Origin of the sequence: Spirillospora sp. NPDC127506 (assembly GCF_040302145.1) — a bacterium.
GTDB lineage: Bacteria > Actinomycetota > Actinomycetes > Streptosporangiales > Streptosporangiaceae > Spirillospora.
This window is the reverse complement of the sequence record NZ_JBEORG010000018.1, coordinates 57672-110509: the sequence shown is the minus strand read 5'-3', so window position 1 is coordinate 110509 and position 52838 is coordinate 57672. Positions and strand designations below refer to the sequence as shown.

The window sequence follows — 52838 nt, the reverse complement described above, 5'->3', positions numbered from 1 at the left end:
CGGGCGCGGCGCCGCCGCGACACCGAGCACCGTCTCGCCCACGACGTCGACGTCTGGGTGGCCAGCGCGTCGCCGGACGGCGCGCCGTACCTGGTGCCGCTGTCCTTCGACTGGGACGGCGAGGCCCTCCTCGCCGCCACCCCGGCGGACAGCCCGACCGGCCGGAACCTGGCCGCCACCCGGACCGCCCGGCTCGCGCTCGGCGGCACCCGCGACGTGTGCATGATCGACGGCGACGTCGAGGTCGTCGAGCCGGCCGCGCTGCCGCGGGAACGGGCCGACCTGTTCGCCGAGCGCACCGGCTTCGACCCCCGCACGCTCGACGCGCCGTACCGCTGGTTCCGCATCACTCCGCGCCGGATCCAGGCATGGCGCGAGGTGAACGAGATCCCCGGCCGGGACCTGATGCGCGACGGCCGGTGGCTCGTCTGACGCCCCCGGATCACCACAAAATGTGATTCACTCCTCACCATCCCGAACACTTGAGCCGAAACGCTCGTCCTAATGCTTCGACAGCGTTGAGATTCGCACCCCCGAAGAGGAGCACCATGGCCGATTCCGTCAAGCTGCAGGTGACCGGTACCCCCGATCAGGTCCGCCCGTTCCTGGAGCAGGTGCTCCAGGCCGAGGGGTTCCGCTTCACCTGGGAGAACCCCGGCGACTGCATCATCGAGAAGGGCAGCCGCACCAAGGCGCTCCTCCTCGGGGCGTTCGCCACGCACTACAAGTACCGCATCCTGCTGCACCCGCAGCAGGACGGCACCCTCATCGTCGACGCCGGCCTGGCCACCACCGGCCTGTCCGGCGGCGCCATCGGCGTCGCCAAGGTCCGCAAGAAGCTGGACGAGGTCGGCCGCGTCCTGAGCGACGCCTTCCAGAACGCCGGCACCCTGCTGAGCCGCGTGGCCTGACCTGCCCCGCGGCCCGACGAACCGGACGGGGCCGCCGCTCGCCGAACCTCCGCGGCGCGGCGCGCGCGGCCTCTTCCGGACGGCTCGCCCGGCACACGGATCATCTCGGCGGACCACCTGAAAGCGGGGCAAAGCGTCTACGTATCGGCAGGGGTCGGCGGGGTGCCGCGGTTCGTCTCGTCCACCGGTGATCCGTTGCGTCCGCGACCCCGCCATGGCGCGGTGCGCCGCGGGGCCGGAGCTGATGGGAGAGCTGATGGGCGCGTTCGACGAGCTGCCGAGGGTCCGCCGGGGGCCGCTGCATTCGCTGTACGCGGCGCTGCGGCGCCGGGCCCCGCAGGTGTCCGCGGCGCGTCCGGAGGACGACGTGCTGCACGTCGCGTACCGGGGGCGGACGGCCCAGGTCGTCTGGGACGACGACCTCGGCGTGTTCGCGTGGGCCTCCGCGGACGGCGGGCGGATCGGCCCGGACGTCGACAAGGCCACCGAGGCGGTCGCCTCGGCGCTGGAGGCGCCGGTCAGCCCCGCCACATGCGGTTAGACCGTCGCGCGTGCGGCTAGGCCGTCGCGGGTCCGGTCAGGCCGTGGCGACTTCCGCGGCCGCCTCCGTGGCGGCTTCGGGGGCGACGTCCAGGCGGGCGTTCGCGACGAAGGCGTGCAGGGCGCGCAGCGCGGCGCCGGCGTGGTTGCCCCAGTGGTTGAAGTAGGAGTACTGCCACCACCAGAGGGCCTCCAGGGGGCGGCCCTGGTTGTAGTGGCGGAGCCCGTGCACGAGGTCGCTGGCGACGTCGACGAGGTCGTCCGACAGGCGGTACGCCGTGGGCTCGGTGTCCTTGTACGGGTCGAAGACCTCGACGTACTCGTCCAGGGCGACGAGCCGCTCGGACAGGCCCTGCCGCACGGAGTCGAGGTCGGGGTCGTCGCCGACCTCCGGCTCCCAGTTGTCCGGGAGGATGACGTCGGCGCTGGCGCCGAGCTGCGCGCCGGCCAGGATGACCTGCGACACTTCGAGGAGGAGCAGCGGGATCGTGTGCGTCCCGCCGTCGCCGCGGGCGACCGCCTCCAGTCCGTCCAGGTAGTTGTCGACGTGGCACGCCACGCGCTCGGCGAGGGCGTTCCAGTCCTGCGGGCTGTTGGTGTCAGACATCGAGCAGCCTCCGTCCTTCGAATGCGCGGCCCAGCGTCACCTCGTCTGCGTACTCGAGGTCGCCACCCACCGGCAGGCCGCTGGCCAGACGGGTGACGGTGATGCCCATGGGCTTGACGAGCCGGGCGAGGTACGTCGCGGTCGCCTCGCCCTCCAGGTTGGGGTCGGTGGCGAGGATCAGCTCGGTGACCGTCCCGTCCGCGAGCCGCCGCATCAGCTCGCGGATGCGCAGGTCGTCCGGGCCGACGCCCTCGATCGGGCTGATCGCGCCGCCGAGGACGTGGTAGGTGCCGCGGAACTCGCGGGTCTTCTCGATCGCGACGACGTCCTTGGACTCCTCCACGACGCAGATGACGTGGGGGTCGCGGCGGGCGTCCCGGCAGATCCGGCACTCCTCTTCCTCGGCGACGTTCCCGCACGTCTTGCAGAAGCGGACCTTGTCCTTGACCTCCTTGAGCGCCTTGGCGAGCCGTTCGACGTCGGCCGGGTCGGCGGCGAGCAGGTGGAAGGCGATCCGCTGCGCGCTCTTGGGGCCGACGCCGGGCAGCCTGCCCAGCTCGTCGATGAGGTTCTGGACCACCCCTTCGTACAACGGACCCCTCCTTTCCCAGATCGTCCGCGCTCAGGCGCCCTGGCCGCCGCCGAGGCCGGGGAAGCCGCCGGGCAGGTCGCCGCCGCCCGGCAGCCCGCCGAGGCCCTGGGCGAGCGGCCCCATCTTCTCCTGCTGCAGTTCCTGCGCCTCGCGGGCGGCGTCCCGGATCGCGGCGAGGACGAGGTCGGCGATGGTCTCCGCCGTGTCGGCCGGATCGCCGGGGTCGATCGCCTCCGGGTCGATCGACAGGCCGACCACCTCGCCCTGCCCGTTGACCGTCGCGGTGACGAGCCCGCCGCCGGCGGTGCCCTTCACCTCGGCCTCCGCGAGCTCGCGCTGCGCGTTGAAGAGCTGCTCCTGCATGGCCTGCGCCTGCTGCAGCAGCTCCTGCATGTTGAGCTGACCACCGGGTTCCACGGTGCACTCCCTCTTCCGGCCCCCGAGGGCCTGCTCTCTGGCGCTCCGCCAGCCGCCGGACGTCGTCCCCCGAGACTACGGGTTCGCGCCATGATGCGGTAAGTACGCCGGTCATGATCTTGGCGGGCGCGGCGCCGCGCGCGGCCCGGGTCGAACAGCGGGGTCCGCACCCGTTTCCTGGGTAGATCGTGATCGATGAGTGATTTCTTCGCCGGGGATCCCCGCGGCAACCGCGAGCGGATGCTCGCCGGTGACCTGTACATCGCCGACGACCCGGAGCTGGAGGCGGCGTCCAAGCGCGCCATCGCCCTGGCCCATCGATACGGGGAGGTCTACGTCACCGACCAGGACGCCGCCCGCGCCGTCCTGGAGGAGCTGCTCGGGTCGATCGCTCCGGACGCCCATATCCGTCCGCCGCTGTACGTCGACTACGGCACCCACATCACCGTCGGGCCGGGCACGTTCGCCAACTACGGGCTCACCGCCCTGGACGCGGCGCCCATCACGATCGGCGCCGACGTGCAGATCGGCCCTCATGTGCAGCTGCTCACGCCGACGCACCCACTCGACCCCGGGCAGCGCCGCGCGAAGCTGGAGGCCGCCGAACCGATCGTGATCGGCGACAACGTCTGGCTGGGCGGCGGCGCCATCGTGCTCCCCGGCGTGACAATCGGCGCCAACAGCGTCATCGGCGCCGGCTCGGTCGTGACGAAGGACGTCCCGCCGGACGTGGTCGCCGTGGGCAACCCGGCCAAGGTGATCCGCTCCCTGTGAACGGCCGCGGCCGGGGCTACTGCGGGTTCGAGTTGTCGATCTCGCGGATGATCTGGCCGCCGAGTTCGCGCTGGATGAGGGCCATGCCGCTCATCTCGGCCTCGGTGCCGTCGGCGTCCGCGTCGCCTTCGGGGTCGACCTCGTCGCTTTCGTCCACCGGCGCGGGTTCGGGGGGCGGCGGAGGCTCGTCCGGCGGCGGAGCCATCGGACCCGGGTCCGCCTGGCGCGCCGGGCCCCCGCCGCTCGCGGGACGCGGGACGGGGTTCGCGGGCCGGGACTGCTGGGAGACGGGCCGCTGCGCCTGCGCCTCCGGCGCGCCACCGAAGCCGCCCGGCGCGGCGCCGCCCGACCCGAAGCCGGACGACTGCGCGGAGCCGAAGCCGCCGCCGTTCCCGCCGGCCGCTCGCCCGCCGCCTCCGGAGCCCTGACCCGGGGGACGTCCGCCCATGGCGCCGCCTCCGCCGCCGACGACGGTCTCGATGCGCCAGTCGACCCCCATGCGCTCTTTGAAGACCTCGCGGAGGACGGCGTCACGTCCGCCGTTGACGAAGCCGAGGCGACGCCCCTCCGCGTCGAAGCCCAGCGTCAGGACCTTGCCGTCCAGCGACACCGGCTGCACCCCGGACATGATGGTCATCCAGGTGGCGCGGCTCTTCTGCTTGACCGCCTCGACGACGTCCGGCCACAGCCGCTGGACGGCCCCGAAATCCACACCCCCGCCGGCACCCTGCTGCCCGGCGGCCTCAGCCGGACCCGCGGCGGGCGCCAGCTGCGCGGCACGTCCCGACGAACTGGCGCGGGGTGTGCTGCGGGTGTTATCCGCAGGACGCTCCTTTGGCGGCGCTGCTGGAGGGCGGGGGTTGTCGCTGGTAGCGGCGTCGCCCTCCGGGGAGGGCGGGGAGTGATCTTCATGCGGCTGAACGGCGCTGCTGACGGCTTGGGTCATGCCCGGGCCGGGCTGGGCGCCCGCGAGGCCGCCCTCGGCCGCTCGGCGCTCCAGGCGGTCCAGGCGGGCGAACATCGACGCCTCGTCCTCGTAGGCCGCGGGCAGCAGGATGCGGGCGCAGATCAGTTCCAGCAGCAGCCGCGGGGACGTGGCGCCGCGCATCTCGGTGAGGCCGGTGTGCAGCAGGTCGGCGGCGCGCGTCAGCTCGCCCGGCCCCATCGAGGACGCCTGGCGCCGCATCGCGTCCAGCTCGTCCGGCGGAACGTTCAGCAGCCCCGTCCCGCCCGCCTCGGGGACGTTCGACAGGATCACCAGGTCCCGGACGCGCTCCAGCAGGTCGGCGGTGAACCGGCGCGGGTCCTGGCCGCTCTCGATCACCCGGTCGACGGCGGCGAAGACGGCGGCGCCGTCGCGGGCGGCGAACGCGGTGATGATCTCGTCCAGCAGCGCGGAGTCGGTGTAGCCGAGCAGCGACACGGCCCGCGCGTACGTGATGCCCTTCTCGTCGGACCCGGCGAGCAGCTGGTCGAGGATCGAGAGCGTGTCGCGGGCGGAGCCGGCGCCGGCGCGCACCGCCAGCGGCAGCGCGGACGCCTCGTAGGGGACGTTCTCGGCCCGCAGGATCTCCTCGACGAGCTCCTGCAGCACGCCGGGCGGGATCAGCCGGAACGGGTAGTGGTGGGTCCGGGACCGGATCGTCCCGATGACCTTGTCCGGCTCGGTGGTCGCGAACACGAACTTCAGGTGCGGCGGCGGCTCCTCGACGAGCTTCAGCAGCGCGTTGAAGCCCTCGCGGGTGACCATGTGCGCCTCGTCGATGATGTACACCTTGAAGCGCGCGGAGACCGGGGCGAAGAAGGCGCGTTCCCGCAGGTCGCGGGCGTCGTCGACCCCGCCGTGGGACGCGGCGTCTATCTCGATCACGTCGATGTGGCCCGTCCCGGCCGGCCCGAGCGCGACGCACGAGTCGCATTCGCCGCAGGGGTCGGGGGTCGGCCCCCGCTCGCAGTTCAGCGACCGGGCGAGGATCCGGGCGCTGGACGTCTTGCCGCAGCCGCGGGGGCCGCTGAACAGGTACGCGTGGTTGATCCGGCCGTTGCGCAGCGCCTGCTGCAGCGGCTCGGCGACGTGCTCCTGTCCTTTCAGCTCTGCGAACGTCGCTGGCCGGTACTTGCGGTACAGCGCCAGACTCATGGGGGTCCGCCCTCCTGGAGAAGCAGAGCGTCACAAGCGAAAAGGACCCCCCGCACACCCGCCAGAGCCTGCTTATCCTTGCTGCCTTCCGGCCCTGGGGAGGTTCACAGGATGACGCCATGCGAGGGGTCTGCCCAGAGTCTATGTCATCCCCGGCCCTGGATTGCCACGCTTCCCGCGTAGTCTCCGCCTCATGCCCGCCTCGACCCGCGACACGCTCCTGCACATCGCCGAACGAACCCACTGGGAATCCGCCCGCGCGTCCGGTGCGCCGTACACCATGTCCACGCTGGGCCGGACGCTGGACGACGAGGGCTTCATCCACTGCTCGTCCGACATGGCCCAGGTCGCCGGCGTCCTCGCCCGCTTCTACACGGGCGTCCCGCGCGAAGACCTGGTGCTGCTGACCGTCGACGTGACCCGGCTGGACGCCCCGGTCCGGTACGAACCCGCCGGTGACGACGTCTTCCCGCACGTCTACGGGCCGATCCCGGTCTCCGCCGTAATTGATGTCAGATCACTGCCCGGAACCCGGTAGGCTTCCCCGTGGAGGATTCGCCTAGTGGCCTAGGGCGCACGCTTGGAAAGCGTGTTGCGTGCAAGCGCTCGCGAGTTCGAATCTCGCATCCTCCGCCACATCGAGGCCGGTGCCCGCGTCGGGCACCGGCCTTTCCATGTCGCGGGCTAGGCGGGCCGGGTCACTGCTCGGCGGTGACGGGGTCGATGACGGCCCCGACCTGGCGGACGTGGTCGCAGGGGAAGCCGCCCCGCGCCGCGTGCTCGCGGATCAGGTCCTCGCTCTCGGCGTTGTACACGCAGAAGAACCGGTCCCCCGCCACGTAGGTCTGGACCCACTGGATGTCGCCGTCCATGCCCTCCCGGACGGCGTTGGAGCGCCGTGTAGTAGAGGGCGGCGCGGTCGGCTTCGTCCAGCCCCATGCGGGACCCCAGGCGGCAGGCCAGCAGGCAGGAGCGCGCCACGTGCTCCATGGGCTGCCCCAGGCCCAGGTCGACGGCCAGGGAGAGCGCGCCCACCAGCTCGGCGAGCCGTACACCGGAAGGACGCGCACCCGTCATGGGCCAACGGTACGCCGCAACTTTGTGACGAACGGCCTGAACTGGGAGGTAACTGGTTTACCGTATGGGACAACTTGAGTGACACATGTTGTTGCGTTGCCTTCTCCGGCCGGAGGACGACGCCGTAGACTCGAAGGGTGATCTTCAAGGCGGTGGGTGACGGAAGGCCCTATCCGGACCACGGGCTCTCGTCCCGTGACTGGGCCAAGATCCCGCCTCGCCAGGTACGCCTCGACCAGCTCGTCAGCACCAAGCGCGAGATGGACCTGCAGTCCCTCCTCTCGAAGGACTCCACGTTCTACGGCGACCTGTTCCCGCACGTCGTCCAGTGGCAGGGCGAGCTCTACCTGGAGGACGGCCTGCACCGCGCGCTCCGGGCGGCGCTGCACCAGCGGCTCGTCCTGCACGCCCGCGTCCTCGACCTGGACGCCGTCGACATGGGCTGACCGGCGTCAGCGCGTGCGGGCCGCCGGCTCCAGCGCGGCGGGAGCCTTCTCCGGACGCGGCCGCGGCGCGGCCGGGCGCACGTATCCGGGACGCGCCGCCAGCAGCCCGAAGGCGATCTCGGGCACGAGCAGCACGAGCAGGAGCACGATCGGGACGTGCCAGCCGCCCGTGGCGTCGTGCAGCACCCCGACCGCGAGCGGGCCGGCGCCGGCGAGGAGGTAGCCGCCCGTCTGCGCCATCCCGGACAGCCCCGCCGCCGCGGACGGGCTCGGCGACCGCAGGCTGAGCAGCGTGTACGCCAGCGGGAACGCGCTGCCGGTGCCGATCCCGAGGACCACGGCCCACGCCCAGCCGGCGGACGGGGCGAGCAGTAGCCCGGCGAGGCCCGCCGCCATCGTGACGGCGACACCGGCGATCACCGGACGCTGGTCGCGCAGCCGCGCGGCGAACACCGGGACCGCGAACCCCAGCGGAATCCCGACGATCATCATGACGGAGACCATCATCCCGGCGGCCGCGGGCGCGAATCCCGCGTCCCGCATGATCTCCGGCAGCCACGACATCAGGACGTAGAACATCAGCGACGTCAGCCCCATGAACGCGGCGACGTACCAGGCGATCGGGGACCGCAGCAGCGTGCCCTCCCCGCGCGGAGCCGGCGCGGGGGCGGCCGGCGCGCGGCGGCCGCGGAGCGCGAGCGGCCCCCACACCAGCACGGCGGCCAGCGACGGGACGGCCCAGACCGCGAGGGCGAGCCGCCACCCGCCCGCCTCGTCCAGCGGCACCGCGAGCCCCGCCGCGACGGCGCCGCTCGCCGCCATGAGCATCATGGCGAGGCCGGTGAGCGACCCCACGCGGGACGGGAACGCGCGCTTGATCACGGCCGGCATGAGGACGTTGCCCATCGCGATCCCGGCACCCGCCAGGACCGTTCCAACGAACAGCGACACCGGCGACTCCACCACGCGCAGCACGATTCCCGCGGTGATCATGACGAGGGACGCGGCGATGGCGGTCTCGGTGCCGAGCCGCCGCGCCACGGCCGGCGCGACGCCGGCGAAGCCACCCAGGCACAGCACCGGCAGCGTGGTGAGGACGCCGACCTCGGCGCCCGACAGCCCGAAGACGTCCCGCAGCTCGCCGAGCACGGGGGTGATCCCGGTGATCGCCGCCCGCAGGTTGACGGTCAGCAGCACCAGCCCGGCCAGCGACCAGACGGCCGTGACGCGGGAAACCGGAGTCGTCGCAGAACTGTTCATCTCACCTTGCTCGTCGTCGCGTCTTCCCGGCGTCGACCGCCGGGCACGTTCCTCTGCACACCGCACGCGTGCGGCGTCATGCGTTTCCACCGGCCGCGGTCTTCGACCGGTCCGCATCAGCCCGTGAAGCCGAGGCGGGCGGCCGGTGTCACGGCCCGCGCAAGCTCGCCGGCGCGGGTGCTTCCATGTGGTCGCAGCGGGGTTCGGGATGGTCAGGGCATACAGCGCGCGTCAGGCTTGCCGCTGCGGGGCTTTGCATCCGCAGCGGCCGTGGCGGTCAGGGCACATGACGCGGGTCGGGTTCGCCGGTTCGGGGGTTGCGGCCGAAGTGACCGCGGTGGTCAGGGCTCATGGCGCCCCTCATGGCCCGGCGGTGCGGTGGAGGCCAGGATCTGGTCGAGGCACGCGTGGGTGGCCCTGGTCGCGGCTTCGGCGTCGCCCGCCTCGACGGCCGCGGCGATGGGGCCGTGGGGGACGTCGGCGTGCTTGAGCAGGACGCCGGCGGCCCCGATGCTGGCCCGGAGCGCGGCGCTGAAGTCGCGGTACAGGTCGGTCAGGACGCGGTTGTGCGTGGCTTCGACGACGGCGGTGTGGAAGACGAGGTCCGCCTCGACGAACGCGGAGTGCTCTCCGGCCGCCCAGGCGGCGTCACGGCGGGCGAGAGCGACCGCGATGGCGGCGACGTCGGCGTCGGTGCGCCGGGTGGCCGCGAGCCTGGCGGCCTCCACCTCCAGCCCGCGCCGCACCTCCAGGATCTCGACGAGCTCCGCCGTCTCCAGGCGCCGCCGGACCGCCCCGGACAGCTCGCTCGTCGCGCGGACGTACGTCCCGTCGCCCTGCCGGCTCTCCAGCAGGCCCGCGTGGGTCAGCGCGCGGACGGCCTCGCGGACGGTGTTGCGCCCGACCCCCAGCGTCTCCGACAGCACCGGCTCCGGCGGGATCTTGGCGCCCACCGCCCAGGCACCGCCGACGATCTCGTCCCTGAGCTGGCCGATCACCTGGTCGACCAGCGACGACCGGCGAGCCGTTCGCAGAGCCATTCGCAACCTCCGGTCAACCAATCATCCTATGTTTAATCGTAAGGCGTGATCGGGTCGGCTTTCTTCCCGCTCCGGGGCGAGATCGGTCACACGTCCCGCTCGGCCGGGCCGTCCACGGCGGGCTCGCGCTGCCCGCCATCCGGCTGCGCGAGTCCGACCTCGGCCTGCTCGCGGCCGAGTGCCGTGCGAGGCACGGCGGCCGGGCTCACAGGCCCGGGTCGTCGTGGGGGCCGTGGAGGGACGGCGTCCTGGTGCCGGAGGGCGCAGACGTGATCTGGGACGCGGACAGGCCCGCCGCCTGGAGGGCCTGGCGGTACGCGGCGGCGGCGCTCTCGGTGTCCTGGACGAGTTCGTACAGTTCGCCCAGCTCCCTGTACAGGTGCGCCGCCGGACGTCCCGGAGACAGCGCGGCAAGCTGCTCCGACGCGGCGCGCAGCACGACCTGCGCGGCCGTCAGGTCCCCCTGCGCCACGCGTGCGCGCGCGAGGACGAGCCGCGCCAGGATGGTCTTCTGCGTGCGCACCGCGAGGTCGCTGCCGGGCTGCGGGGTGACCGTCACGCTCTGGGCGCCCGTCGGAGGGGCCAGCGCCATCCCGGTGTCGAGGAAGCGTTCCAGCGTGGCGATCGCGTCGTCCAGCTCGCCGAGGAGGACGAGCGCGCGCGCCTTGGCGATGGTGCTCTCGGTGGACTCTTCGCCTTCGAGATCCGCCGTGCCCTGGAGAAGCTCCAGGGCCTCCTGCGCGGCCTCACGCGAGCCCTCCGGCCGCGGGCGCCCGATCCCTAGCTCGCTGGAGGCCGGCACAACGGGCGGGGCCGCGGCCGAGAACGGAAGGACGCCCCTGAGCAGCGCCTTGGCCCCGGCCAGGGCGAGACGAGCGCGGCTCTGCACGGGAGTGGAGTCGCTGCGCGCCGCCAGCGCCTGGTCGGCGAAGTACAGGGAGTCGCCGATGGTCCCCTCTTCCAGCGCCCGCACGCTCGCCCGCTGGTAGTGGACGCTCACCGGCTCGTCCTGCGCGGACTGCTCCGGGCGGAGCAGGCGCCGCCCGAGATCGTGCGCGCGCACGGGATCGGAGCGATCCACGTAGGCGAGGAGCAGGATCCGCCCGGCCTCGGTGTACTCGTGGCCCACGCCGAGCCCCAGCTGCTCCAGCCGCGCGACGGCGCGCTCGCCGAGCGCGATCGCCTGCCCCAGGTCGCCGACGGTGTGGTAGCACCGGGCCAGCGCGATCACGGGCGGCAGCCAGCTGGCCCGGCCCGGGTCGCGTTCGGCCTGTTCGCGCAGCTCCTCGAACAGCGCGATGGCGGCGTCCGTCCGGCCCAGCTCCTCCAGGGCGCGGGCACGGCCCCAGCGGGCGCGGGACGTCAGGTCGGGGTCGTCGCTGCGGGCGATCACCTCGTCGAAGCCGGCCTCGGCGGTCGCGGCGTCACCGCGCAGCAGCGCCAGGTGGGCGTGCCGCTCCCGCACCTCCAGGTGGGCGCGCTGCTCCGGCTCGACGCCCTCGGCGAGGTACTCCGGGGTGCAGCCGAGGCGCTCGGCCAGCATCCGCAGGACGGTCGGCGTCGGCGTGCGCTTGCCCGACTCGATCAAAGAGATGTAGCTGTCGGAGAGGTCGTGACCGGCGAGCTGCGCCTGCGACAAGCGTCTTGTCAGCCGCAGGTTGCGGACGCGTTCTCCGACGTTGCCTGGACCCGGCATGTGGACTCACTTAGCGGAAGTAAACAGGCGGCTGGGGTGCCGACATGATTGCACATTGTGGGTTGTCGCACATCGAGAGCAACGAAGCGGGATCGACGACGCCGCACGGCCGGGCCTGTCCCGCTCCGGCGCGCACCCCGCGGGGGCGCTCCGGCGCGCCGGTTCGCGGCGGCGGCACGTCCGGCGGTCGCGGCGTCTGTCACCCGCCGACGCTATCCGACCCCGGCCGACAAGATCTCGAACACCGCCGATTTCCTCCGGCCCGCCGCGCCTCCCGGCCGGATCTCCCCTGGTCGGCACCCTGGCGGTCAGGATTTGGGATCGGGAGTCGTCGGGACGTCCTCCGCGGGCCGCTTCTTCTTCAGCCGGTCGACGTTGCCCTCCAGCTCGTCCACCTCTCCCCCGAGCTTGTCGACGTTGGCCTCCAGCCTTTCCACGAGCTCCTGCAGCTTGGGGTCGGTGGTCTGGGGCGGGGGCGGGGGCGGAGGCGCGTCCTTCTGCGGGAAGATCATTTCGCAGACTTCGAGGTACAGCTGCTCGGGGTAGGGCAGGTAGGGCACGTTCGTGAGCGCCTGGTCCTGGCCGGCGGACTCCAGCACGAACTCCCCGTAGCCGAGCATGCGGCCCGTGATCGTCCGCTTGAAGCTCATGTCGGTGACCTTGGCCAGCGGCATCATCGCCACCTTGCGGGTGATGAGACCGGTGGTGAGCAGCATCCGCTGGTTGGTGATGACGAAGTAGTCGACGGACCATTCCGCGACCCGCCAGACGAACCAGCCGAGGAGGATCAGCCAGCCCCACCAGATCCAGCTGATGACGGTGCCCGCGTCGCTGGCGAGCGTGTTGCTCAGCACCCCCGCGAGGATCAGCCCGCCGAGCAGGAGCCCGATCGGGGCCATCAGGATGGCGGGGTGCCGCCGCACGGTGATCACCTGGCTCTCGTGCGGGAGCAGGTACTTGTTGACCGACGCCGGCGCCGAGTCTCCGGGGGTGACGAGTCTCATCGCGGCCCCGTCAGGCGAGCGCGTTGACGAAGGTGGCCAGGGACCCGGCGGCGGACGCGAGGCCGTTGGCGGCGCTCTCCACCGACTGGGCCGCGCCGTCCGGCTGCTTGATCACGTAGAACGCCACGAAGGCCACGGCGGCCCACGTCAGGTACTTCTTGGCGGGCACGGCTGCCTCCCGGAGCGTTGACTCACGGACCCCGGTTCAGTCTCGCACAGCGCACCCGACCGGCAAAGCAAGGCTTCTGGCGCGTTGCCGCAACCCCGCGGGCCCGCCGGAGGCGCGCCCCGGCGGCGGCTATGGCGCGTTGTCCAGCGAGGAGCGGCTGGCCTTGCGCCGCTTCTCGGCCGCCACCGTCGCGAGCACCTCCAGGTGCCGGCGCGCGATGCGTTCCACGAATTCGGGCGGCGCCGACCCGGTGACCTCCTCGGCGCCGTACCGCGCGGCGGTAACGCAGCGGTCCACCGTGTCGGCCCCGTGCACCCCGTCGAACTCCTCGATGAGCCGCTCGCCGATCGCGGCGTAGCGCGGCAGATCGTCCCCTTGGTGAGCCATCACGTTTCCTCGTGCTCGCTCGCGCCGCCCGGTCCGTTAACGGTCCCCTGTGCCGGGACGGCGGAGGGGAACGCGCGTGGCGTTCCACAGAGGATTGGTACCCCCTGCCGCGGTATACGAACATCCCAGGTCACGTCCGGTATCGGGTGCCCTGGGCGGGCCGGCGCCGGCCGGCCCCGGGGTCAGACGACGCCGTACAGCCGGTCCCCCGCGTCGCCGAGGCCGGGCATGATGAAGCCCTGCTCGTTGAGGTGCGAGTCGATCGCGGCGGTCACCACCTTGACCGGCGCGGAGATGTCGGAGAACGCCTGCTCCAGGTGCTTCAGCCCCTCCGGCGCGGCGAGCAGGCAGATCGCGGTGACGTGGTCGGCGCCGCGGTCGATCAGCAGCCGGATCGCGGCGGCGAGCGTCCCGCCGGTGGCGAGCATCGGGTCGAGGACGTAGCACTGCCGGCCCGACAGGTCGTCGGGCAGCCGGGTCGCGTACGTCTGCGCCTGCAGCGTGCCCTCGTCCCGGATCATGCCGAGGAACCCGACCTCGGCGGTGGGCAGCAGCCGCGTCATGCCGTCGAGCATCCCGAGCCCGGCGCGCAGAATCGGCACGACCAGCGGCTTCGGGCTGGCCAGCTGGACGCCCCGCGCCTCGATGAGCGGGGTGGTGACGGTCGCCTCCGTGACCCGGACGTCGCGGGTGGCCTCGTAGGCGAGCAGGGTGACCAGCTCGTCCGCCAGGCGCCGGAAGGTGGGGGAGTCGGTGCGGACGTCCCGCAGGGTGGTGAGCTTGTGCGCGACGAGGGGGTGGTCGACGGCGAGGGTCTGCATGGGCTCACCGTAGCCCACCGGGCGCGCTCGGCCGGACCGTGCCGATCTAGGATAGGACACCGCTGAGCTGGGCAGTATGGCGGTATGAACAGCGAAAGCGATCACCAGCCGAGAGGACCGGCGCCGCCCCCCGCAGCCCCCGAACCCCCCGAACGCCCCGAAGGCGCCGCTCCCGCCCAGGCTCCCGATAGCGCGCCCCCGCCCGCGGACGACGCGGTGACCGATGTCACAGGCGCCGGCGCCCCCCGCGAGGACGTCCCGCCGCGTCCCGGCCCGCAGGGCGACATCTCCCCCGAGCAGGTGCGCGAGCACCTGCGCCGCCGAGCGATCTTCCTGCGCGAGCTCGCGGAGGCCCGTGAGCTGCGCGCCCGCGTGACGCCGCACCGGTCCCGCCGGGCGCGGATCCACGCCGTGCTGCGCCGCCGCACCTTCCGCATCAACTGAGCGGATTGGATAGGTTCTTGGCGCCAGGTACCAGTACGTGGTGCCGCCTCCCGGCCTCGCCCGGGGGCGGGGCGCCGAGTTTGACGGTGGGGCACGCGAGCGCGCGCCGCATCTGCGACCATGCCCTGGCAGGAGACGCGCCGGTGGGGTGGAAATGACGGATGTGGACGCGACGGACTTCGCCGTCGTGGTGTACCGGGAAGACGAGGGCTGGGAGGCCGAGATCCTCCCGGTCGCGCTGACCGAGGATCTCGCGGGGCTGATCCATGCGCTGCGGCAGCAGCCGAGCCTCGGCGGCACGGTCGGACTGGTCTCGGTCGGCGACGACTTCTTCGTCGCGATCCGCCTGCTCGGCGACGACGTCATGGTGTTCCTGTCGGACGTCACGGCCTCGGTCGACTGGCCGCTCGCCGCCCAGGTCCTGGAGTACCTGGACATCCCGATCCCGGAAGACGAGGAACTCGACCAGGTCCTCCCCGTCGGCGACATGTCGATCTTCGCCGACCTGGGGCTGGACGAGATGGAGCTCGGCGCGATCTCCGGCGACCTGGAGCTCTACCCGGACGAGATGCTGCTCAGCATCGCCGGCCGCATCGGATTCGCCCCGGCCTTCGAGCGCGCCCTCGACACCATCTCCTAGAAGGTCAGGCCGGGCGCGGGAAGCCGTGGGTGCGGGCGTAGGCGCTGAGCCCGGCCCAGTCGTCGCCGGTGTGGCTGTGCGACGGATCCAGGCAGCCAAGGCTGATCGGGCGTTTCGCGCCGTAGCGGGGTGCGCGCAGGTCGGGCGGGCCGTCGAAGTCGAGGACTTCGGCGATGTTGCGGGCGGCGGCGTCCCGGACGGTCAGCGGCTCCAGGTCCCAGCGCCACTCGATCGCCTTCAGCACGGACGTGTGGTCGTACACCTCGTGCGCGACGGCGCCGCGCCGCGCCCGCGGGGAGATCAGCAGGCAGGGGACGCGGAAGCCGCGCAGCCCGGTGCCGAGGTCGGGCCGCGGGTCGGGGCCCTCGGGCGGCGGGACGTGGTCGAAGAACCCGCCCCACTCGTCGTAGTTGATCACGAACAGGGTGCGCGGCCAGTTCGGCGAGGTGACGACCGCCGAGTACACCTCGTTCAGGAACGCCTGCCCGAAGCGGATGTCGGCGAGCGGGTGCTCGTCCTCGGACATGCCGGGCAGGAAGATCTCGCCGAGGAACGCGGGCTCGACGAAGCTGACCGCGGGCAGCCGGCCGTGCCGGGCGTCGCTGCGGAACTCCGCGATGTTCCGGGTGATGTCGAGGTGGCGGAGCCCCCAGAGCGCCGTGAACGGGACGTCGCTGAAGTAGTAGCGGCAGGAGACGCCCTTGGCCTTCAGCCGGTCCCAGATGGTGGCGGTCTCGGAGATCGTCAGCTCGTTCGAGATCCGGTCGGTCTGGGCCGCGTGCTGGAAGATCCGGTTGGGGAACGTGGACGACATGACGGCCGGGAAGTAGCGGTCGCAGACCGTCCAGTCGAGCGCGGCGCGACCGTGGAAGCCGAGGTCGGGGCCCTCGTAGTAGCCGATGGAGAACACGTCGTTCTCCCCGGCGCGCAGCCATCCGTCGCACTGCCCGTCGTTGTACTCGATGCGTCCGCCCGCGTACGAGTGGTCCGGGTCGTGGAAGCCGCAGCCCCACGGCACCTTCAGATGGTGGGTGTCGTGGGCGTTGCCATCGGCGTCGGTGAAGGTGAGGCCGGCCTGGCGCCCGTCCGCGCCGGGGAGCCAGCCCATGTAGTGGTCGAACGACCGGTTCTCCATCATCACGACCACGATGTGGTCGATGCCGGATTCCTCCGGATCGGGGAGTTCGCTGACGGGCGCGCGCTTCGCCGCCGCGAGCTGGGCGGCGTGGGCCTCGGTGGACGAACCCCCGGCGGCGCTCGTCGCGAGGATCGCCGCGGCGCCCGCCGTCCCCGCCAGAAATCCGCGCCTGGTGAGTTCGTCCGCGCCCATGGCGTCTCCTCCCGGATCGGGGCCGCTGTGCAGTATGCGGACTTCTGCGACACGGGGGAAGGACGGCGACCCGTCCGCCACCGGACAAAATCCGAAGTTTATTCACAACCGTCGCCGGGCAGGCGATCCCGGCCTCGGCGCCCGAAAGGGGGTGTGACCGGGGCAACCTCGTGGGTCACAATGAGCACGTGTCCTACTTCGCCGCCGTGTTCGCGCAGACCCCGCAGGGATGGGTCGGCACCGAGGCCGTGCTCGCCGAGGCGGACCACGTCGACGACGTCGCCGACCTGATGCGGGAGGCCGCCGTCGAGTCCTACGGCGACCCGGTACTGCTGATGATCGAGCAGGACGACGACTGGTTCGCCGTCGTCCGGCTGGACGGGGAGGACGAGCCGCGCGCCTTCATCTCCACCGTTCGCGAGGACGGGCTCGGCGCGCTGTTCCAGCAGCTCGTCGGCGAGGTCCCGGACGGCGACTCCGCCGGCGACCCGGCCCTCCTCGAAGACCTGGGCCTCGACGCCAAGCGGCTCGCCGACCTCGGCGAGCGCGCCCTGCCCGGCGACGCCCTCCTCGCCGTCGCCGAGCAGGCCGGCTTCGGCGAAGAGTTCGACCGCCTCCGTGACTGACCCGCCCGGCAGGCCCCCGAAGACCCCCCTCGCGGACGAGGAGACCGAAGCGGCCACCACCGGCCGGAACGCCGCACATCCCGAGATGCCCGCTGATCAGGGCGAACGGCGTGCCGGGGCGGACACGAGCGATCCCGTCATCGCGGGGTACCTGCCGGCGATGCGGCTGGCGCTGGACGAGGCGCGCAAGGCGTTCGATGAGGGCGAGGTCCCGGTCGGCGCGGTCGTCCTCAACGCGTCCGGCGAGGTCATCGGGGCGGGCCGCAACGACCGCGAGCGCTCCGCCGACCCGACCGGGCACGCCGAGATCATCGCGATGCGCGCCGCGGCGGCCTCGCTCGGCACGTGGCGCCTGTCGGGCTGCACGCTGGTCGTCACCCTGGAGCCCTGCACGATGTGCGCGGGCGCGTCCGTCCAGGCACGCCTGGACCGTGTCGTCTACGGCGCGGTCGACGAGAAGGCCGGCGCCGTGGGGTCGCTGTGGGACGTCGTCCGTGACCGGCGGCTCAACCACCGGCCCGAAGTCATCGCCGAGGTGATGGCCGACGAGTGCGCCGCACTGCTTATCGAGTTCTTCACGCACCGCAGAGTCCGGTAGGCTCTGCCGCGGTGGTGTCGCCTAGTGGACGAGGGCGCACGCCTCGAAAGCGTGTGAAGGGCAACCTTCCGTGGGTTCGAATCCCACCACCACCGCCACCGCGTGAGGCCCGTTGACGAGAAACAGTCAACGGGCCTTCGCGTATCAACCGGCCGCGTCGAACCGCATGACGGGGTCCGGCGCTAGCTGACCCGAGCGAGCAGGCCGCGGGATTCGCTGTCCGGCAGAGCAGCCCGTTCGGCCGTTCGGGGACGAGAGGTGGCATCGCGTTTCTCCATGGTTCCAGGAGTCCTCTGACCGAACTCTTCAGCGCTGCTCCACCTGCTGAGAGGGGGCGGACGTGCCCTCTCAGCAGGTGACTCGTGAACTTCATGTCGTCGTGCATGAGCGCACTTGGACGGTGGTCGGTCTCAGTTGCGGAACCCGCTCACAGGTCGGGGTCGTTCTCTCCACCGACGAACTGTCGGCACCTCGCGAGAAACCGCCGAAACCGGCCCGGCGGTGGGAAGAAGAGATCGGGCGAGTGGGGACGCATGGCCGACTCGGCGGAAACCCGTCTGGCATGTGCCCCGGTGGCGTCCGCGCGCGTGCGAGCAGATCCATGCGCAGGACGTCGAGGAGCCGCCTCACCGATCGTCCGTGCCTGAGGTGAGGCTGCCGCGTCCGGCCGGCGGCCCTGCTGTCCATCGTCCGGCGACCCGATCCTCGACGATCGGGATGCCGGTCGAGCCGACGCGGCGATCTCGCCGACCCGCGCGAGCAGAGCGCACGGGTCCCGGAACTCCTCCAGGCGGTCACCGCGCAACAGCCAGAACGAGCCGGTGAACTCGCCCGCCCATGCGACCACGCCCGGCAGCATTCGGTGCGCCTCGGTGAGCACGACGCCGGGATCGGTGTCGGCCATGTCCCATGGGGGTCGACCGACCCCGTCTACGGCGGCGGTCATGTCGTCGGCTCGGTGAAGCCTCGTTCGACCGTCTCGGCGATCTCGATCCGCCCGGCCAGGGTGTGCTGGGCTTCGCAGACGATCACCAACTCGGTGATCGACCGCGCCGTCACCGTCTCAAGGCACCCGCGGCCGAGCTGGTAGTCGGTGAGCGGCCGAAGCCGCCTGGCGACGAGCCGCCCGTCGATTCGCTCCGTGCACCAGCCGGGGCACAGACCGCTCAGGTCAATCCTTTCGAGCACGGTTCCGTTCGCCGCCGTCGGCGCGTCTAGCATGGCGGCACCTCCTCTATCGGGGTGGTAGCCGCGCGGCCGGGGGAGGTCTCCCAATCTCAGCCCCGACCGCGCGGCGGCTCTTCACGGCGCCACGCGCATCCGTCACCTCCGCCACCGGGTATCCGACCGCTGCTTCATGCGTCGTGCGCGCTGCGCCGTCATGATGACATGATGAAAGTAATGATTACTGCGTGCGAGGATCTCATCTTTGGCCACACTTGGCCACACAGGGCAGCTATGTGATCACAGAAAGCGACAGTTGAGGCATGCCACCCCGGTACATCCCATCCGTGCGCGCTCGACGCCTCGCACGCAGCCTCCGCGAGTTCCGCGAACAGGCCGAACTCGGCGTAACCGCTGCCGCTGCCAGGCTCGGTTGGAGCCAGGGCAAGGTCAGCCACATCGAGAGCGCCCGCAACAAGCCGAACGAACGCGACGTCGAGTTGATGCTCAATCTCTACGGCGTCGGCAGCCCCGACCGCGAGGCGATCTTGACTCTCGCTCGGGAGGCCGAGGACCGCGGCTGGTGGACCGACTACATCGACGTCCTGAACGGTCCCTACGTCGCTCTGGAAGACGCCGCCGCCGAGATCGGCAATTGGGCACCCCAGGTGATTCCGGGCTTGCTTCAGACCCAGGACTACGCACGCGAGATCATCAAGGCCGGTGAGCTCGGCAAGGCCAGTGACATCGAACGCCGCCTACAGGCCCGCATGGTGCGCCAGACCCTTCTCACCCGAGAGGACAGCCCACCGAACCTTCACGTCGTCCTGGACGAGGCCGTGCTCGGCCGCCCTATTGGCGGCCCGGCAATGATGCGCGAACAGCTCCACCGCCTCGCCTCGGAGGCCGCACGCCCGAACGTCACGATCCAGGTCTTGCCGCAGTCCGCGGGCACGCACTGCGGACTCGAAGGATCCTTGATCATGCTTCGCTTCGCCGAACCCGCCGACCCCGATGTCGCCTACGCCGAAGGCTTCTTCGGTGTCGTCTACATGGAGAGCCCTCAGCAGGTCGCTCACTGTAGGCTGGCTTTTGAGAGGATTTGCGAAGCTGCCCTCGACCCTGACGACTCGCTGTCACTGATCAACGCCGCTGCCAAGAGATGAGGGTTTGCGATTCATGCCCATACCGCAAAACCTGACCGGTACTGAGTGGCGGAAGAGCAGCCGGAGCAAGGACGCTGACACCTGCGTTGAAGTCGCATGCAACCTGTCGGACGTCGTCGGGGTGCGAGACTCGACAGCCCCTGGCGGCCCGGTGCTGATGCTGGGGCGCCCTGCATTCCACGCTCTAGTGGCCGAGATCCGCGCAGGCATCCACGATCTTCAGCACCGCCCCTGACGGCAGCGTCCAGCCTCAACCCGGCTGGGCGGCCATCGTCGCAAGGGGCGCATCCGGCCTCTGCCGCCTCGTAGGGTCCAGGTGTCCGCCTAATTCACTCGATGCGGAGAGAGATAGCGCGACGAGCCAGCAGTTCACATGATGTCGGGTTCGACCGCTCCCTGCGTCCATGGACGTCGCCGACCCAGCCGACATGGTGGGTTGTGCCGGGATGGACGGGGCCGTGTGCATGCCTGGGGGTCAGCCCACGGTGACGAGGGTTACGCCGGCTATCGCTACGGCCATGCCTACGCGTTGGACGACGCGTAGGCGTTCGCTGTAGGCGGCTCTCGCCAGCAGCACGGTGATCGCGGGGTAGAGGGACGTGAGGACGGCGGCCAGGCTCAGCATGCCCTTGTGGGCCGCGAGGAAGTACAGGACGTTCGCCCCCGCGTCCAGGCTCCCTGACAGCAGCGCCAGCCCGATCAGCGTCCGCCCGGACACGCGGGGGCCGATGTCGCGGCCGCGCAGCACCATGAACAGCAGCGCCGCCGCCACGACGACCAGGTTGCCGACGCGGGCGCCGACGATCGGCCAGAGGCCGCTGCCGTCCCCCGCCGCCTTCAGCAGGACGAAGAAGACGCCGAAGCAGGTACCGGACACGAGGGCCATGAGCGGCCCCGAATCCACGAGCCGCCGCCCCTCGGCGGCCCTGCCGCCGTCGCCGTCCTCCATGCTGACCAGCCCGATCGCGACCAGGCACAGCAGCACCCCGACCAGCACCGACGCGTCCAGCCGCTCGCCCCTGGCGATGCCCACCGCCACCGGCAGGACTGCGGCGGCCAGCGCGGACACCGGCGCCACCACGCTCATCGGACCGCGGGCCAGCGCCCGGTAGAACGCGATCAGGCCCGCGCCGCCGCTCACCCCGGCCGCGAACCCCCAGGCGACCGGCCCCGCCCCGGCGCTCCCGCCGGCCAGCACCGCGGACACGAGCACGACCGCGAGCCCCATCGGGACGCACCAGGTCAGGGCCTTCAGCGCCGTCGACCTCCGCGCCACGGCGCCGCCGAGGAAGTCGGCGACGCCGTAGGCGAGCGCGGCGCTCAGCGCGAGGACCGTGACCATCACCGCCCGCCGATCAGCCGGCTCTCGATCCGCACGTCCGGCGCGATCTCGCGGAGCCGCTCCGCGAGCCGGTCGCCGGCCTCGGCCAGCCGCTCGACCGGGTACGGCTCCAGCCGTTCGAGCAGGAACAGCCCGTTCTCGGTGTTCTCCGTCAGCCGGGTCCGGACGCACTGCCGCCAGTTCCAGCGCCGGCACGTGACGCCGGCGTCGTCCCGCCAGACGACCTCTCCCGCGTCGGGGTGCTCCACGGCGGGCTCACCGCCCGCGATCACGTCGAACGGCTCGTCGCCGGCGGCCCTGACCAGCCGCGCGGGACCCCGGTAGGCGTCGAGGTCCTCACCGCCGATCGGCAGCGCGTATTCGACGCTCACCGCGTTGTAGGCGTCCACGACCTTGTTGATGGACGGGAGCGCGTCCGCGCGCCGGAGCAGGGCGTCCACCGACGGCCGCGTCCGCTGCGGCTTGGCCCCGAAGGCCCGGTAGGCCTCCCGCCACGCCTCGACGTGCGGATCGCCGGCGTCCGCCTTGCCGGCGGCGTCGGCCAGCCACGCCTGCGACACCTGATCGCCGGGCCCGTTCACCAGCCCTTCGGCGGTCATGACGAGCACGGCGAAGTCGGGCCGCAGTTCCAGGACGGCCTCGTCCACCCTCACCTGCTCCAGCATCTGGCCCCTCCAACGGTCACTTTAATGAAATCCAGATGACACTATATCGACCGACGCGGGCGGCCTCAAAGCGAATACGCCGTCCCGGGTCCGGTTACTGCCCTGGTCGGGCGGCGTTCAAGCGTTGCTGGACGCGGGCGAGGTCGTCGGGTTGCGCCGGTGTCGCCTCCCACATCAGGCGCAGGTCGTCGCCGTGCGAGCGCGGGACGAGGTGGACGTGAAGATGGAACACGTCCTGCCACGCCGCCGCACCGTTGGACTGGACGATGTTCAAGCCGTCCGGCGCGAGGGCGGCGCTCAGCCGGGCCGCGACCTCGTGGACCATGCGGGCCACATGACCGTATGTGGATGCCGGGATGTCCCAGACGTTCGCCGCATGTGCTCGCGGCACGACGAGGGTGTGCCCTGGATTGGCGGGTGCGATGTCCAGGAACGCGACCGTGTGCTCGTCCTCGGCCACGCGGTGGGACGGCAGCCGGCCGGCGACGATCTCGCAAAAGGTGCAAAGGCTCATCCGCCGATGATCCAGGAACGGGGCGGCGCTGCGGGAGACTGGTTCCGCGGTCAACGGAGCAGTGCGGGAGGGCGATTGAGCGGGCAGGAGGCGATCGGGGAGGCCGTGGCGCGGACCGTGCGGGCGCTGCGGGCCGGTCACGGGTGGAGCCTGGACGAGCTGGCCGGGCGCGCCGGGGTCAGCAAGGGCGTGCTCGTCGGGCTGGAGCAGGGGCGCGGGAACCCGAACCTGGGCACGCTCATCCGCATCTCGGACGCGCTCGGCGTGCCGTTGACGCGGCTGGTGCAGGTGGAGGAGGAGCCGCCGGTGCGGATGTTCCGCCCCGAGCGGCACGTCGTCCTGTGGGAGGGCGAGCACGGCGGGACGGGGACGCTGCTGGCCGGGAGCGACCCGCGGCCGTCGCTGGAGCTGTGGAACTGGGTGCTGCAGCCCGGGGAGACCCGGGAGAGCGACGCGCACGTGCCGGGCACCAAGGAGATCGTCTACGTGCAGCGCGGCACGCTGACCCTCGGCGTGGACGGCCGGACGGACCTCGTCGAGGAGGGAGCCGCGGCCGTGTTCGTCGGCGACCGCCCCCACTCGTACGGGAACACGGGCGAGGGCGAGGTCCGCTTCGTCCTCGCCGTCCTTGACCTCTGACCCGGCGATCACGGCGGCCGGGCGGGGGCGGGTCAGGAGGTCAGGCGGACGGGCATGGCCAGGTAGCGGAAGCCGGTGTCGGTCTCGGGCGGGGCCTCCTCGTCGTCCTTCTTGTCGGGGATGCCGGTCAGGAGGGCGGCCTTCGTGGGGCCGGCGCATTCGAGGCGGGCGTATTCGGTGTCGATGCCGGCCAGGCCGTCCAGGAGGTACTGGGGCGCGAAGGCGATGTCGACGTCGTCGCCGGTGAGGGTCACGCCCAGGGCCTCGTTGGCGCGGGCGGAGTCGCCGGTGGCGGCGCGGATGCGGACCTCGTCGGCGGTGAACGCCAGCCGGATCGGGGTGCCGCGCTCGGTGACGAGGGCGGCGCGTTTGATCGCCTCGACGAACGGGGCGACGGGGATCTCGGCGACGGACGACCAGGTGCCGGTGAGCCGCGACCGGTAGTTGATGTACTGGTCGTCCAGCAGGCGGCTGGTCATGCTGCGGCCGCCGCCGGAGACGCCGATGAGGGTGTCTCCGGCGCCGCCGAGGTCGATCGCGACCTCGGCGCCGCGCTTGATCGCCTTGGCGGTGTCGGCGAGGGTGCGGGCGGGGACGACGACGCCGGCGGTGAAATCGGGGTCGTCCGGCGACCAGGTCAGCTCGCGGGCGGCGATGCGGTACCGGTCGGTGCAGGCGAGCCACATCGTGTCGCCCTCGAAGTCGATGCGGACGCCGGTGAGCATCGGCAGGGTGTCGTCGCGCCCGGCGGCGGGGGTGACCTGGCCGACCGCGGTGGCGAACAGGTCGCCGGGGAGGGTGCCCGCGCGGGCGGGCGGCTGCGGGAGGGTCGGGTAGTCCTCGACGGGCATCGTCAGCAGGCCGAACTCGGCGGGGCCGCAGCGGACCACCACTTCGGAGCCCTTGGTGAAGACCTCCACCGGGTGCGGGGGGAGGTTGCGGACGATGTCGGACAGCAGGCGGCCGGGCACCAGGGCGCGGCCCGGTTCGGTGACGGCGGCCTCCTCGCGGGCGTGCGCGGACACCTCGTAGTCGAAGCCGGCCAGGGTCAGTTCGCCCTGGTCGGTGACCTCGATGAGCATGCCCGCGAGGACGGGCAGGGCGGGGCGCGTCGGCAGCGTCCGCGCGGCCCACGCGACGGCGTCGGCGAGCGTCTGCCGGTCGACTCGGAACTCCACCTCGATCAGCCTTCCCACGGGGAACGTCTATGTGGAGCACGTTAGCCGCCGGCACTGACAAAGAGTCAGAACAGCATGACCTCGCCCGCGCCGGTGCGGACCTTGTGCTCGAAGTCGAGGAGGTGGCGCTTGCGGTCGATGCCGCCGCCGTAGCCGGTGAGGGAGCCGGTGGAGCCGATGACGCGGTGGCAGGGGACGACGATGCAGATCGGGTTGCGCCCGTTGGCGAGGCCGACCGCGCGGGACGCCGACGGGTTGCCGAGTTCGGCGGCGAGTTCGCCGTAGGTGGTGGTCTCGCCGTAGGGGATCTCCTGGAGCGCCGCCCAGACGCGCTGCTGGAAGGGCGTCCCGCGGAGGGTGAGCGGTATGTCGAACCGGGTCAGCTCCCCCGCGAAGTACGCGGCGAGCTGGGCGGCGGCCGTCGCGAAGGGTTCCGCCTCCGGGTCGCCGGGCGCGCCGAAGGTCTCGACAGGCGGAAGGTGCCGCTGCTTCTCCATGTACAGCCCGGACAGGGCTCCGTCTGCGGCGACCAGGGTCAGCGGGCCGACAGGGCTGTCCAGGACGACGTGTGCAGGCATGAGGTTCCTCAGTGTGGTGGAAGCAGGTTGATGGGGTGGTCGCTAGTGGCCCACAGGTATTGGACGGCGTAGGCCCGCCAGGGACGCCATCGTGCGGCGCGTCGGGTGAGGGCGGCCGGAGTGGACGGCAGGTCGAGGGACTTGGCGGCGGCCCGGATCCCCAGATCGCTCGGGATGAAGGCGTCCGGGTCACCGAGCGCGCGCATCGCGATGGTCTCGACGGTCCATGGGCCGAAGCCCGGTAGCTCGGACAAGCGCGCGCGGGCCTCTTCCCAGTCGCTCCCTACACCGAGGTCGATCCGTCCGCTCGCCAATGCGTCGACAAGGGCGAGGAGGGTGGTGCGACGGGTCTTCGGGAACGCGAGCGCCTCCGGGTCGAGCTCGGCCAGGGCGGACGGCGTCGGGAAGAGGTGCGTCAGCCCGCCGCCGGGGTCGTCGATGGGGTCCCCGTACGCGGTGACCAGCCGTCCCGCGTGGGTGCGGGCGGCGGCCGTCGACACCTGCTGCCCCAGGACGGCCCGCACGGCGAACTCGGCGGCGTCCACGGTGCGGGGCACACGCCGCCCGGGGGCCTTGTCGACCAGCGGCGCCAGGACGGGGTCGGCGCGGAGCAGATCGTCCACGGCGACGGGGTCGGCGTCCAGGTCGAGCATCCAGCGGCAGCGGCTGATCGCGATGGTGAGGTCGCGCAGGTCGGTGAGGTTGAGCGTGCAGGCGACGTGGTCGGGCTGGGGGCGCAGGGTCGCGATGCCGTGTCCGTGGGGGAGGCGCATGGCGCGGCGGAACGCGCCGTCCCGCCACTCTTCGACGCCCGGCACGGCGGTGGCGGTCAGATGGCCGAAGAGGTTGTCCGGGCAGAGCGGCGAGCGGAACGGCAGGCGCAGGGAGAGCGCCCCAGAGCCGGCCGGAGGATGGCCCTTGGCGACACGGTCCCGCAACCCGGTGGGGGTGAGCGCGAACACCTCGCGGACGGTGTCGTTGAAGGCGCGGATGCTCGCGAACCCCGCCGCGAACGCGACGTCCCCCATCGGAAGGGTCGTCGTCTCGATGAGGAGACGTGCCGTCTGAGCGCGCTGGGCTCGCGCCAGGGCGAGCGGGCCGGCCCCCAGTTCGGCGTTGAGCTGGCGTTCGATCTGGCGTGTGCTGTAGCCGAGGCGCGCGGCGAGGCCGGGCACGCCCTCCCGGTCGACGACGCCGTCGGCGATCAGGCGCATGGCCCGCGCGACGACGTCCGCCCTGTGGTTCCACTCGGGGGAGCCGGGGGACGTGTCGGGCCGGCACCGCTTGCAGGCGCGGAAACCGGCCTGCTGCGCCGCGGCGGCGCTCGGGTAGAAGCGCATGTTCCCGGGCTTGGGCGGGACGACGGGGCAGCTCGGACGGCAGTAGATCCCGGTGGTCACCACCCCGGTGAAGAACCATCCGTCGAAGCGGGCGTCCTTCGACTGGACGGCCCGCACGCACCTCTCCACGTCCTCGTGCATGCACCCAGCATCGACGATGGCGGCGGCGCCCACTAGCGAGAAAACGACATCATCGTCCCGGCCCGGCACCGCGGGCGGATGACCTCCGACGTAATCGATCTCCCGCCTCCGCGCTGGCAGCGTGAGGGTCATCCGGGCGAACGAACCCGGTCGATCAGACGGGAGTCATGACATGAGCGACGTTCAGCAGCGGGTCGAGCGCTACCTGGCCATCTGGAACGAGACGGACCCGGCCGCGCGCCGCGCCGCGATCGACGACCTGTGGACGGAGCACCCCCTCTACGTCGACCCGCTCGGCGTGGCGGAGGGGCGGGACGCGATCGACGCGTTCATCGGCGCGGCGCAGCAGCAGTTCCCCGGCCTGGTGTTCCGCCCGGCCGGCCCGGTGGACGCCCACCACAACGTGGCCCGCTTCACCTGGGAGCTCGGCCCGGAGGGCGGGGAGGCGATCGCCGCCGGCTTCGACGTGGCGGTCTTCGGGGACGACGGCCGGTTCGAGCGGGTGACCGGGTTCCTCGACAAGGTCCCGGCCTGAAAGCGGGCGAGCGGGTGTGCCGGGCGGCCTCCGGCGCACCCGCGGCGGCCTCTCAGCGCCGGCCTGGTCTAACGGTCGGCGTCGGGCGCCGCGCGGAAATGCGCTTCGCGGTCCAGCGTGGCGAGGGCGGTGTTGAGGAAGGCCACTACGGCGAACACGATCGCCGCCGCGGGGTGGTCCACGCCGTAGAGCGCCAGCGCGCCCGCGCCGAAGACGGCGGCCTTCACCAGGAGGACGACCGGGAGCGCGACCTTGAACCGCGCGCGGGGAGCGGCGAACAGGCCCCACAGGACGATCGCGGCCGCCGGCGCGGCGATGCCCAGCACGATGTTGACGAGGACGTTGCCGCCGGTCGTGAACCCCCACCAGGCGAGCGCGACGATGGCCACGACCTCCAGGAGGAAGGCGAGTCCTTCGTTCAGCACATGCAAGGGCCCGGGCAGGCGCACCCCGATACCGTACCTGGTGTGGACGAGATCTCCTGGCGGGAGGACGGCCTGGATCATCGCGTCCGCTGGCGGTCGGAGAACGGCGCCCCGCCGCCGCGCCGCGTCGTGGTCGCGGACGACCAGACCCGCGCGGACGACGCGTACCGGCTGGCCTGCGAAGGCACCGCGCTGCTGTGGCGCGGCGACTTCCAGAACGCGCGGCAGCTGCTCACGGCGATCGCGCGGCGGATCGACCGGCCACCGCGCCGACGGAGGAACAAGCCCGAACCGTCCGGGGCGCAGGCTTTCCACCTCCATCGCCAGGCACGAGCACAGCGCGCGCGGACGCTGGGCATGCTCCTCATACCGGTCGACCCGGGGCACGTGATCCCCTTGCGGCGCGCACCGTCCGTCCAGGACGCCTGCACAGAGGTCTATGGGCCGGACGACCAGCCCTACGTCACATCCTTGCGCGAGTTGCTCGGGCTGATCGGCGCCCATGAGTGGCGTGTGAAGGGCGTGCCGATCCCCGCGTTGGGCGGCGACCGCATCCATCCCCATTACGGGGTCTTCTCGCCGATCAGAGGGGAGTATGTGGACCTGGTCGCCGAGGCGCCGCTTCCACCTGTGACGACGGCGTTCGACATCGGGACCGGCACCGGCGTCCTCGCCGCGGTCCTGGCCCGTCGTGGCGTGCCACATGTCGTTGCCACCGACCTCGACCCGCGCGCGCTTGCCTGCGCCCAAGAGAACCTCGACCGCCTGAAGGTGGACGTTGAGGTCGTCCAAGCCGACCTGTTCCCAGAGGGACGCGCCGGGCTCATCGTCTGCAACCCGCCCTGGGTGCCCGCCAAGCCCACGTCACCCCTCGACCGCGCCGTCTACGACCCGGGCGGACGGATGCTCCGCGGCTTCCTCACCGGCCTCCCCGGCCGTCTCGAACCGGACGGCGAAGGCTGGCTGATCATGTCCGACCTGGCCGAGCACCTCGGCCTGCGCACCCGCGACGAGCTCCGCGGGCTGTTCGCGTCGTCCGGCCTGGAGGTCGCCGGCAGGCTCGACGCCAGGCCCGTCCACCCGCGCGCCACCGACCCCGACGACCCCCTCCACGCGGCCCGCGCCGCCGAAACGACGTCCCTCTGGCGCCTTCGCCCCGCCTGAGCCCGGCAGGCGACCGCTCAGAGGTGGCTGCGGTGCGCGGTCTCGGGGCCGATGACGCGGAGCAGGGCGAGGGCGTCGACCGCCGCGGTGCCGGGAGTCGGGGTGTAGACGACGAGGCGCTGGTCCTCGGCCGGCGTGAGCAGGACCTCCGCGTCGAACTCGATCGGCCCGACCTGGGGGTGCAGCACCCTCATCCGGCTGGTGCGGCGGACGGCGACCTCGTGCAGGTCCCACAGGCGGGCGAACTCGTCGCTGGCCTCGCGGAGCCGCCGGACGAGCGCCCGGGCCGGTTCGTCGCCGCCGCGGCGGGCGACGGCGGCGCGCAGGTCGGCGACGTGCAGGCGGCTGTAGCGGTCGTGGTCCTCCGGCGGGTACGCCGCCCGGACGAACGGGTCGGTGAACCACCGCCAGACGATGTTGCGGTCAGGCCCTTCCACGGTGCATACGCACCCGAAAAGCGATTCGGCCATGGCGTTCTGCGCCAGCAGGTCGCCGAGGTCGCCGAGGATGTGCGCGGGCGTCTCGTCCAGCCGGTCCAGGAGGTAGAGCAGGCCGGGCCGGACGTACTCGCCGGCGAAGGGGCCCGCGGGCGGGCGGTGCCCGGCGAGGGCGTACAGATGGTCGCGTTCGTCCTCGGTGAGCCGCAGCGCGCGGGCGAGCGCGCCCAGCAGCTGGGTGGACGGCTGCGGGCTCCGGGCCTGCTCGAGCCGCATGTAGTAGTCGGCGGACATGCCCGCGAGCTGCGACACCTCCTCGCGGCGCAGCCCCGGCGTGCGGCGCCGCGGCCCCGCCGGCAGGCCGACGTCCTGCGGCCGCAGCCGCTCCCGGGAGCGGCGGAGGAAGTCGGCGAGGTCGCGGCGGTTCATGTCCATACCTCAATGATCCGTCCTCGGACGCCGCCGAGCCTGGGATCGTTTGTCCTAGCCAGCGCGGTCCGCTTCTCACGCCCGCCGCGCGCTGGCAGCGTCGGAAGCATGACGAACCTGACCGTTGGCAACGCCCATATCACCTACCGGGCGGAGGGCTCCGGCCCCGCGCTCGTCCTCGTCCACGGCGTCGGCCCCGGCGCGGCCATGTGGGACGCGCTCGTCGGCCGCTTCACCGACCGCTGCACCGTGGTCCTGCCCGACCTCGCCGGCTCCGACCCCGTCGAGGACGACGGCTCGCCGCTGACCGTCGAGGCGCTCGCCGCCCAGCTCATCGCCGTGATCGAGGACACCGGCGCCGCGCCGGTGAACCTGCTCGGCTTCTCGATGGGCGCGCCGGTGGCCGCCGCAGCTGCCGCGCTGCGCCCCGACCTCGTCCGGCGCCTGATGCCCGTCGCGGGGTTCGCGCACGGCGGCGACCGGTACCTCCGGCAGCTGGTCGACGCGTGGTTCGCCCTCACCGGCGAACCCGGCGGCTTCGGACGCCTGGGCACCCTGACCGCCTACAGCCCGGCGTTCCTGAACACGATGGCGCCCGAGGCGATCGAGCAGCTCCACGGCTTCATGCAGCCCACCAACGGGCGGCTGCGCCAGCTCGACCTCCTCCGGCGGCTCGACATCCGCGACCTGCTCCCGAAGATCGAGGCGCCGACCCTGGTGGTCGGCTGCACGCAGGACCGGACGGTCCCGGTCGAGAACCACCGGGAGGTGGCCGCGGCCATCGCCGGCAGCGAGTACACCGAGCTCGACAGCGGGCACGTCGTGATGATGGAGCGCCCCGACGAGTTCGTGGACCTCGTCCGGGACTTCTTCGACCGCCCCTAGCGGAGCCGGTTACATCCCATACCAGGCTGGGCGGTCCCTGTTAGAGTGCCCGCGCACCGAGCACGATGGGTCGCATGCGTCCCATCGATCAGCAGACCATTCTCATCACGGGCGCGACCGACGGACTCGGCCGCGCCCTGGCCGCCCGGCTGGCCGCCGAAGGCGCGACCGTGCTCGTCCACGGGCGGGACGACCAGCGCGGCAAGGCGACCCTCCAGGAGATCGGCGGCCGGACGTCCTGGTACCGGGCCGACCTGTCGTCGCTGGCCGAGACCCGCGCGCTCGCCGAGGCCGTCCGCGCCGACCATCCGCGGCTGGACGTGCTGGTCAACAACGCGGGCATCGCCGGACCGGATTCGCGGCAGGCGAGCGCGGACGGCCACGAACTGACGTTCGCGGTGAACTACCTGTCGCACTACCTGCTGACACGGCTGCTGCTCCCGACCCTGGTCTCCTCGGCGCCGGCCAGGATCGTCAACGTCAGCAGCCTCGGCCAGCAGGCGATCGACTTCGACGACGTGATGCTCACCCGCCGCTACCGCCCCTTCGGCGCGTACTGCCAGAGCAAGCTCGCCCAGATCCTGTTCACCATCGACCTCGCGGACGAACTGGCCGGGACGGGCGTCACCGCGAACGCCCTGCACCCGGCCACCTTCATGCCGACCAAGATGGTCTCCTCGCCGGTCAGCACCCTCGAAGAAGGCGTGGAGGCGACGCACCGCCTCGTCACCGACCCGGCCCTGGACGACGTGTCGGGCCGCTTCTTCAACGGCCTCCACGAAGGCCGCGCGGACGACCAGGCATACGACCCGGAAGCCCGCGCACGCCTGCGCGCCATCTCGGACGACCTCACATCGCCCTGACCGCGGTCAGGCGGCTTCCCATATCGGATGGGCCTGGACGCGGGAGAGGCGCCAGCCTTCCCGCGTCCGGGCGGCCCGCAGCTCGTAGCGCTCGCCGAGCAGGCGCGGACCGCCCTCGTGCGCGAAGACGGCGAGGAGGTTCGCGCTGATCAACGCCGTGTCGCCGTCCACGTCGATGAGCGGACCGGTGATGAAGTGCTGGGTCGGCACCGCGTGGTTGCGGCGGGCCTGCTCCACGAGCGCGTCGACGCCCTTCGAGACGCCGCCCGGAGTGTGCGCCTCCGCGTCCTCGGTGAACAGGGCGCGTCCGTCGCCGGGGCTCTTGTCGTCCAGCCACCGCCCGAGGCGGCTGACCAGCGTCGACAACTCCTGCACATCGTCCATGACCACTCCATTCATTGGTGCGACCAACATTAACACGGAATTCATTGGTTCGACCAACAACCCCTAGACTGACGGCATGATGACGGCCGACGCCCGGACGCCCGAGCGCCTCCGGCATGCCCCGAGCTGGCTGATCAACCTCGTCTCGGCGCACAGCCACCGCCTGGTCGCCGCCCGCTTCGCCGCCGCGGGCGCCCGGGGCTACCACTTCCGGCTGCTCGCCGCCCTCGACGAGCACGGCCCGTCCAGCCAGGCCGCGCTGGGCCGCAACACCGGCATCGACCGCAGCGACGTCGTCGCCGCGCTGAACGAGCTCGCCGCGAAGGGCCTGGTCGAACGCTCCCCCGACCCGTCCGACCGGCGCCGCAACATCGTCACGCTCACCGCGGACGGCTCCCGCCACCTCAGCGAACTCGAGAAGGTCCTCGCCGGCATCCAGGACGAACTCCTCGCGCCGCTCTCCCCTGAAGAACGCGAACAGCTCATCGGGTTGCTCACCCGCCTCGCCGACCACCACGCGAAGGCCCGGTAAACCGATCGCGACCACCGCAAACCCGGCCCTACGCTTGGCGCCCATGCTCCGGCTCGTCGAACTGCCGCCCGCCGCGATGACCGCACTGCTGGACGGAGACCTCGCCACGGCGAGCGCGTCCGCCGGCATCCCCCTGACCGACTACTTCATCACCGACGAGGCGAAGTCGCTGTGGCGCCTCCGCCTCGCCCAACTCGCCCGCGACCCGTCCCACGCCCCGTGGATCGTGCGGGCCGCCGTCGCCGAACCGGAGGGGCACGTCGTCGGCCACGCCGGCTTCCACGGGGCGCCCGAGGACGGCACGGTCACGATCGCCTACTCCGTCGACCCGGCGCACCGCCGCAAGGGCTACGCCCGCGCGATGCTCGCCGCCCTCCAGGAACGCGCGGCCGCCGACCCGACCGTCACCACCGTCCGCGCCACGATCAGCCCCGACAACCAGGCGTTCCTCGCCACGATCGCCGGCCAGGACTTCACCTTCACAGGCGAACAATGGGACGACGAAGACGGCCGCGAACTAATCTTCACCCGCCCCGCCCGCTAACCCTCCCTGCGGAACGGAAGTCCCAACTCTTTGAGATAGGTGATCCGGGCGGTTATCGCGGCAGAAAAGTGCTTCCAGTCGAGACTCTCGACTAGTTCCACTGGCTGCGGGTGTGCCTCTGACGAGGTGATGTAGCAGACGGCATCGTACAGACCTTCTGCCACAAGACGTTCGCAGAAGAGCGCGAACCTTGTTTGATATGACCGCCCGTGCCAGATCTCCTCAACAGGAGAAGCGCCTTCCAGAACCCGAACGGGAGTGCGCGAACCGGGGGCATCTTCCATGATGAAGAAGTAGCCGAGCCAGGGTTTTTCGCCAGGGAAGAGATCAGCGAGCACAGCGCGACGGAGGTCGACAGCGCTGCCCAGTGCCTCTTCTACTCGGTTGTTGTAGTTGTTGCCGAACGAGGGACCACCGAGCGCCTTGAGTTCGAAGGCCGCAACAAGCGTGTTCCTGTGGGAGACCACGAGATCCCATTGCTTCTGCGGGCGGTAGTAGCCTGGAAGTTCCAGGCCATGTTTCTTGGTGACCCGGATATCTTCGGGCGGGTAGTCGGCTTCGAGAAAGAACTTGGCCAGAAGAGCGGCGATTTCATCGAAGTGCTTGCCTCCACGAACCGAGCCCGCAGTGCCCGCGCCGACAGCATCTTTGATCTTGGAGAGCTCTCGCTGAGACTTTTTCGCGCCCCAGTAAGCCGCGACGCGTTCTCGAAGTCCTGTCGAGTGACTGCCAATGTGTTCCTCTAGTCGGGGAGTTCTGCGAGCCCGTAGGCGCGCAGGGCGGCTTGCGTCGCCGCCTGGACGTCACGGCGTTCGAACGCAGCCGCCAATGCTGTGCTGGTCTCTTCGTTGATCTCCGCAGGATCTGGGACGCGGATCTTGCGCAGATACTGGGCTTGGAACCGTAGAGTCCCACCTCGCATCTTGACCGCGTACGCCGCTACGAACGCCTCAGCGACTTTGGACAGCAGCAAGCCCCCAAGGACCCGCAAGTCCCAGACATCGGAGACGATGAAGTACAGATTGTGATGAGGGTACAGGCCTCCCTCATCCAGCACGGGGTGTATGACCTGCTTCATGTCCGGAAGCAGCAACTTGGGACGAGTGTTCAGCCGAGGATCGACCTTGTCGATCGTCTTGAACCAGCGGTCTGGTTGCTTCACGGCAACGTGACGCTTCCGCAGTGCGGCCTCGTGTTGTGCGAAGTAGGCGCGCAGCCGAGGGTAGGCCGCCAAGTCGACGAGCCCACCGGCCGCATTCCACGGATTGACCAGGTACATACCGCCCCAGTCCAGACGCCCGGACGTCGTATCGCGGACCATGGCGAGCGGAAGCAGGCGGTCTTGCTCCACAAGGTCGGGTTGATCAGTGATAAAGACTTTGTCCGCCCCCGTCGCAATTCCGATGCCGACACGCGTTCCTGTGGTCTCGTCCTCCAAGAGGCGGAACCTGTCGCTCAACTCCTCCAGAACAGCCAAGCGCGCCGGGGACGCTGCCGGCCAGGAATCCTCGCCGGGGAACCAATGCGGTAGGCGCGACGCCTTGAACCCCTTAGAGGTGACACCGTCCTGCGCCCGGTCAGCCGTCCATCTAAGAAGGCTCCGAGCCTCCAATTGTCCAAACTCTCGTGTGGTATCAGCAGCGATCGCAGGACCCTGTGTGCCGTTGCGGATGATGGTTATCGCGGGGTAGGCGGATACCTGGTCGTGGAACGCATCCACATCATGCATCGCGAGGACCAAGTCCATGCTGTAGCGCTGTGTCACCATCTGCCTGAGGCGCCGACCATACTGGTTGCGCATCCAACGGTCAGCGCAGATGAAGCCGAGCTTGCCGCCAGGCTTCAAGCTGCGAAGACCTACCTCATAGAACCCCACGTACACATCAGCCCGACCACCCATCGTCGGGCAGGCGGACCGGTAGGCCAGCATGCGCTCGTCAGGTACATCCTCCAGCCGGATATAAGGGGGATTGCCGACGACGAAGTCGGCCTCGCCGGCATCGTTGGCCGCAAGAAGGTAGTCGCCCTGGCACACCCAGCCCTGCGCGACGGCGTCAACCTCTCCGTGGTCCCAGCCGTCCGAGGTGAGTCGGTCACGGACGAGTATGAGCGACTGCTTCACGTTCTCGTCCAGCAGATCCATGGCCCGAATCGCCCCGGCCGCATCCGACAGTGAGCGCCCGTGAGCCCGGCACGACTTGCTCAGCCGCTCAACGATCGGCCCCAGGAACGCGCCCTGCCCGCATGCCGGCTCGACCAGCCGCAGCCCAGCAAGATCGCGGTCAGCCGTGTAGCCCACAAGGTCGAGGATCAGTTCGACGACCCAGCGGCGGGTGAAGACCTCGCCGTGCCGCACCGCCTCCTGCAACGCCACCGGCAGCGGAGGCTCGTCGACGTCGAACAGCGCTTGAGTGACCACCGGCCAGACGATACCCCCAGCACACGAAGCCCGAGGTCACACCGCCGACTTGTGGATATCTCTTGGGTGTACCCGGTGGCGTGACGACACCGCCATCCGGCTCATCGAAGCGGCGATCTTGGGGCGGCCGGTCTTTGTGAACAGAAGGACCGTTCGAGCGGCCTGCGGGCGACGCGGCGGCCTGCCGCTTACTCCGCCGGAGTCTGTGCCGCAGCCTCTTGCTGGATGCGGTCGAACTGGGCGCCCATCGCCTCCGCCAGTGCCTTCGCCGCCGACAGCGGGCGCACCATCACGGTGAGTTCGTCGATCAGCCCGTCCTCGTCGAGGTGCAGGAAGTCGCATCCGTGCACCTGGAGGCCGTTCACCATCGCCTTGAACACCAGCGCGAGGTCGCGGCCGTCCGCGCTGACGATCTCCCGCACGTAGTGGATGTCCTCCAGCACCCGCGCCGCGCCGCGCACGAACGCCGCGGTGATCGCCTTCCCCTCGTACGGCTTGAACACGACAGGGCTGGTGAACACGGCGCCCTCCGCGAACAGCGCCTCCAGCGCCTCGATGTCACCGGCCTCCACGGCCCGTCGGAACGGATGCATGGGCGCGCCCCCCCGATATGAAACTAGTTGACTAGGTGCGGATGACACTAATCGCGCCTTCTAGTACTCGTCCAGTGGACAGGGGCGTGGCGCTAGTCACAAAATTGATTAATGGCCGAAGCACCTAATGTCGCCGCTACCCTCGGACGCATGTCACTGCGCAACGCGGTTCTGGCCACGCTCCTGGAGGGCGAGGCCTCCGGGTACGACCTGGCGAAGAGCTTCGACGCCGGGGTCGCCAACTTCTGGATGGCCACCCCGCAGCAGCTCTACCGGGAACTGGACAAGATGGCCGCCGAGGGCCTCATCCAGGCGCGCGTGGTCGAGCAGGAACGCCGTCCCAACAAGCGCCTGTTCTCCCTCACCGTCGCCGGGCGCCGCGCCCTGTACGACTTCACCGCCACCCCGCCGCGCCCCGGCGCGATCCGCGAGGAACTGATGGTCCAGGTCCAGGCGGTGGACGCCGGCGACGTCCGCGCGGTCATGAACGCCATCCGCGAACGCATGACGTGGGCCGAGTCCAAGATCGCCCGCTTTGAACGCCTCCGTGCCCGCCTCCTGGACGGGCGCACCGAAGAAGAGCACCTCGCGACCGCCGACCGCATCGGCCCCTACCTCACGTTGATGCGCGGCCTGGCGTTCGAACGCGAAAACCTCCGCTGGTGCCAGCAGGCCCTGGCCGTCCTCAACCGACGCACCGCGACGCCCTGCCCCTCCGGCCCCGACAACTGAAGCGCGGTGCCGGCCGTAACAGGTCACGGGGTGGATCCCGGCAACGCTGCCACTGGCGTCGATGTCCGCGCGCTACGAGGCACCATGCTGTTGGACGGCCGCAGACGCCGGGCTGAGCAGCGGGGACGTTACTGGGCCATGTCGACGAAGCGGCTGTAGTGGCCCTGGAAGGCGACGGTGACCGTGGCGGTCGGGCCGTTGCGGTGCTTCGCGACGATCAGGTCGGCTTCGCCGGCGCGCGGCGACTCCTTCTCGTAGGCGTCCTCGCGGTGCAGCAGGATCACCATGTCCGCGTCCTGCTCAATGCTGTTGTGCAGGGAGATCCCGTTCGCCACGAAGTTGTGGAGCCCGAGCACCGTGGCATCGTAGACGTCCTGCTCCCCGATGCTCTCGATCCCGGCTATCTCGTCCCAGAACACGTCGTTGGTGCCGAGCAGTTCCAGCTCGGCGCCGTCCAGAACCGTTGCCACGCGTCCCAGGCGTTCACGGCCGGGCGCGTGCCCCGACCGCGAAGTGCCACGGGACTGGACGTCGAGCGCGGCACGCGATTCCCCGTGCGCCGTCCCTCGATCGGCGAGGACGCTCCGAACGTCATCCCAGACCGCCGTGGGGACGGCGTCGCGGTCGGTGTTCGATCGAAGCCCGCGGAGCCGGTCGGCAGCGGACGCGGCCATGACACCGCGCGCCCCGTGGACGCCGACGGCCTCGAAGAACGCGAGCTGATTCTCCGCACCGGAGAGGTGGAGCCGATACCCGCCACGCCCGGAGCCCTCCGCGGCGCTCTCGATGCGCGAGATGATCCCGAACCGCAGGAGCAAGGTGGAGACGTCCTCCACGAGTCGCCTGCTCGCGGACACGTAGGACACGCGGCAATCGCCGTTCTCCGCATCCCAGTGCACGCAGCCGTCCGCGGCCCAGAGATGCCTGAGGAAAAGCGCCACCTGCTCCTTCGGAAGCCTGAAGACCGGCGCCGGGACGAACTTCTCATGCAGGCGCCTTCCGAACAGCCCGAGCTCGTCGAGCCACTCGGCGACCGGGCCACCGCCGGTCAGGCGGTGCGGCGCCGGGAACCGTAGCGTGGCCCCCGCGCCCTCCCGCTCCTCCCGGACGGCGGTGACGCCGAAATGCTCGGCCGCCCGCGTGACGGCCCGAAGACACGCCTCGTCCGCGGCGACACAGCGAATCGGCTGACGCTCGACGAACGACCTGTCGCCGAGGAGGTGCGCCAGCATCACCACGCGCGCCTCGGGCCACGCCGCCGGCTCCAGCGGCGGCGGCACATGCCGGGAGACCGCGACGCGCGAACCCGGCACCAGCTCGCCGAGCGGCATCCACCCGTCATAGGTGAGGAACGGGTGGTTGGCGGTGGCCTCGACCTGCCTGCCCGAGGCCAACGTGACGCGGAAGACTTCCCCGCGCCCGCTGGAGAAGGCATGCGTCATGGTCCGCGGCACGTACTTCAAGCGCTCATCGAGCGCCCACACGGGAACGTCCCTCGCGCCGCTCGCCATGAGCTCGCCGATGGTGACCTGCTCGTTCGTGTCCGCGCGCATGATCCGGGTGGACGCGGTGACGCACCCCGACTCGCGCAGGTCGGACACCATGGGCTTCTTGTCCGTCCGCTGCTCCGGCCCTCGGTTGAGCTGCGACAGCGCGACCACCGGGACGCCCAGCTCCTTCGCGAGGAGCTTCAGCGAGCGGGAGAACTCCGACACCTCGACCTGGCGGCTCTCCACCCGCTTCCCGGACGTCATGAGCTGCAGGTAGTCGATGATGACGAGGCGCAGATCGTGCTGCTGCTTGAGCCGCCGGCACTTCGCGCGGATCTCCATCATCGACATGTTGGGCGAGTCGTCGATGAACAGCGGCGCCTCGGCGACCTCGCTCATGCGGCGGGCGAGGCGCGTCCAGTCCTCGTCCTGCATGGTGCCGGACCGCATCGCGTGCAGCGCCACCCGCGCCTCGGCGGACAGCAGCCGCATGGTGATCTCGTTGCGCCCCATCTCCAGGCTGAAGAACGCCGAGGTCAGACCGTGCTTGATGGACGCGGCGCGGGCGAAGTCGAGCGCCAGCGTCGAGTTGTGCGTCGGGACGCAGGACCGCCCGGCCAGGTACATGTGGTCGTCGTTGTCGACCTGGACGCACCGGACGGGGACGCTCTCGACCGGCCGCACGTCGACGATGTGCCGCACCCCGGCCTCCGGCCGGGGGCTCCCGCCCTGCCGGGCCGCCTTGCGGGGCAGCCGGAAGACCGCGCCGGCAGGGACGAAGCTGATCTCGTGCACCGGCTCTTCCGCGCGGTCGCCCGCCGGGACGGTCGTCAGCGCGGCGTGGTGGCCGAGGCTGACGATGAGTTCGCGCACCCCCGCGGCGAGCCGCGCGGAGGAGACCACCAGGTCGACGCGCCCGTCCGCGGACACGTGCCCGAGGACGTCGAGCAGCCCGGCCAGCAGCGCCCGCCGCTGCGCCGCGGACGCCCGCAGGTAGCGCGCCGGGACGTGCTTGCCGGGCAGCAGGCCGAGGCGATCGAGCTCGCGGTCGACTCCGGGCAGCAGGTGGCAGCCGGGAACCGGCTCGGGTGCGACCCGCTGACCGGTCGCCTCGATCTGCGCGATGACCTCGCCGTCCAGGCAGGTGATGCGGCCGTCGGCGTCCTCCCCGGCGCCCAGCCACACGCCGAGGACGTACGGGTCGACCGGCAGCTCGGCCTCGGGAAGGTCGAACGCGGCGGCGACCTCCACGGCGTGGACGGGACGCCCTTCGCGCCTCAGCGTCGCGAAGATCTCTTCGGTCGTCCGGACGCGGGAGCGCGGGCCGTACCGCAGGGCGGCGCCCCACCCGGACGCCGCCGGACGGTGCCCGGCGGCCGGCCCGTCATGCGGGACGCCCTCCGCACCGGCCCCCTCGGCACCGGCCCGCGCGGACCGGCCGCGGGGCCGCCGGGCGACCTCCGCCCAGACCCCGCGCCGGCCCCGGAGCGGGCCGCGAACGCGGTGCGCCTCGTTCAACGGGACCGGGTGGCCGCGCCCGGAAGGCTCCCGCCTGAACGGCCTCCGGGACCGTCCGGTGAGCGCTGACGGGACGGCCGTCACGCCGCGGACCGCGGCGCGGCCGACGGGCTCCTCCTCGCGCATGCCGCCCGCGACGGCGCGATCCGCATCGGCGGCGAGTACAGGCTCGTTCGCCGGAAAGCGACGCGCGCCGCCCTCTCCCGTCTGCGTCACAGTGCGCCACTGATGCCGGGCGTCCGCGACGATGACCTCCCCGTCCGAGAACTCGACCTCGTAGCAGGGACGGCCGTGCATCACCTCGGTGGCCGCGACGACGCGGGTAGGCCGGCCGTCGGCTCCGAGCAGGTGGTCGCCCACCGCGACCTCGCCCATCGTCGTCCAGCCCGTGGGAGTCGGGAGCGGGGTGTCGGTCTTCAGCGCCTTGCCCATGGCGGGACGGGCGGCCACCACGATCATCTGGCCCGGGTGCAGGCCGTTGGTGAGGGCGTCGAGGTCGGCGAAGCCGGTGGGGCAGCCGACCATCTGGCCGCCGCGGCTGCCGATGGCCTCGATCTCGTCCAGGGCGCCGGGCATGATCTCCGACAGCGCGACGTAGTCTTCGCCGGCGCGCTTCTCCGCGATGGCGAAGACCTCCGCCTGGGCGCGGTCGAGGATCTCGTCGGCGTCGGCGCCGTCGGCGGCGTAGCCCATCTGGACGATGCGGGTGCCGGTCTCCACCAGGCGCCGCAGGATGGCCCGCTCGTGGACGATCTTCGCGTAGTACCCGGCGTTGGCGGCCGTGGGCACCAGGGAGATCAGGGTGTGCAGGTAGGGGGCGCCGCCGATCCGCGCGATCTCGCCGTTCTTGGTGAGCTCGCCGGCCACGGTGACGGCGTCGGCCGGGTCGCCGCGGCCGTACAGGTCGAGGATGACGTCGTAGATGATCTGGTGCGCGGGACGGTAGAAGTCGGGCGCGCGCAGCAGCTCGACGACCTCGGCGATGGCGTCCTGGGACAGCAGCATGCCGCCGAGCACGCCCTGCTCCGCGGAGATGTCGTGCGGCGGCGTGCGTTCGAACTCGTGCTCCTGCGGTCCGATGTCGGCCACGCTCACCGTCGCACCCCCTTCGTCTCGGCCGCCGGCGGCCCCGTCCGCCCCATCGCCGACCGGTCTCCTCACGTCTATCTGACGCGTCGGACATTCTCGCGACCCCGCGCGCCCATGGGCAAAGCCGCCTGTGGACGAACCTGTGGAACGCCTGTGCAGACACGCCGCGTTGGTTGTGCACGACCTGTGGACAACTTTGTGGATTCGCCGTGGACGACGCTCTCGGCAACGCTGCCACCTGCAATAACGTCATCCACCGGCTGTGCGGGAAAGAAAGTCGCCCGTCCCCGCCACTGTAATGATTTAAGTTCTTAGGGCAGTTACACCGGTGGTAGCCTCGGCGCGGTGACGACTCCCCGGCGGCTCGCGACCGCGCACGACCGCGAGATCCTGCGCCTTGCCGTGCCTGCCTTCGGCGCGCTCGTCGCCGAACCCCTCTTCCTGCTGTCCGACTCGGCGATCGTCGGGCATCTCGGCACCGCCCAGCTGGGCGGGCTCGGGGTCGCCGGGCAGGCGCTCAACACCCTCGTCTACCTCTGCGTCTTCCTCGCGTACGGGACGACCGCCGGGGTCGCACGGCAGATCGGCGCCGGGGACATGCGGGCCGCGATCAGGCAGGGGATCGACGGCATGTGGCTCGCCGTCGCCATCGGGGCGGCGCTGATCGCGGCCGGCTGGCCGCTCGTCCCGTGGATCGTGGACGCGTTCGGCGCGTCCCCCGTCGTGACCCCGTACGCCGAGACCTACCTGCGGGTGAGCCTCTTCGGCATCCCGTCGATGCTGCTCGTCCTCGCCGGCACCGGCGTCCTGCGCGGCCTGCAGGACACGCGCACGCCGCTCCTCGTCTCCATCGGCGGCTTCTCGGCGAACCTGCTGCTCAACGCCGTGTTCGTGATCGTCCTCGGCTGGGGGATCGCCGGTTCGGCCTGGGGCACCGTCCTCGCCCAGACGGGCAGCGCGGCCGTCTACGCGGCCATCGTCCTGCGCGCGGCGCGCCGCCACGGCGCCCCCGTCCGCCCCGACCTGGACGGGTTGCGGACGGCGGCCACGGCCGGCTTCGGCCTCCTGGTGCGGACGGCCGCGCTCCGCGTCGTCCTCATCGTCGGGACGTCGATCGCCGCCCGGATGGGAGACGCGGAGATCGCCGCCTACCAGGTCGGTTTCCAGGTGTGGACGCTGCTGGCGTTCGCGCTCGACGCCATCGCGATCGCCGGGCAGGCCATCACCGGACGCTACCTGGGCGCGTCCGACGTCTCGGGCACGCGCGCCGTCACGCGCCGGATGGTGTGGTGGGGCATCGCCTGCGGCATCGCGTTCGGGGTGGGCGTCCTCATCGTGCGCCCGTGGCTGCCCGGCCTGTTCACCCCGGACGGCGACGTCCGGCACCTCCTGTTCGCCTCGCTGCTCCTGGTCGCGGTGCTGCAGCCCGTCGCGGGCGTGGTGTTCGTCCTGGACGGCATCCTGATCGGCGCGGGCGACGGCGCCTACCTGGCGGTGACGACGCTGGTCGCGACGGTCGTCTTCCTGCCCGCGGCGGTCGTCCTCTACCGGGCGGACGCGGGGCTCCTCGGCCTCTGGACCGCGATCGGCCTGTGGATGCTGACCCGCATGCTCACCCTCGGCCTCCGCGCCCGCGGCGACCGCTGGCTGGTCACCGGCGCCGTCCGCTGACCGCTTCCGCGATTCGCACCCGCACCGGCAGCCTCACCCGCTACTATTCGAACATGTGTTCCACACACGGCGAGCGGATGGCCCGGCTGACCCAGGCGATCGACGACCTCGCGGCCGAGGGCCTGGCAGGACTGCCCCCGGAGACCCTGGTGGAACGGGTGGCGGGCATCTGGTCCCTGATCGAGGGCATCGACCCCGAGATCGCCCGCCGCCGCACCCGCTACACGACCCCCGAAACCTGACCGACCCGCCCCGCCAGCGCCTCCGCCCCGCCTGGCCCTCGGCAGAACGCCGGGTGCGTCAGGTCAGGTCGTCGAGCGGTGGGAGGATCGGCAGGACGGGCCCGGTCGTTGCGTTGCCCTGGCTCGGGGATCCCTCAAGACGTGCGGCGACCGCCCTGCGCAGCTCCGGCAGCCGGGCGTAGAGCTTGTCGCCCGGACATGACGTCTTGTTGTAGTCGCGGTGACCGACGATGGCCTCGGACGGATCCAGGTCGTACTCCTGGCACAGCCACACGCAGACCTCCAGCAGCGACTTCCACAGCTTGCCGGGAACCGCCCGCGAGGTGTACGTCCCCTCGTTCTCGATGCCGATCGTGTGGTCGTTGTTGTGCAGGACCTGCGCCCCGACCACGAGGTTCCCGGCCCGGATCGACTTCAGGCTGCGGTTGCGCCCCTCCATCACGATGCCGCCCCGGCTGATGGTGAGCTGCTGGCCGGTGTCGTCCCACCCGTTCTTGTCCATGTGGAAGTTCTGGATGTACCGGGACAGGGCGAACGCATGCGCCAGCGACCCGTCGTTCGAGTTCGCCGTGGCGGTGTGGTGCACGACGATATGGTCCGGCGCCCGGTTGAGGACCGTGGCCGGCCGCCGGGGCGGCCTCGCCTTCCACTGCGCGCGCGTGTAGACGTGCGGAGTCTCCGCCGTGAACAGGGCGCGTCCTGCCGTTCCCTCGGCCGCCGCCTCCTCCGCCATGGCTCCATTCTGGAGGGGCGACGACATGGACAGCATCTCCAGCAGGCCGGCCCCGGCCACGCCGCCGATGACCGCCCGGCGGGTCACCCGCACGCCGGCCCGCCCCCGGTCGTCCGCGCCGTCCCCCGATTGCGCGATCAACACCGTCCCCCCCTCGTTCCGGCGATCAACTGATCACGGAACGTAATGGCCGCTCTGTTGATCACCCAAACACAGGGCGGTTCAGGGACGTTTCACATGAAACCCAATGCGCGACCCCCGGTTTTGGACGCCCCCAACCCTCCCCTTGTGCAAGACATTGCGGGATCGAAAACCGGCCATCCCCGCCGAAACCCGCTTCGCCGCACCCACCGCACCCGCGGAACGCCGGGCACCGCCACCGGCTTCGACGAACACCGTGCGGCCGGCGGCGAACGCGTCCGACACCACAGCGCCCCCGGCGGGCCGTTCCGCGCGCCGGGGCGCACACCCCGCTCAGCCGACGCCTGCCGCACCCGTGCAATTCCGGCACCGGTACCGGCTTCGGCGGCGAGCACGCTCACGCACCACGGCGATCTCGGCGAGGGGCGCCGGGAGCTGTGGTAGAGAAGCCGTCATGGCTTCTCTGACCGGCCGGCCCGGGCGGTCGGCCTGTGCCGGGACGCGGAACGGCCCCCGAGCCCATGTGGGTTCGGGGGCCGTTCGGACGCGCCCGGGGTGTCAGGCCTCGACGACGTTGACGTCGATCGTGGCGTTGACGTCGCTGTGCAGGCGGACGCTGACCCGGTGGGTGCCGACGGTCTTGATCGGGTTGCCGATCTCGATGCGGCGGCGGTCCAGGTCGGGGCCGTCGGCGGCCTTGACCGCCTCGGCGATGTCGGCGGCGGTCACCGCGCCGAACAGGCGGCCGTTGCTGCCGGTCCGGGTGCGGAGCGTGACGCGCAGCCCGCCGAGCTGGTCGGCGACCTCCTTGGCGTGCTCGACGGTCGCGATCTCGCGGGCCGAACGCGCCTTCTTGATGGACTCGATCTCCTTCTCGGCGCCCCGGGTCCACCTGATGGCGAACCCGCGGGGGACGAGGTAGTTGCGGCCGTAGCCGTCGCGGACCTCGATGACGTCACCGGGCTCGCCGAGCCCGGAGACCTGCTGGGTCAGGATGAGCTTCATGATCTGTTCCCCCCGGCCTCAGCGCGCGGTGCTGGTGTACGGCAGCAGCGCCATCTCGCGGGCGTTCTTGATCGCCGTGGCGACGTCCCGCTGGTGCTGGGTGCAGTTGCCGGTCACCCGCCGGGCACGGATCTTGCCGCGGTCGGAGATGAACTTCCGCAGCAGGCCCGTGTCCTTGTAGTCGACGTAGGAGATCTTCTCCTGGCAGAAAACGCAAACCTTCTTCTTGGGCTTGCGGGGAGGTGGCTTCGCCATCGTGGTGCTCCTTTGGGAGAGCCCCGCTCACGCGGGAATGGACGTGTACTTGGTGTTGCCGTGGTCGCGCCGGAGCAGGCCCGGGCTAGAACGGCGGGTCGTCGGAGTAGCCGCCGCCACCGCCGCCGGTGGCCCACGGGTCGGCGGGGGCGCCGCCCTGCTGGCCGCCTCCGAAGCCGCCGCCCTGCTGGCCGCCGCCCCCGAAGCCGCCGTCCTGGCCGCCGCCGCCGAAACCGCCGCCGCCCTGGCCGCCACCGCCGCCGAAGCCGCCGCCACCACCCTGCCGCTGGGTCTTGTTGACCTTCGCGGTGGCGTTGCGCAGCGACGGGCCGACCTCGTCGACCTCGACCTCGAAGACGGTGCGCTTCTCACCCTCGCGGGTCTCGTACGAGCGCTGCTTGAGGCGTCCCTGGACGATGACCCGCATGCCGCGCTGCAGGGTCTCCGCGACGTTCTCGGCGGCCTGCCGCCAGACGTTGCAGGTCAGGAACAGGGCCTCGCCGTCCTTCCACTCGCCGGACTGGCGGTCGAAGAACCGCGGGGTCGAGGCGATGCGGAAGGACGCGACCGCCTGGCCGCTCGGGGTGAAGCGCAGATTCGGGTCCTCGACGAGGTTCCCGACGATCGTGATTACGGTGTCGCCTGCCATGGGGCTCGCTCCGGCTGCTGTGAGGGCTGAGCCAGGCTCAGTGGACCTCGGGGCGGATGACCTTGGTACGGAGGATCGACTCGCTCAGGTTGAGCTGCCGGTCGAGCTCCTTGACCGTGGCAGGCTCGGCCGACAGGTCGATCACCGCGTAGATGCCTTCGGACTTCTTCTGGATCTCGTACGCCAGGCGCTTGCGGCCCCAGACGTCGACCTTCTCCACGGTGCCGCCGCCGTCCCGGACGACCTTCAGGAACGGGTCGAGCGCCGCGTTCGCGGTGCGCTCGTCGATGGCGGGGTCGAGGATGGTCATGAGTTCGTAACGACGCATGCTGTGTCCCTACCTCCTCTGGACTGATGCGGTCACGGTCTCTCCGTGACAGGAGGGCTCTTGCGTCCCCCGCGGCGGCGCCGGACCCGGATCGCCGGGCGCACCTGCCGCGAGACCGGTACAGGCTACCAACAGTCGGCACCGCACGAACCCGTTCTCGCAGCGGAACGGCGGGGCCGGCCGCGCCGGGGGGACGCCGCCGCGCGGGAGCGCCGCGCGGCGGTGCGGTCAGCGGCGGGCGCCCGGTCGGGCGGTCTTGGCGCAGCGGCGGCGTTCCAGCTCGGCCATGATGTCGGCCATCCGGGCCCGCATTCGGGCGGTCTGCGTCGTCAGCTGGGACAGCTCCTCCACGAGCTCCGCGTCGCCGATGAGCCCCAACTCCGCTTTCGTCACGGTGTGCACCTCCTGCTCTCCCCCCGCTTCCCCTCGGGGGCAGGACCCGAGCCGGTGTTCTCGAATCCGTGTTCGACAGTACCGGGTGCCGCCGACATTTTCCGCCCGTCCACGCTGGTTGATCTTCGCTCGGGCTGGGAATTCCTTACGGACATGGTCCGTCCGGTCCCGCGTTCACCATGCGCCCCAGCGCGGGAGCCCCGACCTGGAGGAGGATCCCCGATGTCGCAGGAGGCAACCGGCGCCAAACGGCCGTCCGCCCGCACTGAGCGAACCGAGCGAACCGAGGTCCAGCAGGAGTCCCACCGGCTGCAGGACGTACTGGCGGTGGCCGCCGTCACGATCGGGATCGCCGCCCTCATCCTGGGCTGGATCGAGGCGACCCACTTCCCCGGCGCGGTGCTCGGGGTCATCGGCCTGCCGCTCGCGCTGTACTCGCAGATGATCTCGGCCACGACGAACGAGCGCTGGCTGAACGTGATCGGCATGATCGCCTCCTTCATCGGCGCCGGCTTCGCGCTCAGCAACGGAGGCTTCTCGATCTGACCTACCGCACCCGGCGCCCGCCGCCGAGCCGATGGGCGCCCGGGTGTCGGCGGGCGCGGATAGGCTCGGGGCATGCGCATCGGAGCCCATGTCGACCAGCACAACCCGCTCGACAACGCCCGCGCGGTCGGCGCGGACGTCGTCCAGTTCTTCCTGGGCGACCCGCAGGGCTGGAAGAAGCCCGTCCTGCCCGAGGGCGTCGAGGCGCTGGCCGGCTCCGGCGTGGACGTGTACGTCCACGCGCCCTACACGATCAATGTCGCGACGTCCAACAACCGGATCCGCATCCCGAGCCGCAAGAACCTCACCCAGCAGCTTGAGGCGGCGGCGTCCATCGGGGCCAAGGCGCTGATCGTGCACGGCGGGCACGTCCTGAAGGACGACGACCCCGAGACCGGCTTCAAGAACTGGCGCAAGGTGTTCGAGCGGGTCGAGTGTCCGATTCCGGTCTACATCGAGAACACGGCCGGCGGCGGGAACGCCATGGCGCGCAAGTTCGACCGCATCGCCCGGCTGTGGGAGGTGCTGTCCGGGGTCCCCGGGCTGGACTCGAAGCTCGGCTTCTGCCTCGACACCTGCCACGCGCACGCAGCGGGCGAGGAACTCGTCGACGCCGTCGACCGGATCAAGGCCATAACCGGCCGCATCGACCTGGTGCACTGCAACGACAGCCGGGACGCGTTCGGTTCGGGCGCCGACCGGCACGCCAACCTGGGCGCGGGCAGCATCGACCCGGAACTGATCCTGGGCGTGGTGAGGGCCGCGGGCGCCCCGGCGGTGGTGGAGACGCCGGCGGCGGGGCAGGCCGACGACATCTCCTGGCTGCGTTCGAAGCTCTGACGAGGTCGCGTTCGCAGCTCCGGCGAGGTCGCGTTCCGAGTTCCGGAGGTTGCGTTCGCAGCTCCGGCGAAGGCAGAGTCGGGTCCGTCCCTGAAACCCTCTAGGCGTGCGCGGCATCTAACCCGCATGCGACCGGCCCGACGACAAAATCCGAAGGTCACGTCACACTGAGATAGTCAGGAACCCAGCCCTCAGCGCACGCGTGTTCTCTCCGGCGGCGGGCGCGCGAACCGATCGGGAAGCACATGGCACAGCCCCCTTACGACCCCTACGGCTACGGGCAGCAGCATGACCCCTACGCCCAGCCCTACTCCCAGCCCCCGGCGGTGCAGCACCACTACTACGGGGCCTCGGTGCCGATGGCCCCGCCGACGAACGGGATGGCGACCGCGTCGCTCGTGTGCGGCCTCATCGGTTTCTTCGCCTGCGGCGTCACGTCCGTCCTGGCGATCATCTTCGGGCACGTCTCGCTGAGCCAGATCAAGCGGACCGGCGAGGGCGGGCACGGCATGGCCGTCACCGGCCTCATCCTCGGCTACCTGATCACCGCCGGCTGGGCGCTCATCCTGGTCTTCTACATCCTGGGGATCGCGATGTTCGCCGCGAGCAGCGGCACCACGTACTGACGGTCAGACGAGCCGGGGGACGCCCGCGACCTCCACTCCCACGCTGGACATCAGCACCGTCATGGGGGTGGGGGTGTCCCGCCACGCCTTGACAGCGTCCCCGAACACGTCGAGGACGACCTTCAGCGCCTTCTGGTCGGCGTCGGCCAGCTCGGACCACGCCTCGTACAGCACCACGTAACCGTTCTTCGCGGGCGCCCACGACAGGTCCTTCAGGCAGCCGGCCAGGTCGTCCCAGTCGCCGCCGGCCAGCTCCGGCGCCTCGAAGACGCCGGCGCACAGCCGCAGGAACGCGTCCTTGTCGCGGGCGCGGCGGCCGTCGAGGTGGAAGCCGCGCCAGCCGGCCTCCTCGGCCCGCTGCGTCCAGTTCGTGTCGCCGACCGCGCCCGGCACCGGAGGCGTCCGCCACTGGTAGACGCCCGGTTCGAGCCGTCCCGCGAGCAGCGCGTTCAGTGCTTGGTTCGCGTCCACGTCCTCTCCCGGCAGTTCCTGCGTTCCCGCGGCCCGTTCCCCGCGGGAGGCCGGAGCGTCCCCCGCCTGCCGCGATCACTTCCCCGGCATCCGCCGCGAAATCTCCCATTACGGGCACATTCCGGCCACGGTCGTCCCCGCACGACGCCCGCGATGGTCGCACATGCGCCCCGGCCCCGGCCAGCGAACCCGGCCGCACCCGCCGCGGGTCGCGGCCGGCGAGGGCATCCGCCGCCCCGGACCGGGTGGGGGGGAGCATTGGGGTTGAGTCTCCAGCGGGTGGAGGGCCCAAGGTGAGGGGCATGGACGGCGGAACGATGTACACGATCGGGGAGCTGGCGCGGCGCACCGGGCTGCCGGTGCGGACGATCCGGTTCTACTCGGACGAGGGCATCGTGCCGCCGAGCCGCCGCACCGAAGCCGGCTACCGGCTGTACGACGCGGACGCCGCCGCGCGGCTCGACCTCGTGCGGACGCTGCGCGACCTCGGCGTCGACCTCGGCACGATCCAGCGGGTGCTGGCCCGCGAGATCGGCGTCGGGGAGGTCGCGGCGGCGCACGCCGAGGCGCTGGACGTGCAGATCCGGACGCTCAGGCTGCGCCGGGCCGTGCTGCGGGCGGTGGCGAAACGCGGATCCGACCCGGAGGAGATCGAACTCATGCACAAGCTCGCCCGGCTGTCCGACGAGGAGCGCCGGCGGATCATCACCGACTTCATCGACGAGTCCTTCGCCGGGCTCGACGTGGACCCCGGCTTCGAGGCGAAGATGCGGTCCGCGCTGCCGGAGCTGCCGGACGACCCCGCGCCCGAGCAGGTCGACGCCTGGGTCGAGCTGGCCGAGCTGGTCGGCGACCCCGGTTTCCGGGCGTCGGTGCGGCGGATGGCCGAGCACCAGGCCGCCGAGGTGCGGAAGGGCGCCCACCCCGAGGACCCGGCGCGGCTCGGCCGGCTGACGGGGGAGAAGATCGCGGCGGCGATCGCGGACGGCGTCGAGCCCCGGTCGGACGCGGCCCGCCCCATCGTCGACGAACTGGTCGCCGCCTACGCGGAGGCGTCCGGCACCACCGACACCCCGGAGTTCCGCCGCGAGCTGCGGAGGCGGACGGAGATCGGCACCGACCGGCGCGCGGAGCGCTACTGGCAGCTGATCGCCGTCATCAACGGCTGGGAGGTCTGGCCCGCGATGACCCCGTCGTTCGAATGGTTCATCGAGGCCCTGCGCGACGACTGAGCGGCGACCGGCCCGTCACGGGGACGCCGGCACGTCACGGGGACGCCGGCGCGGCGCGCGGCGCGCCGCGCCGGCGTGCCAGCGAGACCACGTCGGCGGCTCCGTCGAGGACGCCGCCGGCGGGGTCGTCCTCCCCGTCCGCCCGGACGGCGTCGGCGGACGGCCGCAGGATCTCCCACACCACCAGGGCGGCCAGGAGGAGGACGGTCACGAACCGGGCGAGCAGCGCCAGCGAGTAGACGTCCTTGCTGATGCCGCCCTCGGGCGCGTCCAGGCTGAACACCGCCGACAGGGTGCCGGAGAGGTCCGCGCCCTGCGTCTGGGCCGACACCGACAGCAGGAACCACCAGATCCCGAAGAAGTAGACGATCTCCCCGATCTGCCACGCGACGAACGCGGGCAGCTTCGGCCGGGCCAGCGCGGCGAGCGGCAGCAGCCACAGCACGTACTGCGGCGACCACACCTTGTTCGGCAGCATGAACGCGACCAGCACCAGGAACAGCAGCTGCGCGACGCGCGGGCGGCGCGGCGCGGCGAGCGCGAGGACGGCGATCCCTGCGGCGAGGACGAGGAACGTCCCGGTGCCGAGGAGGTTGAGCAGGCCGGTGTCGGCGGCCGGCTTCTCCAGCCCGTGGTCCTGCAGGACGAAGAAGACCGACCCCCAGTCGACGCCGCGTTTCTGGCTGAAGGTGTAGAACTCCTTCCAGCCGTCCCACGCGAACACCATCACCGGCAGGTTGACCGCCAGCCAGGCCCCGGCCGCGCCGGCGAGCAGCCGCCCCATCGCCCGCCACTGCCCGGCGCGGACGCACAGCAGCACGAGCGGGCCGAGGAACAGCAGCGGGTAGAACTTCGCGGCGACCGCCAGCCCCAGCAGGGCGCCCGCGAGCGCGGGGCGGCGCGCCGACCAGGCGGCGACCGCCAGCGCGGACAGCCCCACCGCGAGCAGGTCCCAGTTGATGTACGCGGTGAGCAGCAGCGCCGGGGACAGCGCCACCATGAGCCCGGCGCGCAGCGAGCGCCGTCCCGCCGCGTACGCCGTCGCGAGGACGGCCACGACCGCGAGGACGGCGAGGAGCAGCGCGGTGACGTTGAAGAACGCCATCCCGCGGGCGTCCACCCCGAACGGCCGGACGAGCCACGCCACAAGCTGCATGAACCCGCCGCTGAGCACCGGGTACTCCACGTAGTGGATGTCGGACCCGGTGAGCGCGTCGAAGTACGGGACCTTGCCGTCGCTCAGCCCGCGCACGTAGTAGAGCGGGTAGACGTCGGTGTAGCAGGCGTTCGTCGTCGTCTTGATGAAGTCGAACCGCACCGACGCGCAGGGCTGCTTCTGCAGCCAGCCGAGCAGGCACACCAGGGCGGTGAGCCCGGTCAGCACCGGGGCGAGCCGCATCAGCCGGCCGGGGCGGTCCGCCGTGTCGCTGCCGGTGGACGGCGCGAGCCTCTCAGAAGACGACGACATGGACAGCAAGGGTATTCGCCGCCGGCCACACCCTGATCACGAAGGCGGCCCGGAGCCGCACGGGCTCCGGGCCGCTCTCACGCCGCCGGACTCGGGCCGCCGCCTGCGCGGTGCCGGCTAGGCCCCGTTCGCGCCGCCCGGGTTCTTCGGTTCCTCGTCCCGGCAGGCGGGGTCGTTGCGGTGCTCGGGTTTCGCGCACCACCAGCTCTTGTCCCCGTCCGGCGGAAGGTTCGGGTTGCAGCCGACCGGCAGGTTGAACTGGTTGCAGGGCTGGTCCTGCCCCGGCTGGATGGTCGGCGTGTTCCCGGGGGTCGGCGTGTTCTGCTGGCAGCCCGGCTGCGGGTTCGGCTGGCCGGGACGGCAGTTCGGCGAGTTCGTCGGGCTCGGCGTGTTCGACGGGGTCGGCGTCGGCTTCGCCTTCGCCCACGGGGCGACCTGCCCGCCGTTGACCGGCGGCGGGAACTGGGCGATCTCCTTGCCTTCGAGCGCCTTCAGCATGAAGCGCTTGAACAGGTCGGCCGGGACCGTACCACCGTAGACCTGGTTGTAGCCGCCGACGCCGACCAGCGACTTGCGCTTGCCGTTCTTGTCCTGCCGCCACATCGCCGCCGCGGTCGCGAGCTGCGGCGTGTAGCCGACGAACCATGCGGAGTTGTTCTCTTCCGCGGTACCGGTCTTACCGGCGACCGGGCGGGAGCCGAGGCTCGCCCGCGTACCGGTACCGGACCGGACGACGGCCTGCATCGCCGCGGTGGCGTCCGCCGCGACGCCCTCGTCGAAGGCCGTCGTGGGCGTCTGCCAGGGCAGCTTGCTCAGCGACTTGTGCTCGTTGTTGTAGACGGCGCGGCCCTGAGCGTCGGTGATCTTGGCGATCACGTGGGCGTCGCGGTGCTTCCCGCCGGCGGCGAACGTCGAGTAGACCGACGCCATCGTCACCGGGCTCGCGTCGATGACGCCCAGCGGCAGCGACGTGATGTCCGGCTTGAGGTCCGGGGTGTCCGGGGGGATGCCCATCTTCTTCGCCATCTCCACGACGTTCGACAGCTGGACCTTCTGCCCCAGATCGACGTACGCCGTGTTGATGGAGTGCTCGGTCATCTGCAAGAGGTTGTAGACGCCGTTCTCCGACCGGTTGTCGTTGGTGAACGTGTGCCCGTTGATCACCCGGCGGTAGCTGCCGTCCATCGTCGTCTTCAGGCTGATGCCCTGGTCGAGGGCGGTGGCGAGCACGATCGGCTTGAACGACGAACCCGGCTGCACCTTGCCCTGGAAGGACGCGTCGAAGGGCCGCTTCCGGTAGTCCGGACCGCCGTAGGCGGCCACGACCCCGCCCGTCTTCGGGTCGACCGCGGCGAGCCCGAACCAGATGTCGGACTTGAGGTTGTTCTCCTTCCTGATCTGCTTGACGAGCTTGTCCATGTAGTCCTGCAAGCCCTTGTTGAACGTCGTCGTGATGCGCAGGCCGCCGGTCGACAGCCGCTCGTCGTCGATGCCGAGCTCGTGGAGCTCCGCCTTCACGCGGGCTTCGAGGTAGCCGGCGTTCGGGTCGTCGGGGGTGTCGCTCCATTCCTTCTGCGTCTGCGGGAACTTCGCCGCGGCGCGCTTGCCCTCGTCGAGCCAGCCCTTCTCGACCATGCCGTCGAGGACGTAGTTCCAGCGGTTGATCAGCGCCTGCTTGGCCGGGTTGGACGCCGGGCCGTAGGTGGCGAAGTAGCCGGGCCGCTGGATCAGCGCGGCGAGCATCGCCGCCTGGTACACGTTGATCTCGGTGACGGGCTTGTGGAAGTAGGCGCGGGATGCCGCCTGGATGCCGTAGGAGTTGCGCCCGAACGGGACGACGTTGAGGTACAGCTCAAGGATCTTCTTCTTGTCCATCTCCTTGCCCATCCGGATGGAGATGAGGATTTCCTTGAACTTGCGGCTGACCGTGCGGTCCTGGCTGAGGTTCGCCCA

General features: G+C 71.3%; 62 protein-coding genes, 2 tRNA genes, 1 other RNA gene and 1 pseudogene (2 of these 66 cut by a window edge). 28 read left to right on the top strand and 38 right to left on the bottom strand.

All coding sequences use genetic code 11. The features are described 5' to 3' along the window. The 3 genes from ABTW95_RS18945 to ABTW95_RS18935 all read left to right on the top strand — a co-directional run. Positions 1–432, top strand: partial view of a pyridoxamine 5'-phosphate oxidase family protein gene (locus ABTW95_RS18945; RefSeq protein WP_396446415.1) — the 3' portion only. Its footprint begins 27 nt before the window's first position; only the last 432 of its 459 coding nucleotides appear in the window; its start codon lies beyond the left edge, outside the window; its stop codon occupies positions 430–432. A gap of 116 nt (positions 433–548) precedes the next feature. Continuing rightward, positions 549–911, top strand: a complete 363-nt coding sequence (locus tag ABTW95_RS18940; RefSeq protein WP_396446416.1) for a hypothetical protein — start codon at positions 549–551, stop codon at positions 909–911. Between the two features lie 187 nt (positions 912–1098). Further along, the gene (locus ABTW95_RS18935; RefSeq protein ID WP_396446417.1) at positions 1099–1452 is read left to right on the top strand and encodes a hypothetical protein; all 354 of its coding nucleotides are present in this window, start codon (positions 1099–1101) and stop codon (positions 1450–1452) included. A gap of 36 nt (positions 1453–1488) precedes the next feature. Here ABTW95_RS18935 and ABTW95_RS18930 read toward each other — a convergent pair whose 3' ends face one another. The 3 genes from ABTW95_RS18930 to ABTW95_RS18920 are packed head-to-tail and all read right to left on the bottom strand — an operon-like array spanning position 1489 to position 3067. Continuing rightward, complete coding sequence (locus ABTW95_RS18930) at positions 1489–2058, bottom strand: DUF5063 domain-containing protein (protein WP_396446418.1); 570 nt, start codon at positions 2056–2058, stop codon at positions 1489–1491. After that, positions 2051–2650 carry a recombination mediator RecR gene (gene recR, locus ABTW95_RS18925; protein WP_396446419.1) on the bottom strand — a complete coding sequence of 200 codons (600 nt, stop codon included), beginning with the start codon at positions 2648–2650 and terminating at the stop codon, positions 2051–2053. Before recR ends, ABTW95_RS18930 begins: the two co-directional genes overlap by 8 nt. Positions 2651–2680: 30 nt before the next feature. Continuing rightward, on the bottom strand, positions 2681–3067 hold the full coding sequence (locus ABTW95_RS18920) for a YbaB/EbfC family nucleoid-associated protein (protein WP_396446420.1): 387 nt from the start codon (positions 3065–3067) through the stop codon (positions 2681–2683). Positions 3068–3262: 195 nt separating this feature from the next. Here ABTW95_RS18920 and ABTW95_RS18915 point away from each other — a divergent pair, with 195 nt between their 5' ends. Continuing rightward, a complete protein-coding gene (locus ABTW95_RS18915) occupies positions 3263–3841 on the top strand; it encodes a sugar O-acetyltransferase (RefSeq protein WP_396446421.1) in 579 nt (192 codons plus the stop codon). A 16-nt stretch (positions 3842–3857) separates the two neighbouring features. Here the strand turns inward: ABTW95_RS18915 and ABTW95_RS18910 are convergent, their stop codons facing one another. Together ABTW95_RS18910 and ffs are read right to left on the bottom strand one after the other, a co-directional pair. Then, the gene (locus tag ABTW95_RS18910; RefSeq protein WP_396446422.1) at positions 3858–5981 is read right to left on the bottom strand and encodes a DNA polymerase III subunit gamma and tau; all 2124 of its coding nucleotides are present in this window, start codon (positions 5979–5981) and stop codon (positions 3858–3860) included. Between the two features lie 38 nt (positions 5982–6019). After that, an RNA gene (gene ffs / locus ABTW95_RS18905) (signal recognition particle sRNA small type) lies at positions 6020–6115 on the bottom strand. Positions 6116–6174: 59 nt separating this feature from the next. Here ffs and ABTW95_RS18900 point away from each other — a divergent pair. Both ABTW95_RS18900 and ABTW95_RS18895 read left to right on the top strand, forming a co-directional pair. Next, complete coding sequence (locus tag ABTW95_RS18900; RefSeq protein WP_396446423.1) at positions 6175–6519, top strand: DUF952 domain-containing protein; 345 nt, start codon at positions 6175–6177, stop codon at positions 6517–6519. Between the two features lie 10 nt (positions 6520–6529). Continuing rightward, a tRNA-Ser gene (locus ABTW95_RS18895) sits at positions 6530–6617 on the top strand. A 62-nt stretch (positions 6618–6679) separates the two neighbouring features. On the opposite strand, the gene ABTW95_RS18890 is transcribed toward ABTW95_RS18895, so the two are convergent. Then, positions 6680–7036, bottom strand: coding sequence for a DUF4242 domain-containing protein (locus ABTW95_RS18890; protein WP_396453950.1), 357 nt, complete (start codon positions 7034–7036; stop codon positions 6680–6682). 159 nt (positions 7037–7195) lie between these two features. Here ABTW95_RS18890 and ABTW95_RS18885 point away from each other — a divergent pair, with 159 nt between their 5' ends. Then, positions 7196–7504: a type II toxin-antitoxin system VapB family antitoxin gene (locus tag ABTW95_RS18885; protein WP_396446425.1), complete on the top strand. Its 309-nt coding sequence runs from the start codon at positions 7196–7198 to the stop codon at positions 7502–7504. 6 nt (positions 7505–7510) lie between these two features. Here the strand turns inward: ABTW95_RS18885 and ABTW95_RS18880 are convergent, their stop codons facing one another. From ABTW95_RS18880 to upp, 7 genes and pseudogenes are all read right to left on the bottom strand, one after another. Beyond that, entirely contained in the window at positions 7511–8764 is a 1254-nt protein-coding gene (locus tag ABTW95_RS18880; protein ID WP_396446426.1) for a CynX/NimT family MFS transporter, read from the bottom strand. A 341-nt stretch (positions 8765–9105) separates the two neighbouring features. Next, positions 9106–9804: a FadR/GntR family transcriptional regulator gene (locus ABTW95_RS18875; RefSeq protein WP_500226926.1), complete on the bottom strand. Its 699-nt coding sequence runs from the start codon at positions 9802–9804 to the stop codon at positions 9106–9108. A gap of 205 nt (positions 9805–10009) precedes the next feature. Beyond that, the gene (locus ABTW95_RS18870) at positions 10010–11500 is read right to left on the bottom strand and encodes a helix-turn-helix domain-containing protein (protein WP_500226925.1); all 1491 of its coding nucleotides are present in this window, start codon (positions 11498–11500) and stop codon (positions 10010–10012) included. 494 nt (positions 11501–11994) lie between these two features. After that, positions 11995–12504, bottom strand: a pseudogene (locus tag ABTW95_RS18865) (PH domain-containing protein); the annotation flags it as partial. Positions 12505–12514: 10 nt separating this feature from the next. Beyond that, positions 12515–12673 (bottom strand): hypothetical protein, encoded by a 159-nt coding sequence (locus ABTW95_RS18860; RefSeq protein WP_396446430.1) that lies wholly within the window; start codon positions 12671–12673, stop codon positions 12515–12517. Positions 12674–12802: 129 nt separating this feature from the next. Next, positions 12803–13060 carry a hypothetical protein gene (locus ABTW95_RS18855; protein WP_396446431.1) on the bottom strand — a complete coding sequence of 86 codons (258 nt, stop codon included), beginning with the start codon at positions 13058–13060 and terminating at the stop codon, positions 12803–12805. Between the two features lie 182 nt (positions 13061–13242). After that, complete coding sequence (gene upp, locus ABTW95_RS18850; RefSeq protein WP_396446432.1) at positions 13243–13881, bottom strand: uracil phosphoribosyltransferase; 639 nt, start codon at positions 13879–13881, stop codon at positions 13243–13245. Positions 13882–14097: 216 nt separating this feature from the next. Here upp and ABTW95_RS18845 point away from each other — a divergent pair, with 216 nt between their 5' ends. Both ABTW95_RS18845 and ABTW95_RS18840 read left to right on the top strand, forming a co-directional pair. Next, the gene (locus ABTW95_RS18845) at positions 14098–14325 is read left to right on the top strand and encodes a hypothetical protein (RefSeq protein WP_396446433.1); all 228 of its coding nucleotides are present in this window, start codon (positions 14098–14100) and stop codon (positions 14323–14325) included. 154 nt (positions 14326–14479) lie between these two features. Next, positions 14480–14965 carry a tRNA adenosine deaminase-associated protein gene (locus tag ABTW95_RS18840; protein ID WP_396446434.1) on the top strand — a complete coding sequence of 162 codons (486 nt, stop codon included), beginning with the start codon at positions 14480–14482 and terminating at the stop codon, positions 14963–14965. Between the two features lie 4 nt (positions 14966–14969). Here ABTW95_RS18840 and ABTW95_RS18835 read toward each other — a convergent pair whose 3' ends face one another. Continuing rightward, the gene (locus ABTW95_RS18835) at positions 14970–16295 is read right to left on the bottom strand and encodes an alkaline phosphatase family protein (RefSeq protein WP_500226924.1); all 1326 of its coding nucleotides are present in this window, start codon (positions 16293–16295) and stop codon (positions 14970–14972) included. Between the two features lie 188 nt (positions 16296–16483). Here ABTW95_RS18835 and ABTW95_RS18830 point away from each other — a divergent pair, with 188 nt between their 5' ends. The 3 genes from ABTW95_RS18830 to ABTW95_RS18820 all read left to right on the top strand — a co-directional run bounded on the left by ABTW95_RS18830 (position 16484) and on the right by ABTW95_RS18820 (position 17617). Continuing rightward, on the top strand, positions 16484–16921 hold the full coding sequence (locus ABTW95_RS18830) for a tRNA adenosine deaminase-associated protein (protein ID WP_396446437.1): 438 nt from the start codon (positions 16484–16486) through the stop codon (positions 16919–16921). 160 nt (positions 16922–17081) lie between these two features. Then, on the top strand, positions 17082–17519 hold the full coding sequence (tadA, locus tag ABTW95_RS18825) for a tRNA adenosine(34) deaminase TadA (RefSeq protein ID WP_396446454.1): 438 nt from the start codon (positions 17082–17084) through the stop codon (positions 17517–17519). Between the two features lie 10 nt (positions 17520–17529). Then, positions 17530–17617: transfer RNA gene (locus tag ABTW95_RS18820), tRNA-Ser, on the top strand. A 329-nt stretch (positions 17618–17946) separates the two neighbouring features. Here the strand turns inward: ABTW95_RS18820 and ABTW95_RS18815 are convergent. Both ABTW95_RS18815 and ABTW95_RS18810 read right to left on the bottom strand, forming a co-directional pair. Further along, entirely contained in the window at positions 17947–18423 is a 477-nt protein-coding gene (locus tag ABTW95_RS18815; RefSeq protein ID WP_500226923.1) for a hypothetical protein, read from the bottom strand. A 38-nt stretch (positions 18424–18461) separates the two neighbouring features. Next, complete coding sequence (locus ABTW95_RS18810) at positions 18462–18740, bottom strand: hypothetical protein (RefSeq protein ID WP_500226922.1); 279 nt, start codon at positions 18738–18740, stop codon at positions 18462–18464. Between the two features lie 290 nt (positions 18741–19030). On the opposite strand from ABTW95_RS18810, the gene ABTW95_RS18805 reads away from it, so the two are divergent. Together ABTW95_RS18805 and ABTW95_RS18800 are read left to right on the top strand one after the other, a co-directional pair. Next, positions 19031–19849 carry a helix-turn-helix domain-containing protein gene (locus ABTW95_RS18805; RefSeq protein WP_500226921.1) on the top strand — a complete coding sequence of 273 codons (819 nt, stop codon included), beginning with the start codon at positions 19031–19033 and terminating at the stop codon, positions 19847–19849. Positions 19850–19862: 13 nt separating this feature from the next. Then, positions 19863–20084 (top strand): DUF397 domain-containing protein, encoded by a 222-nt coding sequence (locus tag ABTW95_RS18800; protein ID WP_396446440.1) that lies wholly within the window; start codon positions 19863–19865, stop codon positions 20082–20084. A 240-nt stretch (positions 20085–20324) separates the two neighbouring features. Here ABTW95_RS18800 and ABTW95_RS18795 read toward each other — a convergent pair whose 3' ends face one another. From ABTW95_RS18795 to ABTW95_RS18785, 3 genes are all read right to left on the bottom strand, one after another. Beyond that, a complete protein-coding gene (locus tag ABTW95_RS18795) occupies positions 20325–21191 on the bottom strand; it encodes an EamA family transporter (protein WP_500226955.1) in 867 nt (288 codons plus the stop codon). Further along, on the bottom strand, positions 21191–21856 hold the full coding sequence (locus ABTW95_RS18790; RefSeq protein WP_500226920.1) for a B3/B4 domain-containing protein: 666 nt from the start codon (positions 21854–21856) through the stop codon (positions 21191–21193). Before ABTW95_RS18790 ends, ABTW95_RS18795 begins: the two co-directional genes overlap by 1 nt. Positions 21857–21950: 94 nt before the next feature. After that, positions 21951–22370, bottom strand: coding sequence for an HIT family protein (locus tag ABTW95_RS18785; protein WP_500226919.1), 420 nt, complete (start codon positions 22368–22370; stop codon positions 21951–21953). 75 nt (positions 22371–22445) lie between these two features. On the opposite strand from ABTW95_RS18785, the gene ABTW95_RS18780 reads away from it, so the two are divergent. Beyond that, entirely contained in the window at positions 22446–23009 is a 564-nt protein-coding gene (locus ABTW95_RS18780; protein WP_396446442.1) for a helix-turn-helix domain-containing protein, read from the top strand. A gap of 32 nt (positions 23010–23041) precedes the next feature. Here ABTW95_RS18780 and dnaN read toward each other — a convergent pair whose 3' ends face one another. From dnaN to ABTW95_RS18765, 3 genes are all read right to left on the bottom strand, one after another. Next, positions 23042–24187, bottom strand: a complete 1146-nt coding sequence (gene dnaN / locus ABTW95_RS18775) for a DNA polymerase III subunit beta (RefSeq protein ID WP_500226954.1) — start codon at positions 24185–24187, stop codon at positions 23042–23044. 65 nt (positions 24188–24252) lie between these two features. Continuing rightward, positions 24253–24765: a methylated-DNA--[protein]-cysteine S-methyltransferase gene (locus ABTW95_RS18770; protein WP_500226918.1), complete on the bottom strand. Its 513-nt coding sequence runs from the start codon at positions 24763–24765 to the stop codon at positions 24253–24255. Positions 24766–24773: 8 nt separating this feature from the next. Continuing rightward, on the bottom strand, positions 24774–26246 hold the full coding sequence (locus ABTW95_RS18765; protein WP_500226917.1) for an AlkA N-terminal domain-containing protein: 1473 nt from the start codon (positions 26244–26246) through the stop codon (positions 24774–24776). A gap of 172 nt (positions 26247–26418) precedes the next feature. On the opposite strand from ABTW95_RS18765, the gene ABTW95_RS18760 reads away from it, so the two are divergent. Further along, complete coding sequence (locus tag ABTW95_RS18760; RefSeq protein WP_396446445.1) at positions 26419–26781, top strand: nuclear transport factor 2 family protein; 363 nt, start codon at positions 26419–26421, stop codon at positions 26779–26781. A gap of 68 nt (positions 26782–26849) precedes the next feature. Here ABTW95_RS18760 and ABTW95_RS18755 read toward each other — a convergent pair whose 3' ends face one another. Then, the gene (locus tag ABTW95_RS18755) at positions 26850–27230 is read right to left on the bottom strand and encodes a YrdB family protein (protein ID WP_396446446.1); all 381 of its coding nucleotides are present in this window, start codon (positions 27228–27230) and stop codon (positions 26850–26852) included. Positions 27231–27248: 18 nt separating this feature from the next. On the opposite strand from ABTW95_RS18755, the gene ABTW95_RS18750 reads away from it, so the two are divergent. After that, complete coding sequence (locus ABTW95_RS18750; protein ID WP_500226916.1) at positions 27249–28370, top strand: methyltransferase; 1122 nt, start codon at positions 27249–27251, stop codon at positions 28368–28370. A gap of 17 nt (positions 28371–28387) precedes the next feature. On the opposite strand, the gene ABTW95_RS18745 is transcribed toward ABTW95_RS18750, so the two are convergent. Continuing rightward, a complete protein-coding gene (locus ABTW95_RS18745; protein ID WP_500226915.1) occupies positions 28388–29242 on the bottom strand; it encodes a helix-turn-helix transcriptional regulator in 855 nt (284 codons plus the stop codon). A 102-nt stretch (positions 29243–29344) separates the two neighbouring features. On the opposite strand from ABTW95_RS18745, the gene ABTW95_RS18740 reads away from it, so the two are divergent. Both ABTW95_RS18740 and ABTW95_RS18735 read left to right on the top strand, forming a co-directional pair. Beyond that, positions 29345–30121: an alpha/beta fold hydrolase gene (locus tag ABTW95_RS18740; protein ID WP_500226914.1), complete on the top strand. Its 777-nt coding sequence runs from the start codon at positions 29345–29347 to the stop codon at positions 30119–30121. Positions 30122–30195: 74 nt separating this feature from the next. Beyond that, positions 30196–30984, top strand: a complete 789-nt coding sequence (locus ABTW95_RS18735) for an SDR family NAD(P)-dependent oxidoreductase (protein WP_500226913.1) — start codon at positions 30196–30198, stop codon at positions 30982–30984. A gap of 6 nt (positions 30985–30990) precedes the next feature. Here ABTW95_RS18735 and ABTW95_RS18730 read toward each other — a convergent pair whose 3' ends face one another. Then, positions 30991–31368 carry a nuclear transport factor 2 family protein gene (locus ABTW95_RS18730; protein WP_500226912.1) on the bottom strand — a complete coding sequence of 126 codons (378 nt, stop codon included), beginning with the start codon at positions 31366–31368 and terminating at the stop codon, positions 30991–30993. Positions 31369–31444: 76 nt separating this feature from the next. Here ABTW95_RS18730 and ABTW95_RS18725 point away from each other — a divergent pair, with 76 nt between their 5' ends. Then, positions 31445–31900, top strand: a complete 456-nt coding sequence (locus ABTW95_RS18725) for a MarR family winged helix-turn-helix transcriptional regulator (protein ID WP_500226911.1) — start codon at positions 31445–31447, stop codon at positions 31898–31900. Positions 31901–31943: 43 nt separating this feature from the next. After that, positions 31944–32444, top strand: a complete 501-nt coding sequence (locus tag ABTW95_RS18720) for a GNAT family N-acetyltransferase (RefSeq protein ID WP_500226910.1) — start codon at positions 31944–31946, stop codon at positions 32442–32444. Here the strand turns inward: ABTW95_RS18720 and ABTW95_RS18715 are convergent. The 3 genes from ABTW95_RS18715 to ABTW95_RS18705 form a co-directional block, all read right to left on the bottom strand. Further along, a complete protein-coding gene (locus ABTW95_RS18715; RefSeq protein WP_500226953.1) occupies positions 32441–33022 on the bottom strand; it encodes a PaeR7I family type II restriction endonuclease in 582 nt (193 codons plus the stop codon). The genes ABTW95_RS18720 and ABTW95_RS18715 overlap by 4 nt on opposite strands. Positions 33023–33186: 164 nt before the next feature. Continuing rightward, complete coding sequence (locus tag ABTW95_RS18710) at positions 33187–34863, bottom strand: Eco57I restriction-modification methylase domain-containing protein (RefSeq protein WP_500226909.1); 1677 nt, start codon at positions 34861–34863, stop codon at positions 33187–33189. Between the two features lie 188 nt (positions 34864–35051). Then, the gene (locus ABTW95_RS18705) at positions 35052–35456 is read right to left on the bottom strand and encodes a nuclear transport factor 2 family protein (RefSeq protein ID WP_396452549.1); all 405 of its coding nucleotides are present in this window, start codon (positions 35454–35456) and stop codon (positions 35052–35054) included. Between the two features lie 150 nt (positions 35457–35606). Here ABTW95_RS18705 and ABTW95_RS18700 point away from each other — a divergent pair, with 150 nt between their 5' ends. Continuing rightward, on the top strand, positions 35607–36188 hold the full coding sequence (locus ABTW95_RS18700) for a PadR family transcriptional regulator (protein WP_396452547.1): 582 nt from the start codon (positions 35607–35609) through the stop codon (positions 36186–36188). Between the two features lie 128 nt (positions 36189–36316). Here the strand turns inward: ABTW95_RS18700 and ABTW95_RS18695 are convergent, their stop codons facing one another. Beyond that, complete coding sequence (locus ABTW95_RS18695; RefSeq protein WP_500226908.1) at positions 36317–40291, bottom strand: replicative DNA helicase; 3975 nt, start codon at positions 40289–40291, stop codon at positions 36317–36319. A 339-nt stretch (positions 40292–40630) separates the two neighbouring features. On the opposite strand from ABTW95_RS18695, the gene ABTW95_RS18690 reads away from it, so the two are divergent. Next, complete coding sequence (locus ABTW95_RS18690; RefSeq protein ID WP_500226907.1) at positions 40631–41956, top strand: MATE family efflux transporter; 1326 nt, start codon at positions 40631–40633, stop codon at positions 41954–41956. A gap of 53 nt (positions 41957–42009) precedes the next feature. After that, positions 42010–42198, top strand: a complete 189-nt coding sequence (locus ABTW95_RS18685) for a hypothetical protein (RefSeq protein WP_176401727.1) — start codon at positions 42010–42012, stop codon at positions 42196–42198. A 58-nt stretch (positions 42199–42256) separates the two neighbouring features. Here ABTW95_RS18685 and ABTW95_RS18680 read toward each other — a convergent pair whose 3' ends face one another. From ABTW95_RS18680 to ABTW95_RS18655, 6 genes are all read right to left on the bottom strand, one after another. Further along, positions 42257–43075 (bottom strand): peptidoglycan recognition protein family protein, encoded by an 819-nt coding sequence (locus ABTW95_RS18680; RefSeq protein ID WP_500226906.1) that lies wholly within the window; start codon positions 43073–43075, stop codon positions 42257–42259. A 555-nt stretch (positions 43076–43630) separates the two neighbouring features. Further along, a complete protein-coding gene (gene rplI / locus ABTW95_RS18675) occupies positions 43631–44077 on the bottom strand; it encodes a 50S ribosomal protein L9 (protein ID WP_396452587.1) in 447 nt (148 codons plus the stop codon). Between the two features lie 18 nt (positions 44078–44095). Beyond that, entirely contained in the window at positions 44096–44332 is a 237-nt protein-coding gene (rpsR, locus tag ABTW95_RS18670) for a 30S ribosomal protein S18 (protein WP_019631633.1), read from the bottom strand. An 85-nt stretch (positions 44333–44417) separates the two neighbouring features. After that, positions 44418–44981 carry a single-stranded DNA-binding protein gene (locus ABTW95_RS18665; protein WP_500226905.1) on the bottom strand — a complete coding sequence of 188 codons (564 nt, stop codon included), beginning with the start codon at positions 44979–44981 and terminating at the stop codon, positions 44418–44420. A 37-nt stretch (positions 44982–45018) separates the two neighbouring features. After that, the gene (rpsF, locus tag ABTW95_RS18660; protein ID WP_163061065.1) at positions 45019–45309 is read right to left on the bottom strand and encodes a 30S ribosomal protein S6; all 291 of its coding nucleotides are present in this window, start codon (positions 45307–45309) and stop codon (positions 45019–45021) included. Between the two features lie 228 nt (positions 45310–45537). Beyond that, the gene (locus ABTW95_RS18655; RefSeq protein WP_396452583.1) at positions 45538–45702 is read right to left on the bottom strand and encodes a hypothetical protein; all 165 of its coding nucleotides are present in this window, start codon (positions 45700–45702) and stop codon (positions 45538–45540) included. 222 nt (positions 45703–45924) lie between these two features. Between ABTW95_RS18655 and ABTW95_RS18650 the strand changes: the two genes are divergently transcribed. From ABTW95_RS18650 to ABTW95_RS18640, 3 genes are all read left to right on the top strand, one after another. Further along, complete coding sequence (locus ABTW95_RS18650; RefSeq protein WP_396452581.1) at positions 45925–46248, top strand: hypothetical protein; 324 nt, start codon at positions 45925–45927, stop codon at positions 46246–46248. Positions 46249–46320: 72 nt separating this feature from the next. Continuing rightward, positions 46321–47088 carry a deoxyribonuclease IV gene (locus ABTW95_RS18645; RefSeq protein ID WP_500226904.1) on the top strand — a complete coding sequence of 256 codons (768 nt, stop codon included), beginning with the start codon at positions 46321–46323 and terminating at the stop codon, positions 47086–47088. 245 nt (positions 47089–47333) lie between these two features. Continuing rightward, positions 47334–47714, top strand: a complete 381-nt coding sequence (locus tag ABTW95_RS18640) for a DUF4190 domain-containing protein (protein WP_396452579.1) — start codon at positions 47334–47336, stop codon at positions 47712–47714. Positions 47715–47717: 3 nt separating this feature from the next. Here ABTW95_RS18640 and ABTW95_RS18635 read toward each other — a convergent pair whose 3' ends face one another. Then, positions 47718–48185, bottom strand: a complete 468-nt coding sequence (locus ABTW95_RS18635) for a barstar family protein (protein ID WP_500226903.1) — start codon at positions 48183–48185, stop codon at positions 47718–47720. Positions 48186–48487: 302 nt separating this feature from the next. On the opposite strand from ABTW95_RS18635, the gene ABTW95_RS18630 reads away from it, so the two are divergent. Next, positions 48488–49417 (top strand): MerR family transcriptional regulator, encoded by a 930-nt coding sequence (locus ABTW95_RS18630; RefSeq protein WP_500226902.1) that lies wholly within the window; start codon positions 48488–48490, stop codon positions 49415–49417. Positions 49418–49451: 34 nt separating this feature from the next. On the opposite strand, the gene ABTW95_RS18625 is transcribed toward ABTW95_RS18630, so the two are convergent. Both ABTW95_RS18625 and ABTW95_RS18620 read right to left on the bottom strand, forming a co-directional pair. Then, on the bottom strand, positions 49452–50885 hold the full coding sequence (locus tag ABTW95_RS18625; protein ID WP_500226901.1) for a glycosyltransferase family 87 protein: 1434 nt from the start codon (positions 50883–50885) through the stop codon (positions 49452–49454). Between the two features lie 117 nt (positions 50886–51002). Next, positions 51003–52838: the 3' portion of a transglycosylase domain-containing protein gene (locus tag ABTW95_RS18620; protein WP_500226900.1), read on the bottom strand. The gene runs 756 nt beyond the window's last position; 1836 of the gene's 2592 nt are visible here — the last part of the coding sequence; its start codon lies off the right edge, out of view; the stop codon is at positions 51003–51005.

Excerpts from the sequence above, each read along its gene's own strand:
- ABTW95_RS18940 (WP_396446416.1), top strand. The coding sequence starts at position 549 with ATGGCCGATTCCGTCAAGCTGCAGGTGACCGGTACCCCCGATCAGGTC.
- ABTW95_RS18930 (WP_396446418.1), bottom strand. The coding sequence starts at position 2,058 with ATGTCTGACACCAACAGCCCGCAGGACTGGAACGCCCTCGCCGAGCGC.
- ABTW95_RS18915 (WP_396446421.1), top strand. The coding sequence starts at position 3,263 with ATGAGTGATTTCTTCGCCGGGGATCCCCGCGGCAACCGCGAGCGGATG.
- ABTW95_RS18910 (WP_396446422.1), bottom strand. The coding sequence starts at position 5,981 with ATGAGTCTGGCGCTGTACCGCAAGTACCGGCCAGCGACGTTCGCAGAG.
- ABTW95_RS18900 (WP_396446423.1), top strand. The coding sequence starts at position 6,175 with ATGCCCGCCTCGACCCGCGACACGCTCCTGCACATCGCCGAACGAACC.
- ABTW95_RS18880 (WP_396446426.1), bottom strand. The coding sequence starts at position 8,764 with ATGAACAGTTCTGCGACGACTCCGGTTTCCCGCGTCACGGCCGTCTGG.
- ABTW95_RS18875 (WP_500226926.1), bottom strand. The coding sequence starts at position 9,804 with ATGGCTCTGCGAACGGCTCGCCGGTCGTCGCTGGTCGACCAGGTGATC.
- ABTW95_RS18870 (WP_500226925.1), bottom strand. The coding sequence starts at position 11,500 with ATGCCGGGTCCAGGCAACGTCGGAGAACGCGTCCGCAACCTGCGGCTG.
- ABTW95_RS18855 (WP_396446431.1), bottom strand. The coding sequence starts at position 13,060 with ATGGCTCACCAAGGGGACGATCTGCCGCGCTACGCCGCGATCGGCGAG.
- upp (WP_396446432.1), bottom strand. The coding sequence starts at position 13,881 with ATGCAGACCCTCGCCGTCGACCACCCCCTCGTCGCGCACAAGCTCACC.
- ABTW95_RS18840 (WP_396446434.1), top strand. The coding sequence starts at position 14,480 with ATGACGGATGTGGACGCGACGGACTTCGCCGTCGTGGTGTACCGGGAA.
- ABTW95_RS18835 (WP_500226924.1), bottom strand. The coding sequence starts at position 16,295 with ATGGGCGCGGACGAACTCACCAGGCGCGGATTTCTGGCGGGGACGGCG.
- tadA (WP_396446454.1), top strand. The coding sequence starts at position 17,082 with ATGCGGCTGGCGCTGGACGAGGCGCGCAAGGCGTTCGATGAGGGCGAG.
- ABTW95_RS18815 (WP_500226923.1), bottom strand. The coding sequence starts at position 18,423 with ATGGCCGACACCGATCCCGGCGTCGTGCTCACCGAGGCGCACCGAATG.
- ABTW95_RS18810 (WP_500226922.1), bottom strand. The coding sequence starts at position 18,740 with ATGCTAGACGCGCCGACGGCGGCGAACGGAACCGTGCTCGAAAGGATT.
- ABTW95_RS18800 (WP_396446440.1), top strand. The coding sequence starts at position 19,863 with ATGCCCATACCGCAAAACCTGACCGGTACTGAGTGGCGGAAGAGCAGC.
- ABTW95_RS18795 (WP_500226955.1), bottom strand. The coding sequence starts at position 21,191 with ATGGTCACGGTCCTCGCGCTGAGCGCCGCGCTCGCCTACGGCGTCGCC.
- ABTW95_RS18790 (WP_500226920.1), bottom strand. The coding sequence starts at position 21,856 with ATGCTGGAGCAGGTGAGGGTGGACGAGGCCGTCCTGGAACTGCGGCCC.
- ABTW95_RS18785 (WP_500226919.1), bottom strand. The coding sequence starts at position 22,370 with ATGAGCCTTTGCACCTTTTGCGAGATCGTCGCCGGCCGGCTGCCGTCC.
- ABTW95_RS18770 (WP_500226918.1), bottom strand. The coding sequence starts at position 24,765 with ATGCCTGCACACGTCGTCCTGGACAGCCCTGTCGGCCCGCTGACCCTG.
- ABTW95_RS18765 (WP_500226917.1), bottom strand. The coding sequence starts at position 26,246 with ATGCACGAGGACGTGGAGAGGTGCGTGCGGGCCGTCCAGTCGAAGGAC.
- ABTW95_RS18760 (WP_396446445.1), top strand. The coding sequence starts at position 26,419 with ATGAGCGACGTTCAGCAGCGGGTCGAGCGCTACCTGGCCATCTGGAAC.
- ABTW95_RS18745 (WP_500226915.1), bottom strand. The coding sequence starts at position 29,242 with ATGGACATGAACCGCCGCGACCTCGCCGACTTCCTCCGCCGCTCCCGG.
- ABTW95_RS18740 (WP_500226914.1), top strand. The coding sequence starts at position 29,345 with ATGACGAACCTGACCGTTGGCAACGCCCATATCACCTACCGGGCGGAG.
- ABTW95_RS18735 (WP_500226913.1), top strand. The coding sequence starts at position 30,196 with ATGCGTCCCATCGATCAGCAGACCATTCTCATCACGGGCGCGACCGAC.
- ABTW95_RS18730 (WP_500226912.1), bottom strand. The coding sequence starts at position 31,368 with ATGGACGATGTGCAGGAGTTGTCGACGCTGGTCAGCCGCCTCGGGCGG.
- ABTW95_RS18725 (WP_500226911.1), top strand. The coding sequence starts at position 31,445 with ATGATGACGGCCGACGCCCGGACGCCCGAGCGCCTCCGGCATGCCCCG.
- ABTW95_RS18720 (WP_500226910.1), top strand. The coding sequence starts at position 31,944 with ATGCTCCGGCTCGTCGAACTGCCGCCCGCCGCGATGACCGCACTGCTG.
- ABTW95_RS18705 (WP_396452549.1), bottom strand. The coding sequence starts at position 35,456 with ATGCATCCGTTCCGACGGGCCGTGGAGGCCGGTGACATCGAGGCGCTG.
- ABTW95_RS18700 (WP_396452547.1), top strand. The coding sequence starts at position 35,607 with ATGTCACTGCGCAACGCGGTTCTGGCCACGCTCCTGGAGGGCGAGGCC.
- ABTW95_RS18685 (WP_176401727.1), top strand. The coding sequence starts at position 42,010 with ATGTGTTCCACACACGGCGAGCGGATGGCCCGGCTGACCCAGGCGATC.
- rplI (WP_396452587.1), bottom strand. The coding sequence starts at position 44,077 with ATGAAGCTCATCCTGACCCAGCAGGTCTCCGGGCTCGGCGAGCCCGGT.
- rpsR (WP_019631633.1), bottom strand. The coding sequence starts at position 44,332 with ATGGCGAAGCCACCTCCCCGCAAGCCCAAGAAGAAGGTTTGCGTTTTC.
- ABTW95_RS18665 (WP_500226905.1), bottom strand. The coding sequence starts at position 44,981 with ATGGCAGGCGACACCGTAATCACGATCGTCGGGAACCTCGTCGAGGAC.
- rpsF (WP_163061065.1), bottom strand. The coding sequence starts at position 45,309 with ATGCGTCGTTACGAACTCATGACCATCCTCGACCCCGCCATCGACGAG.
- ABTW95_RS18650 (WP_396452581.1), top strand. The coding sequence starts at position 45,925 with ATGTCGCAGGAGGCAACCGGCGCCAAACGGCCGTCCGCCCGCACTGAG.
- ABTW95_RS18645 (WP_500226904.1), top strand. The coding sequence starts at position 46,321 with ATGCGCATCGGAGCCCATGTCGACCAGCACAACCCGCTCGACAACGCC.
- ABTW95_RS18640 (WP_396452579.1), top strand. The coding sequence starts at position 47,334 with ATGGCACAGCCCCCTTACGACCCCTACGGCTACGGGCAGCAGCATGAC.
- ABTW95_RS18630 (WP_500226902.1), top strand. The coding sequence starts at position 48,488 with ATGGACGGCGGAACGATGTACACGATCGGGGAGCTGGCGCGGCGCACC.
- ABTW95_RS18625 (WP_500226901.1), bottom strand. The coding sequence starts at position 50,885 with ATGTCGTCGTCTTCTGAGAGGCTCGCGCCGTCCACCGGCAGCGACACG.